Below are 44,541 nucleotides of genomic sequence, written 5' to 3'. Positions count from 1 at the left end.
TGTCTCGGATCATCGGCGTGTTTACCAAAATCTCGACCGCTGCCCGGCGCTTGCCCTCTTTGGTCATCACCAGACGCTGGGAGATGATGCCCCGCAGGTTGAGCGACAGGTTTTGCAGGACCTGCTTGTGTAGCGTTTCGGGAAAGAAGTTCAGCACGCGGTCCATCGTCTGGTCCGCGTTGTTGGAGTGCAGCGTTGCCAGGACGAGGTGTCCGGTCTCCGCGAAGGTGAGCGCCGCTTCCATGGTCTCGGTGTCGCGAATCTCGCCGATCAGCAGCACGTCGGGGGCCTCGCGCAAAGCCGAGCGCAGCGCGGCGCTGTACTTGTGTGTATCGATACCGATCTCACGCTGATTGACGATCGACTTCTTGTGCCGATGAAGAAATTCAATCGGGTCCTCGATCGTGAGGATGTGGCCGCTCGAGTTGCTGTTGCGGTAGTCGATCATCGACGCCAGCGTGGTGGATTTACCCGAACCCGTGGCCCCGACAACAAGAATCAGGCCGCGTGGCTCCATGACCATCTCGTGCAGCAGCGGCGGCAGATGCAGTTCCTCGATCTGCGGGATTTCCCCCTTGATCGCGCGGATAACCATGCCGACTTCACCCCGCTGTTTGAAGACGTTGACCCGGAATCGGCCGGCATCCTTAACCGAGATTGCCAGGTTCAGCTCCAGCTCCCGCTCGAATTCCGGAACGTCACCTTCGTCCATCAGCGAGTAGGCAATTTTCTTCACCATCGCGGGCGGCAGTCCCGCCTTCCCCAGTGGAAAGATCCGGCCTTCCACCTTGATGCTGACCGGCGCGCCGGTGGACAGGAACATGTCCGACGCGTTTTTCTCTTTCATCAGCTTGAGGAAATAACCAATATCCATATTTAAGCCCCCATACTTCGGCCCGATTCGTCCTTAAGCAAGCAGTCAACGCAGCTGCGCCCCAACCGCGGCGCGCCGCCCGCCAATCATAGCCTTTTTTGCCGCGGCGAGCCTATCGCGGCGCATTTCCTCAGCTCGTTTTCCCCACGCAGGGCCTGACTCACGGCGGGGCAAACGCGGCCTACTGTCGCCGCAAGGCTTGCAAAGGGCGGACTTAGTTCACACACTACGGCGCTGTTCGACATTTCTTTAACAATTCACCCATGAGCGCCGTGCCGACCCTAAGATCATTCACGAGACTGCTGCTAGCCGGTTTTGTTGTGCTGGCCGGCGCCTGTGCCTCAACACCGCCTTCGCTCGATTTTTTGGACGCAGCTGATCAGCTGGCGTTGGATGCGGCCGGGGCCGGCGCACTCGAGCATGCGCCTTTGGAGCTGAAATATGCGCGGGAAAAGCTCGGCGAGGCTCGCATCGCGGCCGACAGCCGAGACTATCCGCTGGCGCGGCAGCTGGCCGCCCAGTCCAGCGTTAACAGCGAACTGGCCATGGCCAAGACCATCGCCGCCAAGGCCCGCGACAAGGCGCGCCAGGCCCGTGAGTCCAACGCGGCGCTGATCCAGGAACTCGGTGACGGGGGGCAGCGATGATGCCAGCCCAAGATGGTGGCAGTCGTTTTGCAACGCGTTCGCCGGCGCCGACGTTCCGCACGCTGGGGCTGGTGTTGTTGTTGGCGCTGCTGGCGGCCTGCGGGTCCGCGCCGCGCAAGGACCTCAATCTGGAGAAGCTCCAGGCCGACTACCAGACGTTGCGGTCCGACGCCAAAATTTCCCGACAGGCCGCGCTCGAGCTGCAGTCGGTCAGCAGCCTGATGAACCGCCTGGCCTCGACCACCAACGCGGGCGAGCGGGCTCACCTCGCCTACCTCGCGGAGCGGCGCATGGATATTGCTCGCGCGGTGTCCAGCACCGTCAGCGCTGAAGATGAGCTCGCTCAGCTCGAACGCGACCGCGACCGTATTCTGCTGCAGGCTTCGCTGCGGGAGGCGGAACGCGCCCGGGCTGAAGCCGAGCGGCTGCGGCTGGAAAACCTTGCGCGCGACGAGGAGGCTCGACGAGCGCGCGAGGAGGTGCAGCAAGCCCGGGAGTATTCGGCTGAGGTCGAGCGCAGCGCCGATCTGGCGCGCCGAGAGGCGGAGCAGGCCAGAGCGTTGGCCCAGTCTCAGGCGCGGGAGGCGGATCTTGCGCGGCAGGAAGCGGAGGTTGCTTCCGCCGCCGCCGAATCGCTCCGGCGCCAGCTGAATAACCTGCAGGCTCGGGAAACCAGCCGCGGACTGATGTTTACGCTCGGCGACGTGCTGTTTGAGAACGCCGAATCCAGCCTGAAACCGGCTTCCCTGGCTAATCTGGATCGGCTGGTGGGCTTCCTGCAGCAATATCCGGACCGCACGGTCAGTATCGAAGGACACACGGACAGCGTGGGCAGCGATGACTTCAACCTGAAGCTGTCTCAGGCGCGCGCCGATGCCGTTCGCGCAGCCCTGGTAGAACGCGGGCTGGCCGGTGAAAACATGCAGGCTGTCGGTCTGGGCGAAGAGTTTCCGGTGGCGGAAAACAACAGCGAAAGCGGTCGACGCCAAAACCGGCGGGTTGAGATCATCATCCTGAATCCGCCGGCCGAATAGAACCACCACTGTCAACCAGACATTACGCGTGACGCCGTTGCCGGCCTGCACGTTTTACGTTATCGTCAAGGAACGGTGAAGACGGCCGCAAGAGCCGGACACCCGCGGTACATTATCTGGATGCAAAGAACAGTTCCAAGCCAAATCACCCACCAACCCGCTGACGCGGAGTGTCAGTGCAGTCTGTAACTACCGTCGATCAGTCTGTTGGCTTTTTGGCCGCTAGCCTTAACTATCCACCTTTCCACGTTTTTTCCAGTCCACCACACATGACCTTGATCAATCCGAGGGAGGATTTCTATGTTCAGTAACCGGCAGGAAGATGTCGAAAACCTACTCAACCAAAATATCGAATTTCGTCGCCTGTACAACAAACACCAGGAGCTGGACAAAAAGGTCCATGCCGCCGAAACCGGTCTCAACCCGATGGAAGACCTGGCGCTGGTGCAGCTGAAAAAAGAAAAACTCTGGGCCAAAGACCAGATGGCCAGGCTGCTCGACTCGCAGCACTAACGACCATGAGCTGACGGCGATCGATCCCACTTTGCCGGGCATCGCTGCCGCGACCAGCCATCGCCCGCGCCGGTAAACGGGCGGCGTTTCTCCCGGCGCGGCAGCGGATCACTCGCCGGTCGCAGAACCGACACTGTCTAAGGTTGTCCGGAAAGCGCTAAGATTGCGCCCCGGGCAGGCCGCTGGGCGCCGCGCCCAAAACCTGCATTCGTTCCGAACACAGGACATCCGCCCAATCATGCAAGTATTCGACAATGTGCTGGAGATGGTCGGCCGCACCCCGATGGTTCGCGCCAATCGTTTGGACGTGGGGCCCTGCGAGCTGTATTTGAAGCTGGAGGCGCTGAATCCTGGCGGTTCGATCAAAGACCGGATCGGGCGCCACATGATTGAGGCCGCCGAGAAGTCCGGTGAGCTCAAGCCCGGCGCGACGCTCGTCGAGGGAACCGCCGGCAATACCGGGCTCGGACTGGCGCTGGCCGCCGCACAAAAAGGATATCCGCTGATCCTTGTGGTGCCCGATAAGATGAGTCGGGAAAAGATTTTTAATCTGAAGGCCATGGGTGCGGAGGTCATCCTTACCCGATCAGACGTGGCCAAAGGCCATCCCCAGTATTACCAGGACCTTGCTCAGCAGATCGCCAGCGAGACGCCTGATGCCTTCTTTATCAACCAGTTCGGCAATCCCAGCAACCCGGAAGCGCACCGCCTGACCACCGGTCCGGAGATCTGGGTGCAGATGGACCACAACGTGGATGCGATTGTCTTCGGGGTGGGTTCCAGCGGCACCATGACCGGCCTGTCGCAGTATTTCAGCGAGGTGGCGCCAAACCTGGACCTCGTCATTGCCGATCCGGTCGGATCGATACTCACCGAATACGTCAACGAGGGAACGATCAGCGAGAAGAGCGCTAGCTGGATGGTGGAGGGGATCGGTGAAGACTTTCTGCCGGTGATCAGCGACTTTTCGCGCGTTGCCAAGGCTTACGCCATCACTGACGCTGAGAGTTTTGCCGCCGGCCGAGAGCTGCTGCTCAGGGAGGGGGTCCTCGGCGGATCCTCGACCGGAACGATCATCGCTGCAGCGCAGAAATACTGCCAGGAGCAGACCGAGCCGAAGCGGGTGGTGGCGTTTGTCTGCGACACGGGCAACAAGTACCTGTCCAAGATGTACAACGACTACTGGATGCTCGACAACGGGTTTTTGGAGCGCAAGCAGCACGGCAATCTTCGGGATTTGATCATGCGCCCCTACTGGAAGCACGACACGGTGACCGTCGGGCCGGCGGAGCCGCTGACGTCCGCGTACGCCCGGATGAAGCTGTACGACGTGTCCCAGCTGCCGGTGATGGACGACGAGGAGCTGGTTGGCATCATCGATGAATCTGACGTGCTTCTCGCCGTCTACGATCATGAGGAGCGATTCTCAGATCCGGTCAGTTCCGCGATGACGTCGGACCTGGATTTTGTGCCGGTGGACGCTGACCTGCGGTCGCTGCTGCCGATCTTTGATGCTGGCAAGGTTGCCATTGTGCGAGAAGATGACCGGTTTCTCGGTCTGATCACCCGGATCGACCTTTTGAACTATCTACGACGGAGCACCGACCGGGGATGAGCAGCAGCGAAGACAAAAACACCGGCCAGGAAACCGGCCAAAACGCCGGTATCGGGACGCTGGCCATTCACGGTGGTCAGTCACCGGACCCCACCACGGGGGCGATCATGCCGCCGATTTACGCGACGTCCACCTACGTCCAGGAAAGTCCCGGGAAGCACACCGGGTTTGAGTATTCGCGCACGCAAAACCCCACCCGCTTTGCCTACGAACGATGCGTGGCTGCCCTGGAGGGTGGGGAAGCCGGCTTTGCCTTTGCCTCGGGCATGGCGGCCACCAGCACCATCTTGGAGCTGCTTGACGCCGGCACCCACATTATCGCGTTAGACGACCTGTACGGCGGCACGTTCAGGCTGTTCGAACGGGTTCGCAAACGCAGCGCCAACCTCGACTTCGACTTTATTTCGATGCCGGACGTTCATGCGCTCGAGGCCGCTCGGCGCCCGGAGACCCGCATGGTGTGGGTGGAGACGCCCAGTAACCCGATGCTGAACGTGACCGATCTGACGATGGTGTCACAGTTTTGCCGGCAGCACGGCTTGTTGCTGGTGGTGGACAACACTTTTGCCACGCCGATGCTCCAAAAGCCCTTGGACTTTGGCGCTGACATCGTGATGCACTCGGCAACCAAGTATCTCAATGGCCACTCCGACATGATCGGAGGCATGGCCGTGGTGGCGAGTGAAGAGCTGGCCGAGCAGATGGCGTTCCTGCAAAACTCCGCTGGCGCGGTAGCGGGGCCGTTTGATGCTTTCCTGGCGCTGCGGGGTCTCAAGACGCTGCACCTGCGAATGGAGCGTCACTGTGAGAACGCCGGCGAGCTTGCGCAGTTCCTGGTGAGACATCCTCAGGTTGAGCGGGTGATCTACCCCGGCCTCCAGGACCATCCACAGCACGCCTTGGCCAAAGCCCAGATGACGGGCTTTGGCGGCATCGTCTCGTTCGAGATTCGCGGGGGGCGGGAGGCTGCGGCCCGGATGATGGAGCGCTGTCGCTACTTTGCACTCGCCGAGTCGCTCGGCGGCGTTGAGAGTCTGATCAACCACCCGGCTATCATGACCCACGCGTCTGTCCCCATAGAGCGCCGCGAGGCGTTGGGTATGACCGACAGCCTGATCCGACTGTCGGTGGGAATCGAAGACGTGGAGGATTTAAGAAAGGACCTGCTCCAGGCCCTGGGGTAAGGACTGTAGCGGTCGCCAGGTTTACTACCTGACGACCGCGATGAGGCATCACGAGGGGCGCGCGGCGACCGCGCGCCGGCCCAGCGCGGGCGCTTAGGCCCTCGGGTAGTGGCGGCGAAACTCCAGGGGCGATACGCCGCAGCGCTCCTTAAAGAGCCGCGAGAATGCGCTTCGATTGCCAAAGCCGCTGGCAAACACGATGTCCGTGATGGCAATTTCCGTATTGAGCAGCAGCTCCTGGGCCGACTGCAGACGGCACTCGGTCAGATACTGATAGGGCGTGATGTCGAACTGCTGCTTGAATTGCCGCAGAAAGTGGGCGCTGGACATAAACGCGGCCGCCGCCATGTCGTCGAGACTGATGTGGCGGTCGTAGTTATCCTCAATAAACTGCCGGGCGCGGTTCAATCGGCGAATAATGTCGGGTCTTAACTGGCGTGCTGCCGAGGTGGTTCCTGTCATCTTTATGGCCTCCTGATTGCTCACTTCTGTCACACTCTAACGCGAAAAACGAAACTTTACGTATGACATTCGACGTAGTAACGTCAAATTTAGTTTATTCAGAAATTTTCGGCCCGAAGTTGCCGTGAAACTCACGGAAACGTCGTGAGATTGATCTGCAGAAGTTATGAGGTTTTTGGAAAAATCCAATAAATTCAATGAGGTAAATGGTGGTAGCTGAGCTTCATCCGATTACCGATGCGGGGCTCCCGGACCGTTTCTCCCTGGGTGAATACCGGATTGATCTTGCTACTCAGCTGATTTCTCACCTAAATCGGGAAATTCGTCTTACGCCAAAAGCGACTGGAGTGCTGCGGGTTTTGGCAACACATGCCGGTCGGGCGGTTCGCCGAGATACGCTGCTCGAAGAGGTGTGGCGCGAGGCGTTTCCCACCGACGACGTGTTGTCGCACGCCATTACCGAGCTGCGGCGCGCGCTCGACGACGACCCTCGAGATAGCCGGGTCATCGAAACCATCCCGCGGGTCGGCTATCGGCTCCTGGTCACGCCGGAGCTGACCGCACCGCCGGGTCCTGAAGCGATCTACGCGCTCAAAAGCGCGCCCTCCCTGCCGGTTGTGTGGGGGCTCGGGGGCTTGTTGACCGGGGTTGTGTTGACCTATCTGGTCATGAGCCGCCAAGTGCCGGTAGAACGCCCTCAGGCCTTGCCGGCGCCCCTGTCGCAGGCGGTACCGCTCACCGTGGCGCCGGGACAGGAACGCATGCCGGCCGTCTCGGCGGACGGACGCCAGATTGTTTACGCCGCCCAGTCGGCGCCAGGTCAGACTTACGATCTGTTCATTCGGCGCAGCGGCGCCGATCAGCCGATACGCTTTACTGCCACCGAGGAGGCCAGTGAACTGGTCCCGACCTGGTCACCTACCGGCGAGGAGGTTGCGTTCTTTCGCTACTCGCGGGACGACTGTGAGCTGGTCATCAAGCCGCTGGTCGGTGGCTTCGAGCGCCGAATTGGAGACTGTGAGCCCAGCGCTGTCACCTATCTGGACTGGTCTCCGGACGGGCGGCATTTGGCCATCACCGGGCCGATCGATCACAGCAGCATCGGCGGCGTCGCGCTGCTGGACGTGAACACCGGTGAGACCCGCACGCTCCCCTACGCCAAGGCTCGGAGCGAGCATGACCTCCAGCCGCTGTTCTCACCGGACGGAGAATCCATCATGTTTCGCCGCGGAGCCTATCCTCGCAGCGATCTGTTTATGCTGGCGAGCGACGGCTCACAGCTGACTCAGCTCACTGATCTCGGCGCCCAGATTCTCGGTTTTGACTGGCTGCCGGACGGCAAAACCGCCTGGTTTTGCAGCGATTATGGCGGCCGAAACGCGCTGTGGCAGCTGGACCTGGCTAGCCGTCGCGTGCAGCTCATGGAGATCGGCTGTCCTTACATGCTGTCTATCGCCCGCGATGCGCGCGTGATGGCCTATCAGCATGTCACCGTCGATCCCAGCCTGATGGAGGTGAATCTCAACGAGGCACAGGATCCGGTCAGAGCCTTGTTTATGTCGACGCGTATCGAGGCTGAACCCTCCTATGATCCGGAGGGGCGGCGAGTCGTATTTGTCTCCGACCGCAGCGGCGACAACCAGCTTTGGATCGGAGATCTCGACAGCGGCGAGGTCTTCCAGCTCACCCGCCATCAGGGAATGAACCTGTCGGACCCCAGCTGGACGCCGGACGCCCAGCGCGTTTACTACGTCGGGCGGGGCGGCAGCGGTGAATCGATGTACGAAGTGGACGTCTCTTCCGGCATCGTCCGTCGCCTGACCGACAACTCGGAGAAGGTGAGGGCAGTCTCGGTGTCCCGGGATGGTTCCAGCGTTCTGTATGCTTCCAACCGCAGCGGCGACTGGCAAATCTGGCGCATGAATGTAGCGGATGACTCCAAGACGCAGCTGACGGTCAATGGGGGGACGCTGCCCGTGGATCCGCTCAACGACGGATGGGTTTATTACACCAAGCTGAGCCGGTTTGGCCTTTGGCGAATCCCGGCCAGCGGCGGTGACGAGGAGCTCGTGACCCATCTGCTGGAGTTCTACAACCACGACAGCTGGGTGCTCAACGAACGCGGGATCTACCTGACGCTCATCGTGGACCAATCGCCGTCAGCCATCTACCGCATTCCCTGGTCGGCTGAGGCGGCGCCCCAGCTCATCTCCCCAATCAACGGCGGCAGCGACATGATCAGCCTCAAAGACGTGAGCTCCGACGGCAGCCGGATGCTGATGGTGCGCTGGCAAAACACCCAGCAGGACATCATGGTTTCCCGCGACTGGTAGCTGCGCAGAAATGCTGCCTGGGAGGCCAGGTCGACGCTTTTGGCAACCTCACGCCGCAGCAATCGCAAAACCCGTAGCGACCCGCCCGTTTAGCCTGTGACTAGTGGGCCATTCGGCCCCCCGAGAAAAGAAAACAGGGAGTGGGGTTGAAGTTCAGTCCTTGGAAGCGGGCTCTGTCGCTGGCGATCAGCGGTGGCGCGGTTGCGTCGCTGCTGGTCCCCGTGCGGGCCCAGGATCAGGATCAGACTTCATCCAGTCTGGACCGCATCCGGGTGACCGGTTCGCGCATCCGGCGAGCCGATATCGAGAGCGCGTCGCCCGTATTTGTGATTCAACGCGAGGAGATTGAGCGGACCGGGTTAACGTCGGTCGGCGAGCTGCTGCAGGATCTGCCGATCGCGGGATCCGCCCTGAACACCCAGTTCAACAACGGCGGCAACGGGCAGTCGCAGATCAACCTGCGAAACCTGGGCGTTCGCCGGGTGCTGCTGCTGATGAACGGTCGGCGCTTTTCCTCTTTTCTCGGCACGTCGGGTAACCAGGGCGTGGATCTCAACAACATCCCGCTAACCGTCGTGAAGCGGATTGAGATTCTGAAAGACGGCGCGTCGTCGATCTACGGCTCTGACGCGATCGCCGGCGTGGTGAACATCATCACCCGCAACGACTTCGAAGGGTTTCAGGCGAATGCCTACCTGGGGCAATTCGGGGCTGGCGGTGATGGAGACCAGCAGGCGTACGATTTTTCTTTGGGCGCCACCGCAGAACGGGGCTCACTGTTTCTGAACGCCTCCTACGTCAAGGCAGATCCGGTGCTGGCCGGAGACAGGCTGCTGTCCTCCGAACCTCGCTTCGGCACCGGCTTTGCCTTCGGTTCATCAGCGACGCCGCAGGGGCTGTTTGCGGCGGCGGCGCTCGGCGATGAGCCGCTCACGGTTCGAGACGGGGCTGATGTCGAGAGCGAAGGAGTCAACGCCTTCCGACCGGGGGACTTCGCGCTCGGCGTGCCCGGCCTGGGTCAGGATCGGTACAACTTCGCGCCCTTTAACTACCTGGTCACGCCCCAGACGCGCCGCAATATCTTTACGCAGGGCGTCTTCGACCTGACCGGCGACCTGAAGCTGTCCCTGGAGGCTCAGTTCAACAACCGGCAGTCCAGCCAGCTTTTGGCGCCGACGCCGCTGTTTCTGGGGCTCTTCGGCACCAACCTGGGTGCACGAACCGGGATCGCTGCTGACAACGCCTTCAATCCCTTCGGCGTTGAGCTCAGCGAGTCGGACGGGTTCTTTCTCGGGCGGCGGCTTGTGGAAGCAGGGCCGCGAATCTTTCGTCAGGACGTTGATCTGTTTCGTTTCTCGCTGGCCGTTGATGGTGCGCTGGAGCTCAAGGATCGCTACCTTGACTGGCAGCTCGCGTTTACCCACAGCGATATTGATCAATCCGACCGCAACAGCGGGAGGGTGAACATGCAGCGGGTGGGCAATGCGCTGAGCGGCGCGCCCTGCCGGGATGACGTTTCGGGCGACGGCTGTGTCGAGCTCAACCTGTTCGGCGGCCAGGGGCCGCAGGGGCAGGGCACCATCACGCCGGCGATGCTGAGCTACCTCCTCTACACCGACAATGAGAGTTTCGGCAGCACGCTGAACAACCTGACCGCCAACGTGGCTGGCCGCCTGCTGACGCTGCCGGCCGGGTCCGTGGGCTTTGCGCTGGGTCTGGAGCGGCGCCAGGAAAAGGGCTTTGATTCCCCGGATCCGCTGGTTGCCGCAGGCCTGACGTCGGGGACGGCACGGCAGCCGACCAGCGGCGAGTTTGAGGTCGACGAGGTGTATCTGGAGCTCGCTGTTCCGCTGCTGACGGGCCTAACTGGCGCCCGCCGGCTGGATCTGTCGCTTTCCTCGCGCTGGTCCAGCTACGACACGTTTGGCCAGACGCTGAATTCCAAGCTGGGTATCCAGTGGCAGCCCCTCGAATCCCTGCTGCTGCGGGCGACCTTCAGCGAAGGTTTTCGGGCGCCCTCGATCGGCGAGCTGTTTGGTGGTCGGGGCGATGGATTCCCCCAGCTGATCGATCCCTGCAACGGGGTAGACACCGACGGTGACGGTCAGGCTGACCGGCGTTCCGAGGCACCCGGCTGCAGCAACGTGCCGGCCGAGTATTCCCAGGCCAGCTCGCAGATCCGGATTACTCAAGGCGCCAATCCAGAGCTTCAGCCGGAGACGGCCAATACGTTTACCACGGGTTTTGTGTACAGCCCAGGCTGGTCAGCCGGGCTCGACATCACGGTGGACTACTACAACATCCAGCTCGACAACGCGATTGCCACGATCGGCGCGCAGACCATTCTCAACACGTGTGCGGCAAGCGGCACCACGTTTTGTGATCTGCTTAGCCGTACGTCCGGCGGGGCCATCAGCGAGCTGCTGGATCTACCCGCCAACAGCGGCACAGCGCGGGTTGAGGGCGTGGACATGCTGCTGAGCTACAGCTTCGCGGAAACCGACTGGGGCTTTTTTCGACTGGTTTTGGATGGCGCCTACCAGGGCGAAAACAGCCGCGTCCTGCCCGCCCCGGACGGCCAGAACGTCAGGATCAACAGCCTCGGCCAGAGCAAGGGTGAGCAGGCTTACGTGCGCTGGAAAGGCAACCTGGATTTGAACTGGAGCTATCGGGATTGGGAGGCCACCTACGGGTTGAACTTCATCCACAGCAGCCTGGAGGACTGTGGCGCGCCCGCCGCTTTTGGGCTGTGCAACGTCGGGGTTGATACCAACGGGGACGGTCGAAACGATACCGGCACCCGCGACCGGAATGGCGACGGTCTCGTGGACGGCGCGGACCTCGCTCGACGTATTGGGTCCGTGACCTATCACGACACTCAGCTGTCCTACTACCTCGACAGCTTCGACACCCGCGTATCGCTGGGCGTCAACAACCTGTGGAACAAAGGTCCGCCGCTTTCCACGATCGCCTTCGTGAACAGCTTTAATGTTGCGGATTATCGCGTTCCGGGACGATTTGGTTATTTTCGTGTAACCGTAGACTTCTAACCTGCGTCTAATGTGAGACGACACTCAAGCGCGGCGGGCTCGTGGCCGTAATGTAAGCAAAGCGACGCAACTCGCGACCGCGCGCGTTGTCGTATGGGTAGACCGGCGTGATGTGGAGGCTGGCAGCAGCGTGTGATGACTCGCTCTTCCGGCGCATCGATTGGCACTCGAAAACAGTTCAGGCCCCGTGCAACAGGCCTGCATCCGGTTCCAGCCTCCACTTCAGGCCGGTTTACCCCAGGCCAAGCGGACCACTAGCTGGCCGTTGAGGCGTATTTCTTTTTGATGTGCCGGTAAGACTTCGTGATCAGCTTCTTGAGCGTCGGCAGGTGAACGTCTTCCAGGCGCTTGACGTAAAGACAAGACTTGCCGGTCTTAAAAGTACCCAGTTTTTCCATGAGCCCGTCCTCGCCGGAAAAACCGCTCATGATGTAGAGCGTCAGCGCCTGCTTTCGGGGGCTAAAGCCCGTGGCCATCCAGTCGCCTTCGCGGCCGCTTTCATACACGTAGTGGTATTTCCCAAAGCCGACGATGCTGCTGCCCCACATGCGGGGCGTCTCTCCGGTCAGCTCACCCATGATATCGAGCATCGCCAGCGCATCCTCTCGACGCTTTGGGTCTTTCACACCCTTTAGGAAACTCTTGACGTCCGCGGCGTTTTGCCGGGTCTTGAGTTCTGCCATGGTGGGCTCCTGATGCATTTTCGTGTTGCCATTATGCCCCACCGAGGCGGGGGGCCCTCCAGGGTTGGCAGCCAACGGCGGATTGCTAAACTTAAGGCCATCTGGATCTTCGGACACGACGCTTGAAACCTTTTTGCTTCGGCTGCTTACTGCTTGCGGCAGCACCGCTGTTCGCCCAGCCCACACACCGTATCGACCTCGCTGCAACCGGCGACGACAGTAACGTCCTAACCCGCGTGTATGGCTCCATCGGTTCAGGCAAGGCCGGGCTGCCGGTGGCTGGCGGCGGTGACGTCGACGGTGATGGAATCCCGGACTACGGTTTTGCGGCGTTCCAGGCGCCCGCGGGCGCGCTTTTGCAGGCCGGTCGCGTTTATCTGGTGTTTGGCGACGGGAATATCGGCGGCTCCCTGGACACGGCGGTCGACGACCCGGCGATTCTGGAGATACCCGGTACCCAGGCCAACGAACACGTCGGCAGCGAAATCTGGATAGACGACGTCACCGGCGACGGACTGGCCGATCTGCTGATCTGCCGCCAGGATTTTACGCCGGTCAGCGGCCGCACCGGCGCCGGCGCGATCACCATTGTTGTCGGCAGCGCGGGCCTAAAGACGCTGGCGCAGGCGGGGACGGCGCTCAACCTGGCAGCACCGCCACCAGGGGTCAACCTCTTTACGCTGTTCGGCAGCGACGTTCAGGACCGGATGTGTATGTGGGCACGCACCGGGGATATCACCGGTGACAGCGTGCTGGACATTGCGGTGGGTGCCGACCAGTTCGGCACTGGTGCGGACCACATCGGCCGCGTTTACGTGATCCGCGGCGGACCTCATCTAAACCAAACGCTGGCGGTGGACGCCGGGCAGGCCAATCAGCCGGGATTCCCGCTGGCCGGCAATCTGGCTCAGATCCTCTCTCCCGGGAGCGTGCGCGACGCCCACTTTGGCGCCACGGTTCAGGTGGCAGATCTCGACGGCAACGGCACGGCCGAGGTGCTCGCGGCAACGGCGCTCAATCGAGCCGGGGGCAGCCTGGGACCGGTGCCGCGAACGGAACCGGCGAGCGGCCGCGGCGGCACGCCGCGCGGCACCATGCACATTATCTGGGATGACAACTTTCCCGCCGGCGCCTGGCCCAGTCCGCTTCTGATCGATCCGCTCGCTGCCACCGGCGGCGTGAGCGCCATAACCGGCACCACCATCAACGACGTTTTTGGCGAGGAGATACTGGCCGGGCTCGACTACGACAACAACGGCAGCGCTGACGTGTTTGTCGGAGATCTCACCGGGAGCGCGCCGGGCCGAGGATTTGGCAGCGGGGTTGGGCACGTGCTGTTCGATGCCGCGACGTTAAAAGGCCTGACCTTCAGCCTCGACAATCCGCCGCCTGGGCTCGTTGAGTCGCGCATCTATGGCCCCATTACCGGCGCAATCGGCGCCGACACGGCTATGCACGGCGACTTTGACGGGGATGGTATCGCCGACCTTGCCTTCAGCTCACCCCACGACGCGCCGTTCGGCCGCATCTTTGCCGGAACGATCCACGTCCTGTTTGGATCGACCCAAGGTTGGCCTCCGTTGATCGATCTGGCGCCTGGCGCTTTGCCGCCACCGTCGGCGTTGCGCATGACCGAGGTCTACGGCGGCCGCGGACGTCAGGGCGCGAACGACGAGGGTGACACGCTCGCGTACAGCGGAGCGGCGGGTGACATCAATCAAGACGGGCGGACGGACATTATCACCAACGAGATGGTCGGGAACGGCCTGGCGCCGGACGCGGTGGACGTGGGGAATCTGATTATTCTTAACGGCACTACGCTGGCCGAGCCGCTGTTTGTCGACAGTTTTGAGCAGTTTTGAGCGGTGAGCGTCCTCTGAGACGCACCAAGAAAACCGCCTAGCTGCCGATCCGACTGATGCCCCGATAGGCGACGAGAATCTCCTGCTCGGTGCGAGGCTGCGGCACGCCATCCACAATCAGGGGCCGGAAACGCGCGGCACGAAAGCGGGCGATTGTCTGACTGACCACACCTGCCAGCGCATTGGTGTCGACGAGCTTGACCTTGCCTGGCCGCCCGTCGGGACGTAGATCGAAGCGAAAACGAAACCAGGTCTGCGTTTTTACGCCGTCTTCGGTCAGCTCCATAAACGGTCCCGCGACGAGTTTCCGGTCGGTGAACTGGCGACGTTCCCAGTCTCCCAATACCGGGCTTTCGTCGGCGATGCGCCAGGCATTGGTGTAGCGCTTGAGCGCATCTCTCTCCAGCGAAAACAGCAGCAGCGTATCGCCGAGCTGGAGATTCGCCATGAATCGATCGCCCGGACCAAAATTGTCCGGAAAGCTCTCGGTGAGATTTACGACGCGCTGCAGCAGATTGAGCGAACGGCCGCGGACGCCGTAGGTAAACAGGAACGTCCTTGCCATGCCCTCCAGCAGCGGCGCCATTTCGGGCGTGTCGTTGCCGTTTTCATCGAGCATGTCGCGGAGCGCCAGGCGGTACAGGGTGAGTGCGGGGCGGGTTCGTCCGGCTCGGGTCAACCAGGTGCCCAGCCGGTTCAGCGCCCCGAGCGTCTCGGCTGCTGCGGGTCCAAAATTATGTTCATGCAGGCGATACACCATGTATTGGAGCTGCTCGGCTTGCCACATATCGCCCGAAGCCTGTATCGCGTCCGCCTTGGAATAGACCAGCGGAATCTGATTTTCGTTCAGCGTGCCCAGCGAGCGGTGGGTAATGTGCTGAGCCCGGGTGAGCGAGTCAGCCGCGGCTTCGTTGAGTCCCAGCGCCTGCTGGCTCAGGCCCAGGTAGCCCAGCGGCTCGACAAGCTGCGGGTGAAACAGACCGAGCTTGCGCTGCAGCGCGGGCAGAGCCGTTTGGAGCTGGCGAGTGGCGGCCAGAGACTGGTTGTCCAGATAGAGGAGCGAACCGAGTCGGGATCGCTCGCGGGCGACCGCCAGACTGTCCCCGCCGTGCTCTCGGATAAGCGCGCGAAGGTTTTCTCGGCTCGCCGCGATGTCCTGGCCCACCGTGGTGCGGCCGCCACCGACCGCAGGTCCATCGGATTGCGCGTGGACGGCGGTGCTGATCACGCTCAAGGCGAGCAGGCCAAGGATCAGCCCCCAGGCTGGGTGGCTCAGGCTTGTCTGAGTGGTTCGGTCATTGCCCCGCATACCACGGTAGCCTAGCAGATCACCGCGGCCTGCGGTGTTGCGAGCAGCGGCCTACTGGGCGGAACAGAATCGACCCATCAGGCTTCGACGGCGCTGGTAAATTCCGCTTCGGTGCTGTCGTGAACGATCGGCAGCGTCACCTCCGGCGCCAGCTCCACGAGCCTCATCTCGCCGTCGGCAATGGTGAACACGCCGAGGTTGGTAATCACCATGTCCACGACGGCCTGGCCGGTGAGCGGCAGCGTACAGGCCCTTAGCAGCTTTGGCGCGCCGGACTTGCTCGTGTGGTCCATCAGCACCACGACCCGCTTGACGCCCGCCACCAGATCCATGGCGCCGCCCATGCCTTTCACCATCTTGCCCGGGATCATCCAGTTGGCCAGGTCGCCGTTCTGCGCCACCTCCATCGCGCCCAGTATCGACAGGTCGATATGGCCGCCGCGAATCATGCCGAACGAATCGGCGGACGAGAAATAGCTTGTGCGGTCGAGCTCGGTAATGGTCTGTTTACCGGCGTTGATCAGGTCGGCGTCGATCTCGGCTTCCGTCGGGAACGGACCCATCCCCAGCATGCCGTTTTCGGACTGCAGGGTGACGTCAACCCCCTCCGGGATGAAATTTGACACCAGCGTCGGAATGCCGATACCTAGATTGACGTAGAAGCCGTCTTCAAGCTCCTGCGCGGCTCTCGCCGCCATTTGTTCGCGATTCCAGGGCATATCTGTTCCTCAGCCGGGCCGCACCGTTCTTTGCTCGATACGTTTCTCATGGTCGCCGACAATCAAACGCTGCACGAAGATGCCGGGCGTATGTATGTGATCCGGGTCGAGGGTGCCGGTCGGCACCAGCTCCTCGACCTCGGCCACGGTGACACTGCCGGCCGTGGCGGCCATCGGATTAAAGTTCCGGGCGGTCTTTCGGTAGATCAGGTTGCCCTGCTGATCACCTTTCCAGGCTTTCACCAGAGCAACATCCCCGACGATTCCCCGCTCGAGAATGTAGGTTTCGCCGTCGAATTCTTTGTGCTCTTTGCCCTCGGCAATGAGCGTCCCGACGCCGGTTTTGGTGTAAAAACCCGGGATGCCCGCACCCCCCGCCCGCAGTCGCTCAGCAAGCGTACCCTGCGGGTTGAACTCCAGTTCCAGCTCATTGTTCAGGTAAAGCTGCTCAAAAAGCTTGTTCTCGCCGACATAAGACGACACCATTTTTTTGATCTGACGCGTTTCCAGCAGCAGCCCCAGGCCGAAGCCGTCGACGCCGGCGTTGTTCGACACGACGGTCAGGTCCCGCGTGCCGGCGGTCACCAGTGCCGAAATCAGATTTTCCGGAATGCCGCACAGTCCGAAGCCGCCGGCCAGGATGGTCATGCCGTCAGCCAGCAGTCCGTCCAACGCCGCCTCAGCGTTGTCGAAGATTTTGTTCAACGATCGTTCCCCACGATGGCCCCAAAGTCTGCGCTTCGCTTGGCGCAGTTGGTATCATACCCCGCGCAAAAAATTCAGGCATTCAGGGTATTGCATGGAACGTGAATCGATGGAGTTTGATGTGGTGGTGGTTGGCGGTGGTCCTGCCGGTCTCGCCACGGCGATCCGCCTGCGTCAGCTCGCCGAGGAAAGCGGACGGGACGTCAGCGTCTGTCTGGTGGAGAAGGGGTCGGAGATCGGCGCCCATATCGTCTCGGGCGCGGTGTTGGAACCCCGTGGGCTCAACGAGCTGATTCCTAACTGGAAAGAGCTTGGGGCACCCGTCAATACCGAAGTCACCGGAGACGACTTTCACTACCTTCGCTCCGACAGCAAAAGCACCCGAATCCCGGATTTCCTGATCCCGAAGCCCATGCGCAACCATGGCAACTACATCATCAGCCTGGGCACGCTGTGCCGCTGGCTCGGCGAGCACGCGGAGGGCCTGGAGGTCAACGTGTTTCCTGGCTTTGCGGCGTCGGAGTTCATCGAGGAAGACGGTGAGGTTAAAGGTGTACTGACCGGAGACATGGGCATCGCCCGGGACGGCTCGCAGAAAGGCAGCTTTGAGCCCGGCTATGAGCTGCGGGCGCGCTACACCATTTTTGCTGAGGGGGTTCGGGGCCACCTCGGCAAGCGGCTGATCGAGCGCTTCGATCTTCGCAGTGAGTCAGGCCCGCCGCACTACGGCATTGGCCTCAAGGAGCTGTGGACCATCCCGAAGGAGCTGCACGAGCCCGGACTGGTGGTGCATACGCTGGGGTGGCCGCTCGAGGGCCATACGGAAGGCGGCGGCTTTCTGTATCACTTCGGTGATCAGCAGGTCTCGCTCGGCTTTGTGCTGGGCCTCGGTTACGACAACCCCTACCTGCACCCTTTTAAAGAGTTTCAGCGCTGGAAGCATCACCCGGCAATTGCCCGCTATCTCAAAGACGGTAAGCGCGCCGGCTACGGGGCCCGGGCGGTCAACAAGGGCGGCCTGCAGGCGTTGCCTCGGCTGAGCTTTCCCGGTGGCATGCTGGTTGGCTGCGACGCGGGTTTCCTCAATCCCGCCAAGATCAAAGGCACGCACACGGCGATCAAGACGGGCATGCTGGCCGCGGAAGCGGCTTTCGAGGCGCTTGGGCGCGAGGACGCGCCGTCGACTCTCGAATCGTTTGACTCAGCGGTGAGCCGCTCCTGGGTTCACGAGGAGCTTCATCGGACGCGAAACTTTGAGCCGGCACTGGCCAAGTTCGGCACCTTCTTCGGCGCCGGATTCACCTGGCTGGACCAAAATATTTTCGGCGGTCGGCTGCCCTTCACCTGGCAGCATCCCGTGCCGGACCACGCGGCGCTGAAGCCGGCCGGTGAGTTTAAGGAAATCGATTACCCGAAGCCTGACGGCGAGATCAGCTTTGATCTCCTGTCGTCCGTGTTCCTGTCCAGTACCAACCATGAAGAGGACCAGCCGGTGCACCTCAAGCTGACCAATCCGGAGATCCCGATTCAGGTCAACCTGCCCCACTACGCGGAGCCTGCGCAGCGCTACTGCCCCGCTGGGGTTTATGAAGTGGTGGAAGAAGAGGCGGGTCCAAGGTTTCAGATCAACGCCCAAAACTGCGTCCACTGCAAGACCTGTGACATCAAAGACCCGTCGCAGAACATCAATTGGGTCACCCCCGAGGGCGGTGGCGGGCCCAACTACTCCAACATGTGATCGCCTGCGGGGCCGGCAGTTTGCCGGCTCACGCTGCACCCGGTTTCTAACCCTGGCTTTGCCGCATGATCAGCTTCTGCAGATCAGAGTACTGCTCGTAGCCCGGATCAACCGGCGAATACTCGCTCTGGCGGGCTGAAATCCGCATAGCGTCCATGGCGCACTGCCAGTTGCCGAGTTTCGAATGGGCCTGGGCAATCTGGAAGTAGGGCAGGTAGTTGGTGAACCACATGCCATACATCCGGGAGTTTCGTTTGGAGTCTTCACGCAGGTTGGCGGCGAGGATCAATTCGTCCAGCGCCCGCTGCGGATCACCCGCCTCCATCAGCTCGAGGCCAAACTCGTAGTGGAAATACCACGGCATTTCGTCGGTTGGCCCTTTGCCGGTTAGCGCGCAGCGTCGAAGCACCTGGCGCTTGATGGCGGTGACCTCGGTATCCGGCAGGGTGAAGTCCCTCCGCTCAAAGGTCCGGAAATCGGCCTCCTGATTTTCCGCGAGCATCTCGCTGTCGGTGGCCATGATATTGAGCGCGTAGCGGTCCCAGACCTGGCGCCCCAGGTAGCTCTGTCGCACGACGCCCAAGCCGGCGCTGCGGTCTAGCGCTTCGCGCGCGCCTTTAGCGTCACCGGCCTCATGCCGCGCCACCGCGAGATTCAGATGGGGTAGGTAGTCAACGTCCTTGGCCAGCACAGCGAGTCGAGGCTGCGGATCGTCAGCCACCGCCTTTTCGAAGGCCGACACCGCCGCGGTGAATTCTCCGCGCTCCAGGCTCTCCAGCCCGTAGCGATAGTCTTGCTCAGCGGCCTGGGCTGCCACAGGTCCAGCCAGCAGCAGCGAAATAAGCACTTTTCTCATGAAATCACCTCGCTGTGATGTCGGGGCTGCGGGCTCGGTTGGACCGAACCCGCGCCGGTAGCTCAATCGAAACGATAGATTCCTGACAGGAGAATGGTGTCTACCGTGTCCGATGCTTCGTACGCCAGGTCAACCTGCAGGCTGCGGATCACCGCGCCGAGCCCGAAGGTGTAGTGGCGGTCGTTGGTGTCCAGCTGGCGGAAGCCGTCGCGATCTTTTTCTTCGAAGACCCCACCCCGAACGGTGAAGACATTCAGCCACTCACCGGAAAGCGGAAAGACTTTCTCCACGCCGAAGTGATACTGAATCTCATTGCTGAGGTTCTCGCCGGCGCTGGTGGCGCCAAAGCCGAGTGCACCGCGCCGCGGTGCCGGCAGATCTTCATACTCGACGAGATTCAGGTCCAGCGACAGCAGTAGCGTGTCGGAAGGACGCAGCGCCAGGCCGAGGGTCAGCCGGTCCGGAATCGCAATTTCCTGGCGGGTGGGCGTGACTGACTGGGTGTTCAGGCTGTCGACAACGTCGGGAACCAGGTCAAAAACATCATTACAGAACGCTGAGAGCGAATCTGAGCCCGGGCAGCTGAGCTGGGTGGTAACCGTAGTGAGGCCGGAAACGGTAAAAGAGGCTCCTTCCTTATAGACCGCGCCGAAAGACCACTTGCCGTTCGGGTTGATCAGCACACCGACGTTGAAAACCGTATCGGAGTCATCGCCATCCAGGATCGCCTCGACGGTGCTGATATCGTCGATCACATTCGCAAAATCCTGCCGTGATCCGATACCAAACTGGGGATCACCGAACACGTCTTCCAGGTCGTTGAAATCGTCGACCTGCAGCCGGTCTACGCTGCGCACTTCAAGGTCGGTGTTCTTGACGGTCAAACCGACGCTCACCAGATCGTTGATCCGAAAGGCCGCTGACAGGCCAAAGCCATCTACCTCGGCGTCCAGGAAATTGTCGTTGGTGAACGTATCGATGAATCCCGGATCAAAGCGAACCTCGGTTGGTGTCGCGGCTGAGATATCGAGCTGGCTGCCGTAGAAGGCGGACACGACAAACCGGTCGAAGGGTTTGACCACACTGGCGAAAGACACATTGTTGCTGCTGTCTTCAAACGTCTTGATCAAGCTGCCGCCGGGGCCGCCAAAGGAGCTGGCGTCCAGCGCCTCAACGTCCACAAAATCGACTGAAAAATCGGAGTCGCGCAGGTGCAGAGAGACCTCGGGCTGGTTCAGAATGGTCAAGCCCGCCGGGTTGGCTTCAGCGGCGGTGGCGTCGTCAGCAACCGCGGTAAAGGCACCCGCCAGGCCCAGCGCGCGGGCGCCGGGGGGCAAAACGTCGATCGGCAACGTAGCGGACGCCGAGCTTCCGAAGACGCCTCGTTGATCTGGAAGGACCGGCTGAGCCGACACCGAGCTGCACATAGCCCACACACATACGCCGAGCGAAAGCGGCGCCAGTTTTGCGGTTTTCATGGAAATTCCCTTTGTGTTGAATTGATTGGTCATTCACACACCCCCTCGGTGCTCATTTCAGTGAAGCACCGGGTTTTCACCTTGTCAATCGACGAAATCCCATATTGCACGCGAAAAATTACAGGGTGTTTTCGAACAGGGTCAGAAACTTGGGGGGAAAGGCGGCCAGGTAGGGCGCAAACTCGCGCTGCATGCGTTTGATGGAGCGAATGTCGTTTTGCGCGGCCCGCAGCAGGCTCTCCTCCGCGGCGCCGCTGAGGGTGTAAGCATTAAAACGGGCCGCGGCCCGGAACAGCAGGGCCTGGAGACGCGCGCGGTCGTCGCTGAAGCTGGCCGGGTTCACCTGCTGCGGCACCTCGTCGTAGCGCCCGGCGAAATACAGTTCCGCGACCTGACGCAGCTCGTCGGGCGGCGTGCGGCGGGCGATGGCCTGCTGCTGGTTGCGAAGGTCCTGAGCCGTCTGACGGTATTCGCGGAGCCCGTTGGTGATCTGACGGGTCAGATTCTGGACGGTTCTGACCTCGGAACTCGGCGGAAGATTACTGCCCCGGTCAGCCAGCGTGTTCAGGTTCTGGGCCAGCTGGCTTAGGGCTGGATCGGTGACGGGATCGGTCAGCTCACCGCGAACGCTGGCGACCGCCTGGGTGAGATCGCGGCGCGCCCGGTTGCGCGCTTGCGCCAGTCGCTCGGCCTCGCGCTGACGCTCGAGCGTCGCCAAACGCTGCGAGGCTTCGGTCCAGAGCGCCTGCAGGTTGGCCGTCTCGCCCTGTGCCGAGGCGGCAATGGTATCGACAGCGGTGGCGTCGCTGTCGGCTTCGGCGCGGTCGAGCTGGTTTGTGTACTGCGCCAGCCGCTCGCTGGCCGCGGTCAGCGCGTCCTGCCAGGTCCGGGTCCAGTCATCGCCCATGCGGGCTTTGAGCTCTTCCATCTGCGCCACGGTGTCGCGGAGATCCTGGACGGCTTGTTTCGCAGCGGCGAGCTGGGCGGGGTCGAGGACGGCCCGGGAGCACGAGGATTGATTCGCCTGTAGAGCGGCGTAGCCGTCCTGCCCCTGGATGACCCCTCGCTGCTCGGCTTGCTGCCAGGCGGCCAGCGCCCCGGGACAGTCGCCACGGCGAAACTTGGCTTCCCCGAGGTAGTAATGAGGAAGGTAGGGCTCAAACCGCATGCCGTAAATGCGGACACGCTCGGCCGACTCCGGGTTTTCCGCAATCGCTTTCTCAAAATCGGTCACGGCGCGATCGAGATCCCCATCCTGGAGCGCCTTGAGGCCCGTCCCGTAGTCACGCTTGAAGTCCGCCGCCGCAAATCCTGGGAGCAGCAGCCCGGCCGCGAGGACGCTCATGGCAAACCGATGGAACCTCACCAGCCGGATCGCTCAAAATAGCTGGTGGCGTCCAGCTCGGAAAATTCTGCCCGCGCTCGGACCAGCTGCTGGCGGCGGACCTGCGCGGTCAACCGTACCGGGGCCGCGCCGCCGCTGCCGCGCACGACCAGCTGGTAAGTGCCTTCGGGCAGGGAAAGGATCAGCGGTGTCGTTGCATCCGCCGGCAGTGACGCGTTGCCCTGTGGTCCGGTGACCTCAATCACTTCACCCCACGGCGTGGCGTCGATCGCCAGCTGGCCCTGCAGAGCGGCCAGCCTTGCCTGCTCTTCCGCCTGACGCCGATCACGGCGGTCGGTGATATCGCTCCGGGCCGCAACCAGCGCCGAGTTGCTGGGGAAGCGCTCCAGGGCAAAGCCGGTGAGTGCAAGGGCCGCGTCGTCATTACCGTCGACGCTGGTTTGCTGAACCTGATCTGCGATCGCTCTCGTGAGCTCCCGCCGCTGGGCAACGACCTCAACGTCATTAGGAAACTCCTCGTTGATGGCGTCCAATGCGTCGCTGGCCGCAGCGATCGCCGCCTGATCGAGCGGGGTGCGTCGGATTTTTTGACGGCTGTCGGCGAGGAGGTCGGCCAGCCGCTGCTGGCGCGCCTGGCTGGCGGCTTCGGTATTGATCGCCTCACTGAGCGTCACGAACCGGGTGTCGGCGGGGTAGGTGGTCGCCGCCAGCTCTGCAAGCTGCCCGGCTGCCGCCAGGTCACTGCCGCGGCGCAGCTGTCGAACCCGATCAAATACTTCATCCGGCAGGCTGTCGATGGCGGTGCGGGCTCGCTGATTGCCAGCATCGAGTTCGAGGACCCGCTGGTAGGCTGACAGTGCGTTCGGACCGTTGGCCGTCAGGAGGGTGCCGCTTCGGGCCAGGCGCTCAGCCTCCTGCAGCGACTGCTGGATCTCCCGGTCAACGGCGTCCAGCGCGCCGGTCGCCTGCTCCTGAATCCGCGCCAGGTTCGTATTGTCGGCCTCAGCACGCAGGCCGGCGCTGGCCAGATCCACCGCCCGTCCATAGTTTTCCTGTGCGAGCGCCTCACGCGCCTGCTGTTCGAAGCCCGAGGCGATGTCGGCCAGACCCTGCTTGGCCTGGACGTTGGCGGGATTCAGGCGCAGCACCGCCTGGAATCGATCGACCGCGCTGTTGCCGGCGGGCTGGATCAGACTGTTGTTGGCAACCAGCGAGGCGGCTTCGGCCAGCAGCTGGTCGATCTGCTCCGCTTCCCGAACGGCCAGCAGCCGGGTATCGAGCTCGCTGCGCACTGAGCTGATCAGTGACGTGGAGCCGAACCGCGATTCCAGGAGGGCGACCAGGCGCTCCGCCTCGTTCAGATTGTTTCCCAGCAGCGCGTCCCGGGCCTGAGCGACCACGGTCTCCTGGACCCTTTTTCGTCCGAGCGATGCCGCTTCGTTCCGGGGATCAAGCTCCAGCGCCGCGTCATAGCTCTTGAGCGCGTTGTCCGCGGCGGGTTCGATCAGCTGGCCTTGCGAGAATAGCTTTTGGGCGGCCAGGTTCAGATCGATCACCCGACGCCGACGCTCCACGGCAGCCTGCTGCGCCTCGATTTCGGTCTTCAGCTCGCTGAGCGGCTGGTAGCCTGCGGCCAGCGCCAGCCCCTCGTCAGCCAGCGCGCTGGCCTCCGTCAGGCTGCCCTGCAGATACAGGTTACGCGCGTCGTTCTCAAAAAAAACCGCCACCTCTTCGGCGCGCTCCAGCACCGGCGCATAGTCGGGTGCGATCGTCAGCACCTCTTTTAGCCGGCTGACCGCGTTGTCGTCTGCAGGCTCGCGGATGCGCTCGAGAACGATGTGTGCATCCACCTTCTTTAGCAAGTCTTCCACGACCGCTTGCTGCTTGTCGGTCAGGCCGGAGCCACCGCTGCGCATCATCAGCGTGCCCGCGGTGGCGATCATCAACACGCCCGCCACCGCCGCCGGGATCAGCCAGCGGGGCAGGCCTTTGCCAGCGCCCGCCTGGGGCGCCGGAGTCTGGCCGGAAACGCTGGTGGCTGCGCGCGTCTCAGCGCTGGCCGAACCGCGCCGCTGCCCGCTGGTGGCAGCGTCTCGTTGCCCGGTCGCCCGGGCGATATCGCGCGTTACCCGTTCCGGCACCCGCAGCGGGCCTGAACCGAAACGCGGATCAGAAAACTGGTCCGAGTTGAACAGCTTGGTTTCGCCGCTCAGGCGCTCGGCAAACGCAGCCTCGGTCATCACCAGCTCTTTGATCGCCTCGCAGAAGCCGAGCATGTCGGGAAAACGTTCGTCCTTGTCCTTCGCCAGCATGTCGTCCAGCACCGGCTGCAGCTCGCTGATGTTGTCCGGCAGCGGCGGCGGGCTCTCCTGGACGTGCTGCATCGCCAGCGCCAGCGGCTCGTCAGCCTTAAACGGCAGCTCGCCGGTGAGCAGCTCGTAAAACATGATCCCGAGGCTATACAGGTCGGCTCGCCCGTCGATGTCCTTCCCGGTGATCTGTTCGGGACTCATGTAATACGGCGTGCCGACGACCATGCCCGTTTTGGTCAGACGGTGCTCGGAGTCGGTTTTGCGGGCGATGCCAAAGTCGGTGAGTACCGGCGTCAGCTCATCGCGGAACATGATGTTGGATGGCTTCATGTCCCGGTGGACGATGCGGTGGGAGTGAGCCAGGTGCAGGGCGTGGGCCACCTGCGTGCAGATCCGAATGCACTCAGCGACCGATATCCCGTTCTTCATCCGCTCGGACAGCGTGCCGCCCTGCAGATACTCCATGGCCATGTAGAAGTGTTCGTCCTGCTGGCCGATGTCGTGGATCGGGACAATGTTGGGGTGGTTCAGCTTGGCCAGCAGCTGGCCTTCGTGCAGGAAGCGGCGCTGGAAGTCTTCACCGCCGGACAGCGAGCTGCGCAGCACCTTCACCGCAACCTCTCGACCCAGGCTTAGCTGGGTTCCCAGGAACACGCGCGCCATGCCGCCTTCGCCAATTTCGCGAATCAGCTCATAGCCTTCGATTTGCAGGTCTACCGACATCGGTTGTGCTGACCGTAGGCTTTAAGTCCCGTCTTGCTCACCCTTCCCCTGATCCTTCAGCTTTCCCTGGCCTGCGCGGTCTTGGGCCCCTCTCAGGCTTGATATTAACGCAAAGTCTGGCTTTAAGCCGCTGAATTGACCTTATTTTTCATCGGATGAGTGGTTGGGTGACTTTAGCCCGCCAGCTTGAGCAGAGCCGCTACGGACATGGCGTCGGTGATAACGCCCTGTCTCGCGAGGTCCTGGGCCGCCGAAAGCGGCAGGCGGCAAACCTGCAGACGCTCCGTGGGGTCGGGGTCAGGGGTGCCGGGCGTCAGGTCGGTCGCCACATAGATTTCCGCCCGCTCGCTGGTAAAACAGTTTGAGGTGTGGAGGGTCATGAGATGGCGCCAGCTGGCCGCGGTGAGGCCGGTCTCCTCCCGGAGCTCCCGCGCAGCCTCCTCGACCGGATCCAACGCGGGGTCACCACCGCCTTCGGGGATTTCCCAGCTGTAGTCGCCGAGCGTGTAGCGGTACTGCCCGACCAGCCAGGTATAGCCTTCGGCATCAACCGGGACCACGCCCAGGGCGAGGCCGGCCGGTTCAACAACCCCGTAGATGCCAGGTTCAGCCCCCTCCTGAACCACCTGATCTTCCCGCACGGTGATCCAGGGGTTGCGGTAAATGTGCCGGCTGGCGAGCTGCTGCCACGGGCTGGGCTGCGGCGGTGGCAGCCAGCGCTTTGGGTCGTCCGCCACCGAGTCTGGTTACCCGAGCTTTTGGGTGAGCTCCGGAACGATGTTGAACAGGTCGCCCACCAGGCCAATGTCGGCCACCTCAAAGATCGGCGCCTCAGCATCTTTGTTGATCGCAACAATCGTCCCGGCGTCTTTGATGCCGGTTAGGTGCTGAATAGCACCAGAGATGCCGATCGCCACATACAGATCCGGGGCGATGATCTTGCCGGTCTGGCCCACCTGCATGTCGTTGGGCACATAGCCGGCATCCACGGCAGCACGTGACGCGCCAACGCCTGCCCCCATCGCGTCCGCCAGCTGGTAGATGATGTCGAAGCTCTCTTCGCTTCCCAGGGCGCGCCCGCCTGAAACCACGCGAGGCGCAGACTGAAGATCGGGGCGTTCGCCGCCCGACGCTTCGAGCTTGACGTAGCGCGTGTGAGAGGGCGCTTCCGCGCTGCCCGCGGCTTCGACCGAAGCGCTGCCGCCCGTCCCGGCGGCGGCAAAAGAAGCGGTTCGCACCGTGCCGGCCATGACCTGGTCGGCGGGGACGGTCACATTCACGATGGCGTTGCCGGCGTAGATCGGACGCTGGAATTCGTGAGAACCGAGCACCGACATGACGTCGCTGACCTGGGCCACGCCAAGCAGCGCCGCCACGCGCGGCAGCAGGTCTTTACCGAATGTGGTGGACGGCGCCAGGATGTGGCTGTAGCCCTCGGCCATGGCAACCAGCTTCGGCGCCAGCGCTGCGGCCAGGCGAAAGCCGTCATCGCTGGTGGTGACCGTCAGCACTTTGGCCACACCGTCCAGGGCCGCCGCTTCCGCGGCCACCGCGTCGACGCTGTCGGCGAACACCGCCACGTCGATTTCACCGCCGATCGCGGCGGCGCAGGTCAACGTTTTGGCCGTGCTGGCGTTCAGCGTTTGGCCATCATGTTCCGCAATAATCAGTATCTTCGACATTACACCAACCCTTTGTCTTTCAGGGCTGACATCAGCCCGTCCACGTCTTCCACCATGATGCCGCGCTCGCGCTGCGCCGGCGGCGCGAAGGTGCTGGTGTTCACAAAATTCCCGCTGGCAACGCCCAGGTCGGCGAGCGGCATCTCGTCCAGCGGCTTCTTCTTGGCTTTCATGATGTCGGGAAGCTTCACGAAGCGGGGTTCGTTGAGCCGCAGATCGACGGTGATCAGGGCAGGCAGATCCACTTCGATGGTCTCCAGGCCCGCGTCGACCTCCCGGGTTACGGTAGCGACCCCATCCGCGACCACCACCTCAGAGGCGAACGTGGCCTGCGGTCGATCCCATAGGGCGGCCAGCATCTGACCGGTCTGGGAACAATCATCATCGATCGCCTGCTTGCCCAGCATGACCAGTCCCGGCTGCTCCTTCTCGACCAGCGCCTGCAGGACGCGCGCTGCGGTGAGCGGCTGAACCTCTTCGTCGGCCTTAACTAAAATCGCGCGGTCGGCGCCCATGGCCAGACCCGTTCGCAGCTGCTGCTGCGCGGCCCCGGGGCCAATGGACACGACAATCACCTCCTCAGCGACGCCTGCCTCTCGGAGGCGCAGGGCTTCCTCGAGTGCAATTTCATCAAAGGGGTTGATGCTCATCTTGACGCCGTCGGTGACGACGCCGGTGCCGTCCGGCTTGACCTGGACGCGCACGTTGTAGTCGATGACCCGCTTCAGGCCAACCAGAATTTTCATGATGGGGTAATGCTTCGAATTTGTTAGCGAGCCGGCAATCTTAACTGGCTAGCGAAGCCTGCGCCACCGGTCACCGCCGACAATCAGCGCCAGTTGCGGGACTCGGCCAGCAGCTGTTCAGACTGCAGCGCATAGCCGGGCAAAAACTCGAAGCCGAGCTCGTCATTCTGCGCGTGTATGACGGTGCCGCGCGCGGCCAGGATCCGGTCCCGGTCCAGCACAAAATACAGTCGATAGGTCTCGTCGGTTTGCTCTGGCCAGCCGTCGGGCCGGCGCACCATGACGCCGCCGGCTGAAACGTTGCTCAGCTCGGTCAGGAAAGCCCGATCGCCCAACGTAATGAAAACGCCCGCGTACATCTTGAGGCGAGGTGAGTTGCGTAGGTCTCCCTCGGGCGCTGCGGCCGACGCGTCGCCGGGCTGCTGCTGGCTGTCACTCATCGGGGAGCGCCTCGAAGCGGTTGGCACCGCGGTTTTTTCGCACGTGGTCCGGATCCCAGATTCTGCCGTTCATCGCGATAAAGATACCGTGGTCCAGAGTCTGGCACGCCGCTACGGCACAGCCGACGTTAAAGACGGCGTCGCTGCCCAGGAATCGCGCTGGATTGAGAGCGCCGGTCAGCACCACGGTATTGCGGTCTCCCAGATCGGCCAGAGCGAGGGCGGTCTGAACCATCGTGTCCGTGCCGTGTGTGATCACAAAGCGATGGTTGGCGTGCTGCTTGACCGTCTCGACAATCTGCTGTCGGTCGCTGTCGGTAAGCTCGAGTGAGTCTTTTCGCATCAGCGCGACCAGGTCCATTTCAATCGCCACATTAAAGGCCTGCAGGATCTCCACGATCTGCGGGTCGCCGATCTGATAATCACTCTTGGCGTCGAAATAGATCTTGTCGATGGTTCCGCCGGTGGTGATAAAAGTGATCTTCATTCGCGCATCATAACTGCTGGCTCCAGCTTACTGCGAGTTGTGCCCGTCTTCGATCCATCGGGTCCAGAACCGCGTTTCTACCCGGTCGCGCTCACGTTAGAATGCCGCCGATGAGGATCGACTCCATACTCGACCGGGCAAGCCAGCGTCCTAAATCAGCAGCGCGGCATGTCGGCTGGTGGCAAGCGCTCTGCCTTGGCGCGCTCTTACTGCTGTCGGCCGGCCTGAGTTCGGCTGCGGTCAATCTCCGGGAAACGCCGCTGCTGGCAGCTCAGATCGCCTATCGGCTGGATCGGGAGCTGGGGACGCGGCGCGCGGCGCGCCAACACCTCCTGGCCTGGCGGCTTACGACGGCCCTGGTCGAACGGGAATTTGCCGCCGGCGAAGTGATACTTGAGCAGGCTCAGCGCTGGGAAACCAACCTGCAGCAGCTCGATGCTTCGCCACTGACTGATCTTCCGGCGTGGTTTGCGCCGATTGAGGCCGGCACGCTGGAGCCGCTGCTGCTGAATCGGCTGGCGCAACGCGATTCGGCCGCCTGGCATCCGCTGCAGCAGTCGGCGGCCGCTGCCGCGCTGACCCGGCTCGCCACCTCGGACCTGTCGCCGGAGTGGGTGGCTCATCAATATCCGCAGCTTCTGGGCTGGGCCCGCGATCACGCGCCGGGGATCTGGCAAGCCTTGCTGGCCGTCTTGGCCGAGAACCCCGATTGGCTACCGCTGGTTGCGCCAGTGTTTGCCGACCGGCTGGCTCTGCCGCTGGACGCACCGCTGGCGCAATGGCTGGACCTCGAAGATCTGGCGGCCGGCGAACTGGCGTCGCTGGAAGCGCCGGTGGAGGACGCCTCGCTGACGCTGCTGCGTCGTCAGGCGGCGCTGCTGAACTCGGAGCAGCTGCTGGTCGAGCGCGTTTCCGCCCCGGATCTGCTGCTGGCGCCCTACCAGCTCTATCGTCGCTCGGCCCAGCCAGCGCTGATGGACTTTGCGCTGCTGTCGCTGGCGAGGGCCCTGGCCAAGGTCGAGCAGGGGAGCTTCGCCGAACTTGTCCAGGTGATGGCAGGCATTGTCGAAATCGGGTTGGTTGAGCCTTCGACGATTGCCGATCAGCTGCTGACCGAGACGCTCGAGGTGCTGCGAGAAGTGGATCCGCTGGTGCTGGCGCAGATGGGCCGGGTTGACCCCGCGCTCGGCGACAGCTACCTGCGGCTTCGTCAGCTGCTGGGTGATGCGCTGCAGCGAGATCCGCCCGAGCGCCGTGCGGCACTGATTCAGCTGGCGTCGCTTCGGGCCGCCGCGCAGCGACATACCGCAGACCTCGATGGCTATCTGGCGCAGCCGGTGCGAGGCGCACTCAACGAAGAGCTGTCGATCTGTCTCGATCTCGGACAGCAAAGCGGCCAGTACCCGATCGAGCCGATCACTCGGGAACAATTTGCGGGCTGCCTCGACAGCCTGGGCCGCTGGGGCATAGAGCTGGCGCAGCGGCCTGAGCTGGCCGGCGATTCGTCCGGGCCCTTCGAGCCAGGCACCGTGACGCGCGAGCTGGCGCTCAGTCAGTGGCAGCGGATCAACTACTGGGTCGGTTACCTGAACAATCGCTTCGACGCGCAGTGCGGGCCTTTTGACGAAACGTTGGTCAACCCGCTGGAGTGGTCGTTAGCGGTGGCGGCCTACGCGTGGTTTGCCGAAAGCTGGCCCGCCTATTTTCAGGCCTTGAGGCCGCTGGAGGAGATCGATCGACTGATCACTCGCGGGGCCGCCGTCCTCGAAACGCTCCGGCGCCTGGATCAGTGCCGGCGATTCGGTGAGACCCCGGGACGCTCCGCGCTGCGGCTGTCGATGGAGAGCTACGCCGCGGCCATGGACGAGGTAGTGGCTCAGATCGGCAACGCAACCGCTGATTTCCGCGCCCGGCAGCTGGAACCGGAAGCGGACGTTCGGCTCGACGGAGACGCCGGCCAGACCACCAACTACCGACCCCAGGATCTTCGGGTCTCGCCTTGCGAGGAGCAGCTCCAATGCGGCATGAGCCGCGACCTGTTGCCGTCGCGGGCGCTGCTGGGGCTGCTGCCCCAGACCTATCTCGTCGCCGATCAGATCCGGCTCGGGCGTCTGTCAGCCTGCTACGGCAACGTACGCTGGATCGATCGACGAGGTGAACCCACGCGTGTCGGCAACGCCGCGATGGCGCGCTACTTTGGCCGTCTCAGCTTCGACCTGCACGTCTCCTTCAGCGGCAGCGAGCTGCCGATACGCAGCATGCGGCTGACGAGTCAGGACGAATACGAATATCTGTTTGGCGCCAACAGCGCCCAGGTGCTGGACAACCCGTGTCCGATCGAACTGGTGGGGACTCAGGTGGTCTCCGAGCTGCCGTCCCGCGGTCTGCGCCTGGTGCCGTCGCGGCTGACGTTTCTCACCGCTGGCCGGGCAGATCCGAGCCAGATCTTCGATCGACATTGGGATGGCGGAGACGAATGGCGGGACCGATTTGTCACCGGCGAGGGCGTGGAGGTGCTCGCTGCCCAGGACGCGCAGTGGTTGCTCGAGGGTGCCGATGGCCGCCTGGCTGATCTTTATGAAAAGTGGAATGAGGCGGTCTATCAGGCGCTCCTGAACGCGGAGGCTGACAGCGAGCTCAGTGAAGCGACCGCGGCCCTGGAGCGGGAACGCCAGCTGCTGGTGACGTTGGCGCGACTGCTTGCGCCGGTGCAGAGCGTGGCTGAATCCGCGACCCGAGCGGCGCTGTTTGGTCCGGTCGGATTGTTCGATCGAGACCGGGCCCGGGGCTTGGCTCGCCAGCAGGTCCCGGTCAATCAGATTGCCCCGCTGGCGCTGGGCTACCTCGAAGACGCCCGTTTTCTGTTCGGCTCGACGCGATCCCGTGCCCCCAGCCTCAAGCAGCCGGTCATGCTGTCGGACAGCCCCGACGCGCCCAGCATGCGGACGGCCGGCCTGCAGATCAGCCAGGCTGAGCCGCTGATCACCAACGCGCTAGCGCGGCTCGCGAGCCTGCGGTACACCCTGGGGGCGACGGGCCAGAATTAGCGCGCCATACAGCGCCAGACACAGTCCAGTCACAGCAAAGGCAGCCGTGCGCGGCGGTTCTGCCGAGACCGACTCCGTAATGCCGTGCACCAGGTAAGGCAGCGAGACCAGGCTGGCGATGAGCCGCGCGCGGTGCCCGCCCGAAACCACCCAGGGCAGGCAGACCAGCAGTGGAATAAGCAGAAAAAGAGCTGCTCCGATCCGACCGTAGGTCAGCCAGGTCAGCCACCAGCCCTCAACGCCGATCAGCGACACAAACAGCGCAATAAAGACCCCTTTTACCATTATGCGGTCCTCAGCTTGAGCGCTGTCTCGGCGAGGCGCCGGCCGAGCGCCCGGCACAGACTTTTCTCGTCGGCGGTCAGCGGTTGATCGGAGTCGGGGCCGGCCACGTGGCTGGCACCATAGGGTGTACCGCCCGATTGGGTTTTAAGCAGCTCGGGTTCGCTATAGGGAATGCCCAGCAGCAGCATCCCGTGATGCATCAGCGGCAGCATCATGGACAGCAGCGTTGACTCCTGGCCCCCGTGAAGTGACCCCGTCGAGGTGAACACAGCGGCCGGCTTACCGACGTGGCTGCCCGACACCCACTGCGAGCCGGTGGTGTCGAGAAAGGCTTTGACCGGCGCCGCCATGTTGCCAAAGCGCGTCGGACTGCCGAGCGCCAGCGCCTGACATTCCTGGAGGTCTTCCAGGGTGGCGGCGGGCGGCCCGGAGGATTCGACTGATCCGTCGAGCGCCGGAATAGCGCGCACTCGGGCCGTCGCGTCGGTCTGCTCAACCCCGCGAGCCAGCTGGCGAGCCATCGTCGCGGTATTGCCGTGCCGGCTGTAGTAGAGCACCAGAACCTCGGTCATCGCTGGGCTCCGAGCCCGTGCTCGGCCGGCGCGTGGTGGTAAATGGTCGGGTTGAGTGCCATAGTCGCGTCTTGATCAAAAGCCGCCGGATACTACCACCGACGCTGATGGCATGAATGTGAAGGTCCCTCGTAAACTGCTGGATCGGGAGCGCAACTGGGCCCTGCTGCGCTATGTGCTGCGCCAGTTTCAGCGGGACAACTGCTTCACCTTCGCCGGCATGCTCACCTTCAACACGCTGCTGGCGCTGGTCCCACTGATCACGGTCATCACAATGGTGCTGGCGGCGCTGCCGGTGGCCGAAGACCTCACGGCGCGCTTCCAGGCGCTGATCGCGGATTACCTGGTGCCGGAGAAGCAGGACACGATTCAAAACACGCTGTTTGGCCTGGCCAGCCAGGCGACCAAGCTGTCGGCCACCATGGCGGCGTTTTTGCTGCTGACGTCGCTGATGCTCATGGCGACGGTGGAAAAAACCTTCAATCAGATTTGGGGAGTCAATACACCGAGGCCTCTGATAAACCGTTTTCTGATCTTCTGGACGACGCTGACGATCGGTCCCATTCTGGTCCTCGGCTCGCTGGCATTGAGCTCCTACTTTTTCTCGTTGGAGTTTCTCAGCCAGGCGCCTGCGGCCGGCCCACTGCTGGCGCTGGCCCGAGCCAGTGGCCCGTTTATCGCGCTGGCGCTGGCCTTTTTCCTGCTGTTTATGATCGTTCCCAACCGCACGGTTCACTGGCGTAATGCGGCCATCGGCGCGGTGGTCACGGCGCTGTTGTTCGAGACGGTCAAGTGGGGATTTGGGTTTTATATTCGCAGCTTCAACAGCTACGAAAAAATCTACGATGCGATCGCGGCGGTACCCATTTTTATTTTATGGATCTATCTGCTCTGGTCTGTCATTCTGCTGGGCGCCTCCTTTACCGCCTCGCTGGGAAGCTTTCGCTTCCGGGAGCGCGGTGATGCGTATCCTCAGGCGCGTGAGTTTGTGCTGGCCTATCGGCTTCTTGGGCACCTTTCCAGCTCGCAGGCGGCAGGTATCGGCCAGACCACCGAGTCGCTGCTGAAGCTGGAGCCGGGCGCTGATGATCACCAGGTGCAGTCGCTGCTGGAGAATCTGCGGCTGGCGCGCATGATCCGCCGCGATGAGGAGGGAGAGTGGGTGCTGTGTCGGGATCTGGAGCGGACCACACTGGCCGATCTCTACCACAGCGGCGCTTTTGTCTGGCCCTCGGTTGCGGACTCCGAAGGCGGTAAAAATGACGCCTTGAACCGCGCACTGACGGGCGCGCTCCAGGAACTTCAGCCGTCCATGGACCAAACGCTGAAACGATCGCTGAAATCACTTTACCGCCAGCACGGTCCTGATAGCGGCCAGGCAAAACTACGATCGATAGGAGACTCATGATTTTAGCTATCCCCCGCGGTCTGACCGCGATGCTCGGCGCTATGACGCTGGCGCTTTCTGTGCAGGCGGAGACCGACGATAACCTTCTGGATTTTTCGACCACCGACGTCCGCGGTGGTGACGTGCATCTGGCCGCGCTGGCCGACCAGTGGGTGGTCATCAACTTCTGGGCGACGTGGTGCAAGCCGTGTCTGAAAGAAATCCCGGACCTGTCGGACCTCCATGACCGACGCTCGGACGTCACGCTGCTGGGCCTGACCTTTGAGGAAACCACCGTGCAGGACGTGCAGACCTTTCTGGAAAAACACCCCGCCAGCTATCCGGTTGCGCTCGTCGACGTGTTTGACCCGCCCACCCAGTTCGGAACGCCGAAGGTGCTGCCGACGACGCTGCTGATTGCCCCGGACGGCACCCAGCGCAAGCGTTTTGTCGGGCCGGTAACCAGCGAAATGATCGAAACGGAGATTGCGGCGCAGCCCGATTTCGGTGGATGACGTCTCGTCGATTTTGGATTGCCGGCAAGGTCCAGGGTGTGTTCTTTCGCGAATGGACCCGGCAGCAGGCTAACCGGCTCAGGCTCGCCGGGCACGCGCTGAATACGGCGGACGGGCGTGTTGAGGTGCTCGCCTTCGGCAGCGAAGCCGCGCTGGACGAGCTCGCCGAAAAGCTGCAGCAGGGGCCGCCCGCGGCGAGGGTTGAGCGGGTTGTCACGGAGCTGGTGCCCGAGGAAAATCCGCCGTCCGAAGGGTTCATTACCGGCTGGCAGCCCGCCAGCTAAGGCTTCGCCGCCGCTACCGATTAACCGGTCGGCGGTGTCAGTGGCTGAGTTCGGCCAGCAGAGCCGCCTGGTTCTCCTGGATCAGTGGATCGACCACCTGATCCAAATCGCCCTCGATCACCTCCCCGAGCTTATAGAGCGTCAGGTTGATCCGGTGATCGGTCACTCGACTCTGCGGAAAGTTGTAGGTGCGTATGCGCTGGGAACGGTCGCCGCTGCCGACCAGCAGCCGGCGCTTCTCCGACTGCTCGCTCGCCACCGCTTCGCGCTCAGCTTCCACCAGTCGGGCCGCCAGGAGCGACATGGCGCGCGCCTTGTTTTTGTGCTGTGACCGTTCGTCCTGGCACTCGACCACCGTGCCGGTAGGCAGGTGGGTGATCCGGACGGCCGAATCGGTGGTGTTGACGTGCTGACCGCCGGCCCCCGACGACCGGTAGGTGTCGATGCGGAGATCTTCGGTGCGGATTTCCACCGACTCCACCGATTCCACCTCGGGCAGGATAGCCACGGTGCAGGCGGAGGTGTGGATACGCCCCTGGGATTCGGTGTCCGGGACCCGCTGTACGCGGTGCGCACCTGATTCAAACTTTAGCCGGCTGTAGGCACCCTGGCCGATAACCCGCGCGATCACCTCTTTATAACCACCATGTTCCCCTTGGCTGGCGCTGAGCAGTTCAACCTGCCAGCGACGGTTTTCCGCATAGCGGCTGTACATGCGGAACAGGTCGCCGGCAAAGATGGCCGCCTCGTCACCGCCGGTGCCGGCGCGCACCTCAAGAAAGATATTGCTATCGTCGTTAGGGTCGGTCGGCAGCAGGAGCAGCTGGAGGTCCAGCTCAAGCTGCTCGAGCGCGTCACGGCTGGCTTTGAGCTCGTCGCGAGCCATCTCCAGCATCTCCGGATCGGTCTCCGCTTCCAGCATCGCCGCGGCGTCATTGGCGGCACTCTCCGCGCTGTCAAAAGCCGCGAGGGTGCTGGTCACCGGCTCCAGCTTCGCGTACTCCTGCGACAGTTTTTTGAACTGGTCGCCATCGTTGATCACGGCCGGATCGGACATGAGCTGGGTCAGCTCTTCGTGTCGTTCGGCCAGCGTTTGAAGCTTCAGCCGAATAGAGGGATTCATGATTTGGGGTTGCCGCCGTTAAACAGCTCGTTGGCGGCACTCAGCAGATCTTCGCGCCCCTCGGAGGCGGCCTGGCGCAGGGTGCTGGTGGGCTGGTGAAGAATTTTGTTGGTCAGGCTGTTGGCCAGCTGCTGCATCACCTTTTCCGGATCAGCCCCCGCAGCAAGCTTGCGTTGCGCGTCCTCCAGCATGGTTTCTTTCCAGGCCCCAACCTGTTCTCGATAGTCTCGGATCGTGTTGACGGCCGCGAGGGATCGGCGCCAGTTCATGTAGCCTTCCACTTCGGCGCTCACCATGGCCTCGGCGACGGATGCAGCGGCCTGGCGGCTGGACTGGTTCTTCTCGGTAATCTTCTGCAGATCGTCGAGCGTGTATAGATAGATGTCTTCGAGGTCGGCGACGCTGGCTTCGACGTCTCGCGGCACCGCCAGGTCGATCATGAAGATGGGGCGGCGCTTGCGTTTCTTAAGCGCCTCGGTGACCGATTGGTGACTGATCACCGGCTCGGTCGCGCCTGTCGAGGTAATCACGAGATCACACTTGTTCAGGTGTTGCGGCATCTCGCTCAGCGGGATTGCCGAGCCGCGGAATCGGTTAGCGAGATTCGCCGCGTTAGCGACGGTGCGGTTGGCGACGAGGAGGTGCTTGACCTCTCGCTCCATCAGATGCCGGGCGGTCAGCTCCATGGTCTCGCCGGCGCCGACCAACAGCACGGTCAGCGAGGACAGGTCGTCAAAGACCCGCTGCGCCAGCTTCACCCCACTGTAGGCGACCGACACCGGGCTTCGGCCGATCTCGGTCTCAGTCCGAACTTTTTTGGCGACGGAGAACGAGTGTTTGAACAGTCGGTCCAGCGGGGCGTTGAGGGTGCGTGCGTCCAGTGCCATCCGATAGGCGCTTTTCAGCTGCCCCAGTACCTCCGGTTCGCCGAGCACCATGGAGTCGAGGCCGGCTGCTACACGCAGCATATGCCGCACCGCGTTTTCCTCGCGATGGTGGTATAGAAAGGGCGTGAGCTGGTCGTTTTTCAAACGGTGGAATTCGTGCAGCCAGGCTGAGGGCACCGTCTCGCTTCCTTCACCGAGCGAGCAGTACAGTTCGGTGCGGTTGCAGGTACTCAGAATCGCAGCCTCCTGCACGCCGGTTTGCGATTTCAGGCGCTGCAGCGCCTCACCGGTGGCGTCGGGCGTGAAGGCGACCACCTCGCGCAGCGAAACCGGCGCGGTGTGGTGATTGATGCCAACGGTGAGAAGCGACATTTACTGAGTCTGGACTTGTTGAGCGATCCGCAGCGACGATAATAGGGTTTCAGTAGTCCACTGCTCAAGTGCCCGGAAGCTGGCGGTCGGCAGCGAGGGTGTCGGTTTTCGACGACCGAGGAACTATATTGAGGCTTTCGGGCTCCATAAAAAGACTTCGCGCCGCAAGCGCTGATAAGCCCCTTGGTCCCGCGAGGGACAAGACGATCAATCAGGAGAAACTCATGAACTCTGCTCATCGGCAGACCTTCCTCTCTACCCTATGGCTCGGCCCAGCGGTGATCCTGCTCGTGGCGGGCTGCGCCAGCACAGGCAACGACGTGCCCGTCAACGCGATGCCGACCGAGCTGAAGGAAGAGGGAAACCCCTTCGCGCGGACTGATCCCCGGGTGCTTTATTACGTCGGGGCGGCAGAAATCAGCGGTCGACGCGAAGCTCACCAGGCGGCCGCAGACTACTACGCGAAAGCCTCTGCAATCTCCGACGATGTGAAGGTTGTGGAGCGCGCGATCCAGGTGGCGGTCTTCGCCAAAGACGAAGCGCTGACCGAGTCCGGCATCAGGCGCTGGCTGGAACTGACGCCCGAGGCGCTCGAACCCAACCGCCTGGCGGCAATTCTCAGCCTGAAGCAAGGCGACCTCGAAGCTTCCTGGGACCACGTGGTTGCGATGCTGGACCGCGAACCGCGTAACCCGCAGGTTTGGGAGGCGATCGCCAAGATGATTGCCGGTGCTGAGAACCGCGAGGTGGCGGCGGCGCTGTTCCGGCGCTTGAGCCAGGAGCGTACCCCACCTGAGAACGAGCTCGTTTTGCAGCAACTCAGCGACCTGGCGGTGCAGTTTGGCGCGATGGGACTGGCTGAGCGGTACGCGTCGGCGAGTATCCAGATCAATCCAGCAAATCCTGCCAGCTATCTCTGGCGTGGACGGCTGCGGACGTCGCAGAACCGGCTGGAGGAGGCGCTGGGCGATCTCGGCAAAGCCGTTGAGCTCGAGCCAGAAAACGCACAGTCTCGCCAGACCTACGCTGCGCTGCTGGCTGAGACCGACCGCTATGAAGAGGCCATCGCTCAGCTGGAGGCGGTTGAGCCGACTCCGCTGGTGCTTTATTCCCAGGGCGTCTACGCTCATTCCGCCGAATTGCCAGAGCAGGCTGACGAGTTTTATCAGGCGCTGGCCGACTTTGATGCGGAGTCGCCAGACGAGAAGTATTTCTTGCTGGGCCAGTTGGCCGAGACGCTCGAAAAACCCTTCGAACAGGCCGTAGCGTGGTACGACGAGGTGCGTGGCGGTGACCGCCTGAACGACGCGCGGCTGCGCAGTGCGGTGGTGCTGGGCACGCATGGCGAGCTCGCGCGGGCCCGCACCATTCTGCGGCTGCTGCAGAACGGCAATGAGCAGTCTGCGACCCGCGCCTATCTGGCCGAGGCTGGCCTCCTGCGTGAGCTCGACCAACCGGAGCAGGCGCTGGCGGTCTACAGCCGCGCGCTGGGGCTGCTGCCGCAGAACACCGATCTGCTGTTCGCGCGGTCGCTGCTCGCTGAGGACCTCGACCAGCTCGACCTGGCCGAAGCCGACTTGCGGCGAGTTCTTGAAGCGAGGCCTGGCGACGCCAACGCGCTCAACGCACTCGGCTATACGCTGGCCGACCGCACGGACCGCTACGAAGAGGCCTTGGCGCTGATCAGTGAGGCCTATCAGCAGATGCCGAATCAGGCGGCCATCGCCGATTCGATGGGCTGGGTCCACTACAAGCTAGGCAACCTGGACGATGCTCTCAAATACCTGACGCGCGCTCTGGAACTTGAGTTTGACTCGGAGATTGTGGCGCACCTCGGTGAGGTGCTGTGGGCCATGGGTCGCGAGCAGGAGGCCCAGGACATTTGGCAGAAGGGGCTGGACGAGGTGCCGGAAAGCCAGATTATTCTCGATACCCGGGGCCGGCTGTCGGGGCAGTGAGCCGCACCCTTTCGGGGTGGTCAAGCGCACTGCTGCTGTTGCTATGTTCAGCGTGCGCCACGCGCCAGCCCGCGCCGGCGCCCGTTCCTGTCGAGCTGCCGGGTCAGTGGGAGCTGGAGGGCCGTCTGGCGCTGGCCAACGGTCGAGACGGCGGCAGCGGCACGCTGAGCTGGAATCATCAGTCCGACCGGTCGCAGCTGGCGTTTGTCGGCGCGTTTGGCCGCGGCGCCTGGCGCTTGACGGTGACACCGGTCAGCGCGGAGCTGGTCCTCAGCGACGGTCAGGTGTATCGAGCCCCGGAGGTCAGCGGGCTCGTCGCAGACCTGACCGGCTGGCAGATCCCGGTGGAAGCGCTTACCTGGTGGGTCGTCGGCAGTGCACAGCCCGGTTTCCCGGCTACCGAGCAACGACACGAGACGGGCTACCTGACCGCGCTGCGTCAGCACGGCTGGCAGGTGAAGTTTGAAGGCCGCCTGAGCGCCGGGCCCGGCACGCTACCCCGAAAAATCACCGCGGTCCGCGGCAAGGATCGCGTCCGGCTGTTGGTGAAAGGCTGGCGACTTCCGGAAACGGCGGCGGGCGCGCCCTGATCCCAACACCCCAGCGGGTCCACAGCGCCGCTTCACGGCGTTGACACGGTAATCGCAGAAGCTAAAATGTCGCGCCCGCGCTGGCACCACCCCGCGCGCATCGTTAGAATGCGCGGCACGGGTCGGTCCTGCGAAAAGGCCTGAAGCGCCGTAAGGCGTTGTAGGTGCGCGGGGCCTGGAGTTTTTGGGATGTCGCCAAGTTGGTAAGGCACCGGGTTTTGATCCCGGCATGCGCAGGTTCGAGTCCTGCCATCCCAGCCATATAAATACCCGCGCCGCTCGATTTTCGAGCGGCGCGGGTGTTTTGTATACGGGGACACGCATTTGGACGTTGACAGCCGTGGGACGCTGAGGACGTGAGCGATCTCGGCGATTCTGGGGTGCAGATCTTCACGGGTCGCGCCAATCCCGTCCTGGCTCGGGATATCGCCACCCACCTGAACCTGCCGCTGGGCAAGATCAACGTGGGTACGTTCAGCGATGGCGAGGTGGCGATCGAGATCATGGAAAACGTCCGGGGTCACGAAGTTTTTGTGGTCCAGCCGACGTGTAAGCCGACCGCAGACAATTTCATGGAGCTGCTGGTCATCATCGACGCCATGCGGCGCGCGTCGGCGAAGCGGGTAACCGCGGTGATTCCCTATTTCGGGTATGCGCGACAGGATCGGCGGCAGCGCTCGGCGCGGGTGCCGATCACCGCGAAAGTCGCGGCGAAGATGATCGACACGGTCGGAACCGACCGGGCGGTCACGGTGGATCTGCATGCTGATCAGATCCAAGGGTTTTTTGACCTGCCGCTGGACAACGTCTACGCCTCGCCGGTACTGCTGGCGGACGTATGGCGCCAGGTGGCGATGGAAGACCTCATTGTGGTTTCACCCGATGTGGGTGGCGTCGTGAGGGCCAGGGCGCTCGCCAAGCGGCTGGATGATGCGGATCTCGCCATCATCGACAAGCGGCGGCCGCGGGCCAACGAAGCCACCGTGATGAATATCATCGGTGACGTGACCGACAAGGTTTGTGTGATCGTCGACGATATCGTCGACACCGCGGGCACGCTGTGCAGCGCGGGCCGGGCGCTCAAGGAACAGGGCGCTCGACGGGTCGTGGCCTACTGTGTGCATCCGGTGCTCTCAGGGGCTGCGTTGGACAATATTGAAGCTTCTGAGCTGGACGAGCTGGTGGTCACTGACACCATCCCGCTGTCCGATCGCGCAAAGTCGATCAGCCGTATCCGGCAGCTTAGCGTGGCGCAAATGCTGGCAGAAACCATTCGCCGCATCGCCATTGGAGAATCGGTCAGCTCCATGTACTTGGACTGACCATCAGTGCCTGCCACCTGGTCGCGGTTGGTGGGCAAAATTGCAACTGGAGTGAATGAAAAATGAGTCAAACGATTAAAATCCCCGCCGAGCTGCGGGAAGTGCGCGGGAAGGGTGCGAGCCGCCGTCTGCGCCACCAGGGCCTGGTCCCAGGCATTCTATATGGCGGTGACCGTGATCCCGTATCGCTGCAGCTATCGCACCAGATGCTGTCTCACGCGGTGCAGGATGACAGCTTCTATACCTCGATCCTGGAAATCACGGTGGGTGACGGACGCACGCAGAAGGTAATCGTGCGGGACCTGCAACGCCATCCGGCGCGGGCCGACGTGATGCACATCGATTTTCTGCGCATCTCAGAAACCGAAAAGCTGAACATTCTACTGCCGCTGCACTTCCTCAACGAGGAGTCTTCGCCGGCCGGTAAGAAGTCGGGCGTGGTGATTTCTCACCAGCTGACGGAAGTTGAGGTCAGCTGTCTGCCCAAGGATCTGCCGGAGAGCCTGGATCTTGACCTGGCAGAGCTGGACGTTGGCGACAGCCTAAATCTTTCGGATATCACCCCGCCGGAAGGGGTCGAGATTGTGGCGCTGTCCCACGGCGAAGACGCTGTGGTGGTCAACGCGGCCCACGTCGCTGTCGAGTCGGCCGCGGCTGACGACGAAGGCGAGGCCGGCGATGCCGAGGCGCCTTCCGATGATGGCGGCGAGGCTCCCGCAGAAGACTGAGCGCGCCCATGACCACCCAGCTTGACGCGCTGGTGGGCCTGGGCAACCCCGGCGATCGCTACACCCGGACCCGGCATAACGCCGGGTTCTGGTTTTTAGATGAAATCGCCAGGCAACAAGCCGAAACGTTCCGCTATGAGCGCAGGCTGCACGGAGACGCGGCCGAAATTCGCTTAGCTGACCGCAAGGTTCGTCTGCTCAAGCCTGATACCTTCGTTAATGAAAGCGGGCGCGCCGCGCAGGCGCTGCTCAGCTATTACAAGCTTGAACCCAGCGCGTGTCTGGTGGTCTACGACGAGCTGGACCTCGAACCCGGGGTCGTGCGGTTTAAGCGCGGGGGTGGTCATGGCGGCCACAACGGCCTGCGGAGCATCATTTCAAGCCTGGGCAGCAACGGCTTTCCGCGCCTGCGCATCGGGATCGGCCACCCAGGCCGCAAGAGCGCCGTCACCGGCTACGTGCTGTCGCGGCCGCCGGCACAGGACCAGACGCTGATCGACGGCGCCATCGACAAGGCCGGCAGCCTGTTGCCGGACTACGTGTCAGGCCAATGGGATGCCGCCACCAAGGCGCTGCATACGGCCGAAGGAGACGATCGTGGGATTTAAATGCGGGATTGTGGGTCTCCCAAACGTGGGGAAATCCACCCTTTTTAACGCGCTGACCAACGCCGGCATTGCGGCGGCGAACTATCCGTTCTGCACTATCGACCCCAACGTGGGTATGGTCCCGGTGCCCGATCCTAGGCTGGCGCAGCTGGCGGAGATTGTCACCCCGGAAAAAGTTATCCCGGCGAGCATGCAGTTTGTGGACATCGCGGGCCTGGTCGCCGGTGCAGCCACCGGCGAGGGGCTGGGCAACCAGTTTCTGGCCCACATCCGTGAAACGGACGCGATTGCCCACGTCGTGCGTTGCTTCAACGATGACGACATTACCCACGTCGCGGGCCGGCTGAGCCCGGCGGACGACGTGGAGACGATTCATACCGAGCTGGCGCTGGCCGATCTGGAAACCTGCGAAAAGGCCATCGCTCGGGTCCAGCGCGCCGCTGGCAGCGGCGACAAAGAGGCCAAAGCGGACCTTATGGCGCTCCAGGTTGCGCACGCGGGCCTGAGTGAAGGGCAGGGTATTCGCCAGGTTGAGATCGATGAAAACGACCTGCGGCGTTTACAGGGCGTCCATCTGCTTACCGCAAAACCGCTGATGTACGTGGCCAACGTCGACGAGTCTGAGCTCACCGGCGGACCGCACCTGGATCAGCTCAAAGTGCTGGCCGAGGCCGAAGGTGCGCCCCTGGTGGTGGTCTGTGCGGCGATTGAGTCAGAGATCGCACAGCTCGAAGCCGCGGAGCGGCGCGAGTTCCTGGACGACCTCGGGCTGGAGCAGTCGGGGCTTGAGCGCATGATCAACGCGGGCTACAGCCTGCTTGGACTGCAGACGTTCTTTACGGCTGGCCCCAAAGAGGTTCGGGCCTGGACTGTGCGTCGCGGGGCCATGGCGCCCGAGGCGGCGGGCCGAATCCACACCGATTTTGAGCGTGGTTTCATCAAGGCAGAGGTCGTGAGCTTTGAGGACTACGTGACCCATCAGGGTGAAGCGGGCGCAAAGGACGCTGGGCGGCTGCGCATCGAGGGCAAAGACTATGTGGTTCACGAGGCTGACGTGATTCACTTCCGATTTAACGTATAACCGCCTCGCTGCACAAAGATGCGCCGGGTCCCTTGACAGGAAAAACCCGTCTCATCACAATAGCGGGCTGTTTTGCCGGAGGGATACCCAAGCGGCCAACGGGGGCAGACTGTAAATCTGCTGGTTTATACCTTCGCAGGTTCGAATCCTGCTCCCTCCACCATTTGAATGGTGTTAGAAAACAGAGGCTTAGGCCAGCTGGCTCCGTCAGAGAGGGCAAAAGCAGCATTCGAACCGTAGGTTCGACAAAACGGCGAAGACCGTTTTGGTCCGCGTAAGCGGACCCGAAGGGCAAGCGCCAACGGCGCGCAGCAATCCTGCCCTTCGGATATTGGAAGGGCCTTAAAGGAGCCCGGGAATGCCTGGACTGGCCTAAGGCAGCCCGAACAAAACACAGAGGTCTGTCCGGCAAACAGACCCAAAGGCGACGCAGAAAAAAACGGTTCGACAAAAGAGCCAAAAAAAGGAAAACCGAAAACAGAACAAAGCGGAAGGCGAGCGCAGTCCGCTTTGCTCTGTTTTCTGCTGTCTGAAGGCGGGTGTAGTTCAACGGTAGAACCTCAGCCTTCCAAGCTGATGATGTGGGTTCGATTCCCATCACCCGCTCCAGCAGACAGCAAGCGCAGCCGGAAGCGGCTGAAACGGAAATTGTTACCGCCCACATAGCTCAGGCGGTAGAGCACTCCCTTGGTAAGGGAGAGGTCACAGGTTCAATTCCTGTTGTGGGCACCATATTAGATCCCCGGCGCGCCGGGGCGACTTGAAGACTGAACACTCACGAGTTTGGGGAGTTTTGGAGCGATGGCGAAGGAAAAATTTGAGCGTACAAAGCCACACGTTAACGTCGGGACGATTGGTCACGTGGACCACGGCAAGACGACGCTGACGGCGGCGCTGACGAAGGTGTGTGCTGAGGCACGCGGCGGCGAGGTGAAGGCTTACGATCAGATTGACAACGCGCCGGAAGAGCGAGCGCGGGGTATCA

At 62.6% G+C, this 44,541-nt stretch carries 39 protein-coding genes and 4 tRNA genes; 24 read left to right on the top strand and 19 right to left on the bottom strand.

The features are described from left to right. Nucleotides 1-874: PilT/PilU family type 4a pilus ATPase (locus tag AAF358_24875; protein ID MEM7708809.1), on the bottom strand; the 874-nt coding region annotated here is incomplete at its 3' end. A gap of 263 nt (nt 875-1,137) precedes the next feature. On the opposite strand from AAF358_24875, the gene AAF358_24870 reads away from it, so the two are divergent. The 5 genes from AAF358_24870 to AAF358_24850 all read left to right on the top strand — a co-directional run bounded on the left by AAF358_24870 (nt 1,138) and on the right by AAF358_24850 (nt 5,867). Continuing rightward, complete coding sequence (locus AAF358_24870) at nt 1,138-1,521, top strand: DUF4398 domain-containing protein (protein MEM7708808.1); 384 nt, start codon at nt 1,138-1,140, stop codon at nt 1,519-1,521. After that, nucleotides 1,518-2,555, top strand: coding sequence for an OmpA family protein (locus AAF358_24865; protein MEM7708807.1), 1,038 nt, complete (start codon nt 1,518-1,520; stop codon nt 2,553-2,555). Before AAF358_24870 ends, AAF358_24865 begins: the two co-directional genes overlap by 4 nt. Nucleotides 2,556-2,855: 300 nt before the next feature. Further along, nucleotides 2,856-3,068 (top strand): YdcH family protein, encoded by a 213-nt coding sequence (locus AAF358_24860; GenBank protein ID MEM7708806.1) that lies wholly within the window; start codon nt 2,856-2,858, stop codon nt 3,066-3,068. A 238-nt stretch (nt 3,069-3,306) separates the two neighbouring features. Next, on the top strand, nt 3,307-4,683 hold the full coding sequence (locus AAF358_24855) for a pyridoxal-phosphate dependent enzyme (protein MEM7708805.1): 1,377 nt from the start codon (nt 3,307-3,309) through the stop codon (nt 4,681-4,683). Continuing rightward, nucleotides 4,680-5,867 carry a cystathionine gamma-synthase gene (locus tag AAF358_24850; protein MEM7708804.1) on the top strand — a complete coding sequence of 396 codons (1,188 nt, stop codon included), beginning with the start codon at nt 4,680-4,682 and terminating at the stop codon, nt 5,865-5,867. Before AAF358_24855 ends, AAF358_24850 begins: the two co-directional genes overlap by 4 nt. A gap of 93 nt (nt 5,868-5,960) precedes the next feature. Here AAF358_24850 and AAF358_24845 read toward each other — a convergent pair whose 3' ends face one another. Then, the gene (locus tag AAF358_24845) at nt 5,961-6,329 is read right to left on the bottom strand and encodes an AraC family transcriptional regulator (protein ID MEM7708803.1); all 369 of its coding nucleotides are present in this window, start codon (nt 6,327-6,329) and stop codon (nt 5,961-5,963) included. Between the two features lie 206 nt (nt 6,330-6,535). Here AAF358_24845 and AAF358_24840 point away from each other — a divergent pair, with 206 nt between their 5' ends. Next, the gene (locus tag AAF358_24840) at nt 6,536-8,662 is read left to right on the top strand and encodes an LpqB family beta-propeller domain-containing protein (GenBank protein MEM7708802.1); all 2,127 of its coding nucleotides are present in this window, start codon (nt 6,536-6,538) and stop codon (nt 8,660-8,662) included. A 146-nt stretch (nt 8,663-8,808) separates the two neighbouring features. Beyond that, complete coding sequence (locus AAF358_24835) at nt 8,809-11,712, top strand: TonB-dependent receptor (GenBank protein MEM7708801.1); 2,904 nt, start codon at nt 8,809-8,811, stop codon at nt 11,710-11,712. Between the two features lie 254 nt (nt 11,713-11,966). Here the strand turns inward: AAF358_24835 and AAF358_24830 are convergent, their stop codons facing one another. Then, nucleotides 11,967-12,395: a DUF1801 domain-containing protein gene (locus AAF358_24830; protein ID MEM7708800.1), complete on the bottom strand. Its 429-nt coding sequence runs from the start codon at nt 12,393-12,395 to the stop codon at nt 11,967-11,969. A gap of 122 nt (nt 12,396-12,517) precedes the next feature. Here AAF358_24830 and AAF358_24825 point away from each other — a divergent pair, with 122 nt between their 5' ends. After that, nucleotides 12,518-14,257 (top strand): hypothetical protein, encoded by a 1,740-nt coding sequence (locus AAF358_24825; GenBank protein ID MEM7708799.1) that lies wholly within the window; start codon nt 12,518-12,520, stop codon nt 14,255-14,257. A 37-nt stretch (nt 14,258-14,294) separates the two neighbouring features. Here AAF358_24825 and AAF358_24820 read toward each other — a convergent pair whose 3' ends face one another. The 3 genes from AAF358_24820 to AAF358_24810 form a co-directional block, all read right to left on the bottom strand. Further along, entirely contained in the window at nt 14,295-15,566 is a 1,272-nt protein-coding gene (locus AAF358_24820; protein ID MEM7708798.1) for a tetratricopeptide repeat protein, read from the bottom strand. Nucleotides 15,567-15,643: 77 nt separating this feature from the next. Then, a complete protein-coding gene (locus AAF358_24815) occupies nt 15,644-16,285 on the bottom strand; it encodes a CoA transferase subunit B (GenBank protein MEM7708797.1) in 642 nt (213 codons plus the stop codon). Nucleotides 16,286-16,294: 9 nt separating this feature from the next. Beyond that, nucleotides 16,295-16,990, bottom strand: coding sequence for a CoA transferase subunit A (locus tag AAF358_24810; GenBank protein ID MEM7708796.1), 696 nt, complete (start codon nt 16,988-16,990; stop codon nt 16,295-16,297). A 94-nt stretch (nt 16,991-17,084) separates the two neighbouring features. Between AAF358_24810 and AAF358_24805 the strand changes: the two genes are divergently transcribed. Beyond that, a complete protein-coding gene (locus AAF358_24805; protein MEM7708795.1) occupies nt 17,085-18,728 on the top strand; it encodes an electron transfer flavoprotein-ubiquinone oxidoreductase in 1,644 nt (547 codons plus the stop codon). Between the two features lie 46 nt (nt 18,729-18,774). Here the strand turns inward: AAF358_24805 and AAF358_24800 are convergent, their stop codons facing one another. The 9 genes from AAF358_24800 to AAF358_24760 all read right to left on the bottom strand — a co-directional run bounded on the left by AAF358_24800 (nt 18,775) and on the right by AAF358_24760 (nt 28,797). After that, nucleotides 18,775-19,584 carry a hypothetical protein gene (locus AAF358_24800; protein ID MEM7708794.1) on the bottom strand — a complete coding sequence of 270 codons (810 nt, stop codon included), beginning with the start codon at nt 19,582-19,584 and terminating at the stop codon, nt 18,775-18,777. Between the two features lie 62 nt (nt 19,585-19,646). Further along, nucleotides 19,647-21,062, bottom strand: coding sequence for an outer membrane protein transport protein (locus AAF358_24795; GenBank protein MEM7708793.1), 1,416 nt, complete (start codon nt 21,060-21,062; stop codon nt 19,647-19,649). A 118-nt stretch (nt 21,063-21,180) separates the two neighbouring features. Beyond that, the gene (locus AAF358_24790) at nt 21,181-22,407 is read right to left on the bottom strand and encodes a hypothetical protein (GenBank protein MEM7708792.1); all 1,227 of its coding nucleotides are present in this window, start codon (nt 22,405-22,407) and stop codon (nt 21,181-21,183) included. 17 nt (nt 22,408-22,424) lie between these two features. After that, entirely contained in the window at nt 22,425-25,442 is a 3,018-nt protein-coding gene (locus AAF358_24785; GenBank protein MEM7708791.1) for a protein kinase, read from the bottom strand. Between the two features lie 173 nt (nt 25,443-25,615). Further along, nucleotides 25,616-26,179 (bottom strand): NUDIX hydrolase, encoded by a 564-nt coding sequence (locus AAF358_24780; protein ID MEM7708790.1) that lies wholly within the window; start codon nt 26,177-26,179, stop codon nt 25,616-25,618. Between the two features lie 9 nt (nt 26,180-26,188). Then, nucleotides 26,189-27,124: an FAD-binding protein gene (locus AAF358_24775; GenBank protein ID MEM7708789.1), complete on the bottom strand. Its 936-nt coding sequence runs from the start codon at nt 27,122-27,124 to the stop codon at nt 26,189-26,191. Continuing rightward, nucleotides 27,124-27,870 (bottom strand): electron transfer flavoprotein subunit beta/FixA family protein, encoded by a 747-nt coding sequence (locus tag AAF358_24770; protein MEM7708788.1) that lies wholly within the window; start codon nt 27,868-27,870, stop codon nt 27,124-27,126. Before AAF358_24770 ends, AAF358_24775 begins: the two co-directional genes overlap by 1 nt. Before the next feature lie 83 nt (nt 27,871-27,953). After that, nucleotides 27,954-28,310 carry a PilZ domain-containing protein gene (locus AAF358_24765; GenBank protein ID MEM7708787.1) on the bottom strand — a complete coding sequence of 119 codons (357 nt, stop codon included), beginning with the start codon at nt 28,308-28,310 and terminating at the stop codon, nt 27,954-27,956. Further along, on the bottom strand, nt 28,303-28,797 hold the full coding sequence (locus AAF358_24760; protein MEM7708786.1) for an asparaginase domain-containing protein: 495 nt from the start codon (nt 28,795-28,797) through the stop codon (nt 28,303-28,305). Before AAF358_24760 ends, AAF358_24765 begins: the two co-directional genes overlap by 8 nt. Nucleotides 28,798-28,907: 110 nt before the next feature. Here AAF358_24760 and AAF358_24755 point away from each other — a divergent pair, with 110 nt between their 5' ends. Beyond that, a complete protein-coding gene (locus AAF358_24755) occupies nt 28,908-31,844 on the top strand; it encodes a hypothetical protein (protein ID MEM7708785.1) in 2,937 nt (978 codons plus the stop codon). On the opposite strand, the gene AAF358_24750 is transcribed toward AAF358_24755, so the two are convergent. Both AAF358_24750 and wrbA read right to left on the bottom strand, forming a co-directional pair. Then, nucleotides 31,791-32,129, bottom strand: coding sequence for a DUF2069 domain-containing protein (locus AAF358_24750; GenBank protein ID MEM7708784.1), 339 nt, complete (start codon nt 32,127-32,129; stop codon nt 31,791-31,793). The two genes, AAF358_24755 and AAF358_24750, sit on opposite strands and share 54 nt — an antisense overlap. Further along, nucleotides 32,129-32,701 (bottom strand): NAD(P)H:quinone oxidoreductase, encoded by a 573-nt coding sequence (gene wrbA, locus AAF358_24745; GenBank protein MEM7708783.1) that lies wholly within the window; start codon nt 32,699-32,701, stop codon nt 32,129-32,131. The genes AAF358_24750 and wrbA overlap by 1 nt, the downstream gene beginning before the upstream one ends. A gap of 112 nt (nt 32,702-32,813) precedes the next feature. On the opposite strand from wrbA, the gene AAF358_24740 reads away from it, so the two are divergent. The 3 genes from AAF358_24740 to AAF358_24730 are packed head-to-tail and all read left to right on the top strand — an operon-like array spanning nt 32,814 to nt 34,887. Continuing rightward, nucleotides 32,814-34,109 (top strand): YihY family inner membrane protein, encoded by a 1,296-nt coding sequence (locus AAF358_24740; GenBank protein ID MEM7708782.1) that lies wholly within the window; start codon nt 32,814-32,816, stop codon nt 34,107-34,109. Continuing rightward, nucleotides 34,106-34,603, top strand: coding sequence for a TlpA disulfide reductase family protein (locus tag AAF358_24735; GenBank protein ID MEM7708781.1), 498 nt, complete (start codon nt 34,106-34,108; stop codon nt 34,601-34,603). Before AAF358_24740 ends, AAF358_24735 begins: the two co-directional genes overlap by 4 nt. After that, nucleotides 34,600-34,887: an acylphosphatase gene (locus AAF358_24730; GenBank protein MEM7708780.1), complete on the top strand. Its 288-nt coding sequence runs from the start codon at nt 34,600-34,602 to the stop codon at nt 34,885-34,887. Before AAF358_24735 ends, AAF358_24730 begins: the two co-directional genes overlap by 4 nt. A gap of 37 nt (nt 34,888-34,924) precedes the next feature. On the opposite strand, the gene prfA is transcribed toward AAF358_24730, so the two are convergent. Both prfA and hemA read right to left on the bottom strand, forming a co-directional pair. Then, the gene (gene prfA, locus AAF358_24725; protein ID MEM7708779.1) at nt 34,925-36,010 is read right to left on the bottom strand and encodes a peptide chain release factor 1; all 1,086 of its coding nucleotides are present in this window, start codon (nt 36,008-36,010) and stop codon (nt 34,925-34,927) included. Next, the gene (hemA, locus tag AAF358_24720) at nt 36,007-37,269 is read right to left on the bottom strand and encodes a glutamyl-tRNA reductase (GenBank protein ID MEM7708778.1); all 1,263 of its coding nucleotides are present in this window, start codon (nt 37,267-37,269) and stop codon (nt 36,007-36,009) included. The genes prfA and hemA overlap by 4 nt, the downstream gene beginning before the upstream one ends. A gap of 224 nt (nt 37,270-37,493) precedes the next feature. On the opposite strand from hemA, the gene AAF358_24715 reads away from it, so the two are divergent. The 11 genes from AAF358_24715 to AAF358_24665 all read left to right on the top strand — a co-directional run. Beyond that, nucleotides 37,494-39,227 (top strand): tetratricopeptide repeat protein, encoded by a 1,734-nt coding sequence (locus AAF358_24715; GenBank protein MEM7708777.1) that lies wholly within the window; start codon nt 37,494-37,496, stop codon nt 39,225-39,227. Further along, complete coding sequence (lolB, locus tag AAF358_24710) at nt 39,224-39,817, top strand: lipoprotein insertase outer membrane protein LolB (GenBank protein ID MEM7708776.1); 594 nt, start codon at nt 39,224-39,226, stop codon at nt 39,815-39,817. The genes AAF358_24715 and lolB overlap by 4 nt, the downstream gene beginning before the upstream one ends. A 185-nt stretch (nt 39,818-40,002) precedes the next feature. Next, nucleotides 40,003-40,078: transfer RNA gene (locus AAF358_24705), tRNA-Gln, on the top strand. 95 nt (nt 40,079-40,173) lie between these two features. Continuing rightward, nucleotides 40,174-41,139 carry a ribose-phosphate diphosphokinase gene (locus AAF358_24700; GenBank protein MEM7708775.1) on the top strand — a complete coding sequence of 322 codons (966 nt, stop codon included), beginning with the start codon at nt 40,174-40,176 and terminating at the stop codon, nt 41,137-41,139. Between the two features lie 62 nt (nt 41,140-41,201). After that, a complete protein-coding gene (locus AAF358_24695) occupies nt 41,202-41,867 on the top strand; it encodes a 50S ribosomal protein L25/general stress protein Ctc (GenBank protein MEM7708774.1) in 666 nt (221 codons plus the stop codon). 8 nt (nt 41,868-41,875) lie between these two features. Next, nucleotides 41,876-42,475 carry an aminoacyl-tRNA hydrolase gene (pth, locus tag AAF358_24690; GenBank protein MEM7708773.1) on the top strand — a complete coding sequence of 200 codons (600 nt, stop codon included), beginning with the start codon at nt 41,876-41,878 and terminating at the stop codon, nt 42,473-42,475. Then, nucleotides 42,465-43,556, top strand: coding sequence for a redox-regulated ATPase YchF (gene ychF, locus AAF358_24685; protein MEM7708772.1), 1,092 nt, complete (start codon nt 42,465-42,467; stop codon nt 43,554-43,556). Before pth ends, ychF begins: the two co-directional genes overlap by 11 nt. Nucleotides 43,557-43,633: 77 nt before the next feature. Continuing rightward, nucleotides 43,634-43,719: transfer RNA gene (locus tag AAF358_24680), tRNA-Tyr, on the top strand. A gap of 372 nt (nt 43,720-44,091) precedes the next feature. Beyond that, a tRNA-Gly gene (locus tag AAF358_24675) sits at nt 44,092-44,165 on the top strand. Nucleotides 44,166-44,212: 47 nt separating this feature from the next. Continuing rightward, a tRNA-Thr gene (locus tag AAF358_24670) sits at nt 44,213-44,288 on the top strand. Nucleotides 44,289-44,357: 69 nt separating this feature from the next. After that, nucleotides 44,358-44,541, top strand: a 184-nt coding sequence (locus tag AAF358_24665; protein ID MEM7708771.1) for a GTP-binding protein, incomplete at its 3' end; no start/stop codon positions are given.

This window comes from Pseudomonadota bacterium (assembly GCA_039033415.1).
Taxonomy (GTDB): Bacteria; Pseudomonadota; Gammaproteobacteria; order Xanthomonadales; family SZUA-38; genus JANQOZ01.
This window is presented reverse-complemented; position numbering and strand designations above follow the sequence as displayed.

What these genes read in the sequence shown, in the direction of transcription:
- AAF358_24740 (MEM7708782.1), top strand. Translation starts at nt 32,814, where the DNA reads ATGAATGTGAAGGTCCCTCGTAAACTGCTGGATCGGGAGCGCAACTGG.
- AAF358_24790 (MEM7708792.1), bottom strand. Translation starts at nt 22,407, where the DNA reads ATGAGCGTCCTCGCGGCCGGGCTGCTGCTCCCAGGATTTGCGGCGGCG.
- AAF358_24845 (MEM7708803.1), bottom strand. Translation starts at nt 6,329, where the DNA reads ATGACAGGAACCACCTCGGCAGCACGCCAGTTAAGACCCGACATTATT.
- AAF358_24695 (MEM7708774.1), top strand. Translation starts at nt 41,202, where the DNA reads ATGAGTCAAACGATTAAAATCCCCGCCGAGCTGCGGGAAGTGCGCGGG.
- AAF358_24870 (MEM7708808.1), top strand. Translation starts at nt 1,138, where the DNA reads ATGAGCGCCGTGCCGACCCTAAGATCATTCACGAGACTGCTGCTAGCC.
- AAF358_24830 (MEM7708800.1), bottom strand. Translation starts at nt 12,395, where the DNA reads ATGGCAGAACTCAAGACCCGGCAAAACGCCGCGGACGTCAAGAGTTTC.
- AAF358_24775 (MEM7708789.1), bottom strand. Translation starts at nt 27,124, where the DNA reads ATGTCGAAGATACTGATTATTGCGGAACATGATGGCCAAACGCTGAAC.
- AAF358_24820 (MEM7708798.1), bottom strand. Translation starts at nt 15,566, where the DNA reads ATGCGGGGCAATGACCGAACCACTCAGACAAGCCTGAGCCACCCAGCC.
- AAF358_24865 (MEM7708807.1), top strand. Translation starts at nt 1,518, where the DNA reads ATGATGCCAGCCCAAGATGGTGGCAGTCGTTTTGCAACGCGTTCGCCG.
- prfA (MEM7708779.1), bottom strand. Translation starts at nt 36,010, where the DNA reads ATGAATCCCTCTATTCGGCTGAAGCTTCAAACGCTGGCCGAACGACAC.
- hemA (MEM7708778.1), bottom strand. Translation starts at nt 37,269, where the DNA reads ATGTCGCTTCTCACCGTTGGCATCAATCACCACACCGCGCCGGTTTCG.
- AAF358_24730 (MEM7708780.1), top strand. Translation starts at nt 34,600, where the DNA reads ATGACGTCTCGTCGATTTTGGATTGCCGGCAAGGTCCAGGGTGTGTTC.
- AAF358_24765 (MEM7708787.1), bottom strand. Translation starts at nt 28,310, where the DNA reads ATGAGTGACAGCCAGCAGCAGCCCGGCGACGCGTCGGCCGCAGCGCCC.
- AAF358_24850 (MEM7708804.1), top strand. Translation starts at nt 4,680, where the DNA reads ATGAGCAGCAGCGAAGACAAAAACACCGGCCAGGAAACCGGCCAAAAC.
- AAF358_24860 (MEM7708806.1), top strand. Translation starts at nt 2,856, where the DNA reads ATGTTCAGTAACCGGCAGGAAGATGTCGAAAACCTACTCAACCAAAAT.
- AAF358_24750 (MEM7708784.1), bottom strand. Translation starts at nt 32,129, where the DNA reads ATGGTAAAAGGGGTCTTTATTGCGCTGTTTGTGTCGCTGATCGGCGTT.
- AAF358_24840 (MEM7708802.1), top strand. Translation starts at nt 6,536, where the DNA reads ATGGTGGTAGCTGAGCTTCATCCGATTACCGATGCGGGGCTCCCGGAC.
- AAF358_24735 (MEM7708781.1), top strand. Translation starts at nt 34,106, where the DNA reads ATGATTTTAGCTATCCCCCGCGGTCTGACCGCGATGCTCGGCGCTATG.
- pth (MEM7708773.1), top strand. Translation starts at nt 41,876, where the DNA reads ATGACCACCCAGCTTGACGCGCTGGTGGGCCTGGGCAACCCCGGCGAT.
- AAF358_24755 (MEM7708785.1), top strand. Translation starts at nt 28,908, where the DNA reads ATGAGGATCGACTCCATACTCGACCGGGCAAGCCAGCGTCCTAAATCA.
- AAF358_24805 (MEM7708795.1), top strand. Translation starts at nt 17,085, where the DNA reads ATGGAACGTGAATCGATGGAGTTTGATGTGGTGGTGGTTGGCGGTGGT.
- AAF358_24815 (MEM7708797.1), bottom strand. Translation starts at nt 16,285, where the DNA reads ATGCCCTGGAATCGCGAACAAATGGCGGCGAGAGCCGCGCAGGAGCTT.
- AAF358_24770 (MEM7708788.1), bottom strand. Translation starts at nt 27,870, where the DNA reads ATGAAAATTCTGGTTGGCCTGAAGCGGGTCATCGACTACAACGTGCGC.
- AAF358_24785 (MEM7708791.1), bottom strand. Translation starts at nt 25,442, where the DNA reads ATGTCGGTAGACCTGCAAATCGAAGGCTATGAGCTGATTCGCGAAATT.
- AAF358_24795 (MEM7708793.1), bottom strand. Translation starts at nt 21,062, where the DNA reads ATGAAAACCGCAAAACTGGCGCCGCTTTCGCTCGGCGTATGTGTGTGG.
- AAF358_24715 (MEM7708777.1), top strand. Translation starts at nt 37,494, where the DNA reads ATGAACTCTGCTCATCGGCAGACCTTCCTCTCTACCCTATGGCTCGGC.
- AAF358_24800 (MEM7708794.1), bottom strand. Translation starts at nt 19,584, where the DNA reads ATGAGAAAAGTGCTTATTTCGCTGCTGCTGGCTGGACCTGTGGCAGCC.
- wrbA (MEM7708783.1), bottom strand. Translation starts at nt 32,701, where the DNA reads ATGACCGAGGTTCTGGTGCTCTACTACAGCCGGCACGGCAATACCGCG.
- AAF358_24760 (MEM7708786.1), bottom strand. Translation starts at nt 28,797, where the DNA reads ATGAAGATCACTTTTATCACCACCGGCGGAACCATCGACAAGATCTAT.
- AAF358_24855 (MEM7708805.1), top strand. Translation starts at nt 3,307, where the DNA reads ATGCAAGTATTCGACAATGTGCTGGAGATGGTCGGCCGCACCCCGATG.